Here is a 57,671-nt window from a genome sequence, read left to right on the forward strand (position 1 = left end):
AAACGTGCCCAATGCCACCATGATCGAGGCGAACAGGTGCACCCCCTGGGGTACCTTGCCGCGCCCGAACAGCAGCACGCCGAGGAAGGCCGCCTCCAGGAAGAAGGCCGTAACCACTTCATAGCTGAGCATCGGCCCGATAAAGTTGGCGGTGGCATAGGAGAAGTTGCTCCAGTTGGTGCCGAACTGAAACGACATGACGATGCCCGATACCACCCCCATGCCGAACACCACGGCGAACACCCGGGTCCAGAACTGGGCGAGGCGGTCCCAGGCGGGGTTTTCCGTCTTGTAGAAGAGGCCGTTGAGCACGGCAATATAGGATGCCAGGCCGATGGTGAACACCGGGAAGATGGCATGAAAGGAGACCACAAAGGCGAACTGCAGTCGCGACAACAGAAGAGGATCCAGTTCCATGGCGCTTGCCTCGTTACGCAGATGACACGAGTCCGTCGCAAGGGATGCGTCTGCACGCTCAACGGCGCATTATGCTTCGGGAACCGGCATTGCCGATGCCGTGGCGCATTCCACCTGGACACCTGGGACAACCATAGCCTAGCAGCCGCACGTCAAGGCGTTGACGACCTCGAAAACAATCGCGGAAATAAGCTTATGAGCTGATCTTAATCTATCCTACCCTTGCTGCCCCCCTCTGGCCGCCATAAGTTGCGCGTCGCGTTGTCGCACCGGTGTCAGCCGCCGCTCAGTACCAGGCGCACCATCCAGGCGGTATAAGCAACGAACATCGCAAGCAGCGCAGCGCCTTCAAACCGGTTGATGCGTCCTTTCCTCCCCCGCCAGCCGATGGCGAATGCTGTCATTAACAGTGTCATGACCGTCATCACACTCCAGTCCCGCAGCAGCACTTCGTCGCCCACCTCGATGGGGTGAATTACCGCTGCCAGGCCCACCACGCCGAGAGTGTTGAAGAGGTTGGACCCCACCACATTGCCGAGCACCAGGTCATGCTCGTTGCGACGCAGCGCGCTTATCGATGAGGCGAGTTCGGGCAGCGACGTGCCCACCGCCACCACGGTAAGCCCGATGATCAGGTCGCTGACTCCGAGGCTCTGTGCGATGGCCACGGCGCCCCAGACCAGAATTCGCGAGCTGATCACCAGCAGCACAAGGCCGACACCGGTCCAGACCAGCCCGGCCTTCAGGCTCATGGGATGAACCGTCAGGCTCTCCTCGGTATCGGCGGCCAGGGAATCCGAGCCCGCGTAACGGGCGCGCCAGATACTCACCCCCATGAAGGCAGCCAACAGAATCAGCAGCAACGTGCCTTCGAGACGACCGATGACGCCTCCCCACATCAACAGCGCCGACAGCAGTGTTGCGACGCCGAGCACCGGCAGTTCACGACGCACTACCGAGGAGTGCACCGTCAGCGGCGCGACCAGCGCCACCAGCCCCAGGATCAAGCCGATATTGGCGATATTGGAGCCGTAGGCGTTACCCAGCGCCAGGCCGGGGTTACCCTGCCCCGCCGCCAGCGCCGAGACCACCAGCTCCGGGGCCGAGGTGCCGAAGCCGATCACCAGCATACCGATCAGCAGCGGCGACAGCCCCAGGCGGCCCGAGGTCGCCGCCGCGCCATCGACGAAGCGCTCGGCGCTCCATACCAGCAGGATCAATCCTGCGACTACCGCCACCGCGGGTAGGATCATCGTCTCGTTCCCGTTACATTCATATGTGCATGTTGAAAAATGACAGTGCCCGGGTGACGTGTCACACTTTCCATCAGACCACGGTCCGGCGCAGTGTACGCTTGAGCCGGGTGATGAGTGAAGCCTCGCACCAGGAGACACCCTACCCCCTTGGCCACGCCCTCTGTTCCTCTTCGCCAACGCCTGACCACCCCGCCGTTGCTGCAGGGTGAGGCAGCGCGCGTCGAGCGCACGCCGCCGGAGAGCCGCGCGCGGCGCCGCCTGCGTGCTTGTCAGGAGTGCGACTGGTTGGTCGCCCTGCCACCGCTGCGCCCCGGCGAGAAGGCCGACTGCCCACGCTGCCGTCACACCCTGGTGACCCGCCATTTTCGCCCCGTCCAGCGCAGTCTGGCCCTGGCGCTGGCGGCCCTGGTGGCGCTGGGCCTGGCCCTGGCCTTTCCCTTCCTCAGCTTTAGCGTGGGTGGCATCGGTAATCGCATCGAACTGACCCAGACCGCCACGACGATGATCGGCTTCCACCAGCCGGTAGTGGGCGGTGCCGTGATCCTGACCATCGTGGTACTGCCTGCGATCTATCTGGCCGGGGTGATCTGGCTGCAGCTGGGGCTGCTACGCGACACCCCGCTACCGGCCAGCCGAACGATCGCGCGCTCCCTGGCACATCTCACCCCCTGGATGATGGCCGATGTCTTTATCATTGGCGCCCTGGTGAGCCTGATCAAGATAGCCGGCATGGCCGACATCGACCTCGGCGTGTCGTTCTGGTCATTCTGTGCCTTCGCCCTGCTGTTGCTGCTGACCACCCAGTCGCTGGATGCCGACTGGATGTGGTTCTCGTTGGCCGGTGAACCGCGTGCGCCGAAGGGGGCTCGCACCGGCGAGACCGCGGCCCCTCAGGGCCTCGCCGGCTGTCATACCTGCGGGCTGGTCGGCCGGCTCGATGCCGACGGCCATGGCCGGTGTGAGCGCTGCGGCGAAACACTGCATGCCCGTCGCTCGTACAGCCTGCAGCGCACCTGGGCGCTGTTGACAGGCGCGTCGATCATGTATATCCCGGCCAATGTCTATCCGATCATGACCACCACCAGCCTGGGACATAGCTCACCCTCGACCATTGTCGGCGGAGTCGTCGAACTGATCGGCATGGGCTCCTGGCCGGTCGCCGCCGTCATCTTCATCGCCAGTATTATCGTGCCGGTCGGCAAGCTGGTGGCCCTGGCCTGGCTATGCCTGATGGTCAGGCGCAGCAGCGAGCTCAATGCGGTGACCCGCACACGGCTCTATCGTGTCACCGAATTCATCGGCCGTTGGTCGATGATCGATGTCTTCGTGGTGGCCATCCTGGTGGCGCTGATTCGCGCCGGTACGCTGATGTCCATCGAGCCCGGGCCCGCCGCCCTCGCCTTCGGCGCCGTGGTCGTGATCACCATGTTGGCCGCCATGACCTTCGATCCCCGACTGATCTGGGACACGCCGATGCCCGCTGAGACAACCACATCTCGACCGCCCCTCCATGGACGACATCCTGAAGGAAGCTCTGGATGAGTGAAGAGAATCCGCGTCATGACGACGCCTCCCCCCCACAGCACCATGCTCGGGCTACGCCTCAGGCACGCGTCTCGCCGATCTGGATCGTGCCGATCGTGGCCCTGTTGATCGGTGCCTGGCTGGTCTACGACAACTACCGTAGCCGTGGCCCACAGATCACCCTGACCATCAGCAATGCCGAGGGCATCGAGGCAGGCAGCACCCTGATCAAGACGCGCAATGTGGAAGTCGGCCGGGTCGAGCAGGTACACCTCTCCGAGGATCTCTCCACCGCCGTGATTACCGCTCGTATGGGTCCGGACAACGAGGCGATGCTGGTCGAGGACAGCCAGTTTTGGGTGGTCAAGCCGCGAGTGGGGCGCGAAGGCATCAGCGGCCTGAACACCGTGCTGTCCGGCGCCTATATTCAGCTGCAACCGGGCGAGAGCGAGATCGAGGCGCGCGAGTTCGAGGTGAGCGACCAGCCCCCCGTGGCGCCCGCCGGGGCCGCCGGTCTGCGCATCAACCTGATCAGTCAGCTGGGCAACTCGCTGCGTGTGGGCGACCCGGTCACCTACCAGGGCTACACCGTGGGCCGCGTGGAAGAGGCCGATTTCGACGCCACCACCCGGCGCATGCAGCATCGGGTCTTTATCGAGGCCCCCTACGCCAGCCTGGTGACCGATAGCACACGCTTCTGGTCGGCCAGCGGCATCGATCTGCGACTGGACTCCGAAGGCTTTCGGGTCAATGTCGAATCCTTCGAGGCCCTGCTCGGTGGTGGCGTCACCTTCGGCGTTCCCGAGGACCTGCCACTGGGTAGCAAGGTGGCCGCCGATACGACCTTCACCCTCTACCCCGACGAGGACACCGCACGCCAGGGAACCTTCAATCGCTATCTGGAGTACGTGTTGCTGGTCGACGATTCGGTTCGCGGACTGACCAAAGGTGCGCCAGTCGAGTTTCGCGGCGTGCGTCTAGGCACCGTGGCCGCCGTGCCCTGGAACTTTACCGCCGAGCAGCCGGGCGGTCGCAACGGCTTCGCCATACCGGTGCTGATCCGCATCGAGCCCCAGCGTCTGGGTATCGAGAATCAGAAGATCGACCTCGAGCAGTGGCGAGACCGATACGAGCGCTTCTTCGAACTGGGTCTGCGCGCCACCCTCAAGAGCGGCAACCTGCTGACCGGAGCACTGTTCGTGGACCTCAACTTTCACAGCGAGCTGGAGGAGAAGTATGCGCCGCTCACCTTCGCCGAGCAGCGCGTCTTCCCCACCACATCCGGGGGGTTCGCGCTCATCGAGTCACAGATCACCAGCCTGCTGGCCAAGCTCAACGACCTGGAGGTGGAGCCCCTGCTCGAGGGCCTCGACCGCAACCTCGCTGCGTCCGAGGCAATGCTCGAGGAAGTACGCACGCTCTCCGCCTCCCTGAGGGAGCTGGTGGAAGCCCCCGGGACCCGCGAAGTCCCTGTCAACCTCAATGCCACCCTGGAGGGACTGCGCACCACCCTGGAGGGACTCTCGCCCGAGTCGTCAGCCTACCAGGAGCTGGTGGGCGCCACCCAGCGCCTGGAGCGGCTGCTGCGTGACCTCCAGCCGGTGGCCAGAACGCTGTCCGACAACCCACGTGCCCTGCTGTTCGACAGCCTGGATGCCGAGGACCCCGTGCCGCGCGCACCACGAGAGTGACTACCTACCGCCTGGAGAGCTTGTATGGAGAGCTTGTCATGATGGCAAGAAGATGGATTGGTGCCGCCCTGGCCACCCTGCTGCTGGCTGGCACGCTGGGGGGGTGCGCCAGCAGCAAGCCCGCGCCCGAGCGCTACACCTTGCCAGCAGCCACCATGCCCGAAGCCACCATGCCAGAGGCCACTCGGCAGGGTGCGGCGGGAGCCGAAACGCGCTATCAGCTGCAGGTTGCCACGCCACGACTCGCCGACTACCTGGATGTCGAGGGCATCGTCATGCAGATCGACGATATCACCCTGGTGGAAGCCCGCGGCCATCAATGGGCCGAAGCCCTCGGCAAGCAGCTGCAACGCGGCCTGCGTGACCGCCTGGCGCAGCGGCTTCCCGATACCCGGGTCCTTCTCGACGGCACGGCCCCCCGCGAGGCAAATGCCCTGCGCCTGGCGCTGGAGATCGACCGTTTCCAGGGGCGTCACGATGGCCGGGCCGTCATCGGCGGCCGCTGGCGCCTGCATGCCGCCGACGGGAGCCTGCTGGCGATGCAGCCCCTGGAGCTCGAAAACGTCCTCGAGGCCGATGGCTATCCTGCACTGGTCCGCGCCCTGGGCCGAGGGTGGGACAGCGCGGCCGACGAGCTCGCCGAGGCCGTTCGCGGCACACGCCGGCAAGAGTAGCTGCGCCCAAGCCCGGAATCTGGCATAATGCGCGTCGCGGCACATCAGCGAGTCCCTCCTGCCGCGCCCTGACCCCGAATCTTTCACACCCCGGCCCGGGACTGGCTGCGCACGATCGCGCGGCACGGCCGAGGTGTTCTGCGGAGACCGCATGACCTTTTCCGAACTCGGCCTGCGTGCCGAACTGCTGAGCGCCGTAGAGGCACAAGGCTACACCATCCCGACTCCCATCCAGCAGCAGGCGATCCCCGCCGTGCTCAAGGGCGGGGACCTGCTGGCCAGCGCCCAGACAGGCACCGGCAAGACCGCCGGCTTTACCCTGCCGATGCTGCAACGCCTGGCCGACGGCCCACGCCCCGGCAAGCGTCAGGTGCGTGCCCTGGTGCTGACACCGACCCGTGAGCTGGCCGCCCAGGTAGGCGAGAGCGTGGCCAACTATGGTCGCCTGCTGACCCTGAAGAGCCACGTGATCTTCGGCGGCGTCGGCCAGCAGCCCCAGGTCGATGCCATCCGCCCTGGCCTCGATGTGCTCGTCGCCACTCCCGGGCGTCTACTCGACCTGCAGCAGCAGAAACACGTCGATCTGTCGAAGGTAGAGATCCTGGTGCTCGACGAAGCCGACCGCATGCTCGACATGGGCTTCATCCACGATATCAAGAAGATCCTGCGGGTCCTGCCCGAGAAGCGCCAGAACCTGCTGTTCTCGGCGACCTTCTCCAACGAGATCCAGGCACTGGCCAACAAGCTGCTCGACGATCCCAAGATGATCGAGGTCGCTCGCCGCAACACCACCGCCGAGCTCGTCGATCAGGCGATCTACCGTGTCGACCGCGAGAAGAAGCGCGAGCTGCTGGCCCACCTGATTACCGAGCACGACTGGCACCAGGTACTGGTCTTCACCCGCACCAAGCACGGTGCCAACCGTCTGGCCGAACAGCTCTCCAAGCAGGAGATCCCGGCCATGGCGATTCATGGCAACAAGAGCCAGTCGGCGCGCACCAAGGCGCTGGCCGCCTTCAAGACCGGTGACCTGCAGGTGCTGGTGGCCACCGACATCGCGGCCCGTGGCCTCGATATCGAGGAGCTGCCCCACGTGGTCAACTTCGAGCTGCCCAATGTCGCCGAGGACTATGTCCACCGTATCGGCCGCACCGGCCGCGCCGGAAGCGAGGGCCAGGCGGTGTCACTGGTCTGCGTCGACGAGCATGGGTTGCTCAAGGGCATCGAGCGGTTGATCAAGCGCGACCTCGAGAAGCGCATCGAGCCCGGCTTCGAGCCCGACCCCAATGCCAAGCCGGAGCCCATCGAAAACGGCCGCAACCGTCGTGGCGGTGGTGGACGCGGAGGCAACCCCCAGAAGCGCGGTGGTGGTGGCCAACCACGTGGACAAGGCCAGCGGCGCGACGATGATCAGACAACCGCCACGCGTCGACGCCGGCGCGGGGGCAGAAACAGTAGTGGTGGCGGTCGCCAGCAGGCCTGACCCGGCGGTAGCGGATAGCATCACAATATGTGAATATACCCCCCACTCCCCCAACAATGTCACTCAACCATGCTCAAACAACTGTTTGGCAAGCAACCTATTGATATCTGGGTTATCAAGCAGGTCGACCACGACCTGCTGCATCTCTGTGGCCGTGCGACCCTGCCCGCCAAGCCGAATCGCAAGGCGGTAATGACAGCGCTGAGCGACTCTCGCTATACGGGGCCCGTGCGCATGGCCACGGGCGGTCGAGCCGTGCTGAACGCCCGACTCTTTGAGGCGCTGGTGCCGCTGGATGAGCTGCAGCTGCTCCCCGATAACCGGGCCCGCTGGCAGGGCCGCGACTGGCAGATCGCCCAGGTTCCCCAGCGCTGCTGGCTCTTCGAGGGTCGCCTGGTGGCCCAGCCCGACCCGCTGAACGGAGGCGGCGCACTGGTCAGTGCGGAGGATGTCACCGATATCCTGCGCCAGGTGAAACAAGAGATGCCCCACCATCTTGGCAGGGTGGTCTTTCGGCCCGAGAACCAAAGCGAGGAGCATCCTCTCCTGGCACCCCGCAGAGAAGAGCAGCGCCTGAGACTGCGCCCCAAGCAGGCCAGGGAGTGGCGACATGACCGCGACTAAGCGGGAGTCCCGCGTCAGCCTGGGACTGTTTATCACTCTGATGGTGCTGGTGGGCCTCAACCTGCGCCCCGCCCTCTCCTCCCTGGCCCCGGTGCTGACTCGTGTCCAACAGGATACGGGGTTGTCGGCATTGGCCATCGGTACCCTCACCACGCTACCCGTTCTCTGCCTGGGGCTGTTTGCTCCCTTGGCCCCCTGGCTGGCCAAGCGCCTGGGACCCGAGCGGGCCCTGGCCGCCGGGTTGATACTGCTGGCCGTGGGGCTGGCGCTGCGTGGCATTCCCGTGATCACCGCGCTTTTTATCGGCACCCTGATGGCGGGCGCCGCCATCGGCGTGGCTGGCACCCTGCTGCCGGCGCTGGTCAAGCGCGAGCTACCCGCGGGGGCCGACCTGATGACGGGCGTCTATACCATGGCACTGTGTCTGGGCGGGGCCCTGGGGGCAGGCTTGAGCATCCCTCTGGCCGACTGGTTGGGCGCGTGGCATCTGGGGCTTGCCAGCTGGTCGGCGCTGGCGCTCATCGCCCTGGTGGCCTGGCAGACCCTGGCTCCCCGCCGCGATGAAGCGGCGCTGCCCGGCGGTGGCGGTTCGATGCGCGCGGTGCTGACCCAACCCCTGGCCTGGCAGGTGATGTTGATGATGGGACTACAGTCATCACTTGCCTATATCGTCTTTGGCTGGCTTCCCACCCTGCTGGTAGCACGTGGCTACGGTGAAGCCGAGGCCGGCTGGATGATGGGCGCCTCGGTGATGGTGCAATTGCCCGCCGCCCTGGCCGCCCCCTGGCTGGCACGCCTGGGCCGGGATCAGCGCCCCGCCCTGCTGCTGGTGCTGGCACTGGTCGCCTCGGGGTTCTGGCTGCTGCTGCAGGGCGCTCCCTCACTGCGCTGGATCGGCGTGATCCTGCTCGGCCTGGGCCAGGGCGGCAGCTTCAGTCTCGCCCTGACACTGATCGTGCTGCGCACCGGCAACTCGCGCCTGGCCGGCAAGCTCTCCGGCCTGGCCCAGGGCGGTGGCTACACGCTGGCCGCCATGGGACCGCTGGGGGTGGGCGTGATGCTTCAGCTCGACCTGGGGCTCGGCATCATCACCGGCGTGCTGCTGGCGATCTGTGCGTTAGCCGCCACCTTTGCCCTCTTTGCCGGCCGCAACCGCCGCCTGGAGATCGACAATGATGGCCAGGTGGTCACTCGATAGCGACCAGGCGCTCTGATCATGCCCCTGTGCCGCCATGATATCGGCCACACGCCACTTAGATGATTTCGGGCATAGGCCACTTAGATGATAACGGCCATACGCCACTTAGGAGCCGCCCATGTGCATGCCTGACTCCCGACGGCCTCGCCCCTTGCTGGTGATCTACACCGGCGGTACCCTGGGGATGCAGGAGACGCCCAGAGGACTGGCCCCGGGCGGCAATATCGAAGCCCGCCTGGCACGCGCCCTGAAGTGCCTGCCGGGGGGCACCGTCGCCGAACTGCCCGCCTACGAGCTGCTCTCCCTATCGAACCCCATCGACTCCAGCGCGGCCACCCCCGCCGACTGGTCGCGACTGGCCGCGGTCATCGCCGCGCGCTACCGTGACCACGCCGGCATCGTGGTGCTTCACGGCACCGATACCCTGGCCTGGAGCGCCGCGAGTCTCGCCTACCAGCTGCAGGGCATCGACCGCCCCGTGGTGTTCACCGGCGCCATGCAGCCCCTGGAGGCGCCGAACAGCGACGCCGCCGGAAACGTCGCCCTGGCACTGCGCTTCGCCGCCAACCCGGCACTCCAGGAGGTCGCCATCGCTTTCGGGGGAAGGCTGCTGCGCGGTGTACGTGCCCGCAAGTCGCATACCTGCGATGCCATCGCCTTCGAAAGCCCCAACGCTCCACTGCTCGGCGAGCAGATCGCAGACACCGCCAGGCATTATCCCGAACATGGCCTTGCCCGAGAGGAGGAGATCGCGCCGCGCTTTGAGCTACCCGACTATGCGCCGCTTGGCGACGGCGGCGTGGCGCGTATCGCGTTGTGGCCCGGCATCAGCCCCCGGCAGCTGGCGGCCTGGCTCAACGACCCACGCCTCAAGGGGGCCCTGTTAGAGGTGTGGGGAGCCGGCAACCTGCCCGACGATTCTGCCCTGCTGGAACAGCTGACCCGAGCCAGCGCTGACGGCAAGCTGATCGCCGCCATCAGCCAGTGCCCCCATGGCACCGTCCGTCCGGGGGACTATGCCGCCGGCCAGGGGCTCACCGATGCCGGGGTGCTGGCGGGTGGCGCCATGACTCCGGAGGCGGCCCTGACCAAGCTGGTTCACCTGCTCGCCCAGCCGCTGGAGGATACCGAGCGGCGACGTCGCTTCCTTGCGCCACTGGTGGGGGAGCGTTAGCGCCACCGACTCAGGAGCGTTGACGCGCTTCAGGCAGAGGCCGCGACAAATGGCTATGGTGGGGGTGCATGCTTCGCGGTCACCATCGGCTGACCGCCCCACCGACCCAGCCGGGGACGCCACCATGGAACATCCCGACCACCCTTTCAGCGAACTCTTCGAACAGCTCGGGCTCGCTTCGGATCCCGATTCGATCAAGCGCTTTATCGACCGCCACGCCCCTATCCCCGAGGAGACGGCCCTGCCCGATGCCGCCTGCTGGAACGAAGGACAGGCGGAATTCCTGCGCGAAGCGATCGAGGAGGATGCCGACTGGGCCGAGGTGGTCGATCACCTCAACGCCTCACTACGCAAGGAGTGACATCCCACCCGGGTGATCGCCATATACGCCGCGAGCCCACCCCTGGAAAGGGGTGGGCTCGCATCGTCTCTCACCGGTATGACGCTGACAGACTCTTACCGCAGCAATCTCCCGTCAGCCGAGATCGCGCATCAGCAGCGCAAACTCGATTCGCTCCGGGGCGATCGCCTCGCCAGGCACCGGGATCCGCACCACATGACCCGAACCGGGGGCTGCGCCGACGGATTCACCGCGTCTGTTCTCGATATGCTCGAGGACGAAACGACGATTGCCACCCGGCAACATCAGCTCCATGCCATCCCCCACCTCGAAGCGGTTCTTGACGTCGATCTCGAGAACGCCGCGGTCGGGGTCGTAGCCGATCACCTCGCCGACAAACTGCTGGTGCACCCCCACGGAGTTGCCACGCTCATAGTTCTGATATTCGTCGTGGACATGGCGGCGATAGAAGCCCTCCGTGTAGCCGCGGTTGGCGAGGTTGTCGAGTTCATCCATCAGACGCATGTCGAAGGGACGGCCAGCCACGGCGTCGTCGATGGCCCGACGATAGACCTGGGCGGTGCGCGCCACATAGTAATGGGACTTGGTGCGCCCCTCGATCTTCAACGAGGAGACACCCATCTCGGTGAGCCGCGGCACGTGCTGCACGGCGCGCAGATCCTTGGAGTTCATGATGTAGGTGCCGTGCTCATCCTCGAAGATCGGCATCAGCTCACCGGGGCGTGTGGAATCCTCGATCAGTGCCGAGAGCTCATCCTGGCCCTCTACCCCACCGGCCGTGGCCGTGCTGTGGCGCGTGCTGCCACCGCCCGATGCGATCAACCCGCCCTGGCCGCCGCCCTGGCCCGGTGTCCAGACACCGCTGGCGGCATGAGCCGCGGCCGAGTTGGCCGGCACCAGGTCGCCGGTCTCGTCGTGGGCCGCCGCCACGGTGTTGTACTGCCAACGGCAGGCGTTGGTGCAGGTACCCTGGTTGGGGTCGCGGTGATTGAAATAGCCCGAGAGCAGGCAGCGTCCGGAGTAGGCGATGCACAAGGCACCGTGCACGAAGGTCTCGATCTCCAGATCGGGGCACTCGGCACGGATCTCGGCGATCTCCTCGAGCGACAGCTCGCGAGAGAGAATGATTCGGCTGACCCCCTGCTGCTGCCAGAAGCGCGCCGCCGCCCAGTTGACCACATTGGATTGCACCGAGAGGTGAATCTCCTGATCGGGCCAGCGCTCGCGAATCATCATGATCAGCCCAGGGTCGGACATGATCAGCGCATCCGGTCCGGCCTCGATCACCGGCTCCATATCGCGCAGATAGGTCTTCAACTTGCTGTTATGCGGCGCAATATTCGAGGCCACGTAGAACTGCTTGCCCCGCTCATGCGCATAGGCGATGCCCTTGTGCAGGTTATCGAGCTTGAAATCGTTGTTGCGCACGCGCAGCGAATAGCGCGGCTGGCCGGCATAGACCGCATCCGCGCCATAGGCGAAGGCGTAACGCATGTTCTTGAAGGTGCCCGCGGGGGACAGCAGTTCAGGGGCTTGCATGGGGATCACCGTTGTCAGGACGATGGCATCCTCGACGGCGTCTGGCCGCAGGGATGCAAGGGGATGAAAGGCGCGAAAGTGTAGCAACTCACGCCGATTCTGGCCAGAATCCCCCGCCTTGCGTAGACTAGGCGGCCTTCCGGACCGGACCCCGGCCAAGGTCCCGACGCGCCCGATAGATGGTGCGACGGGACGGACAAATTCTCCGACTCATCAGGTATCCCCATGACCCAACCCGACTCCCCGGCCACCGTGGTGATCTACTCCGGTGGCATGGACTCCTATACCGTGCTGCACCGTGCCCTACGCGAGGGCCGCCGGGTACACGCCCTCTCCTTCGACTACGGCCAGCGCCATGCCCGCGAGCTCGAGGTCGCACGCCGAGTCTGCCAGCGGCTCGGCATGCCCCATCAGGTGGTCGACATCACTGCCATCCATGGCCTGATCGACGCCTCGGCACTGACCGATGCCAGTCGTACGCTACCGGAGGCCGACTACGAAGAGACCAGCCTTCAGGACACCGTGGTACCTAACCGCAACATGATCCTGCTCTCGCTGGCCATCGCCAAGGCGGTGAACATCGGCGCCGACCGGGTCGATTACGGTGCCCATGGTGGCGACCACGTGCTCTACCCGGACTGCCGACCCGAGTTCGTCGCGGCCATGCAGGCCGTGGCCGGCCTCGCCCACTTCACCCCGATCGCCGTTCATGCGCCCTACCTGCACCACGACAAGACCGCCATCCTCGCCGATGGCCTGGCCATGGGGCTCGACTACGCCGAGACCTGGACCTGCTACCGGGGCGAAACCCTGGCCTGCGGGCGTTGCGGCAGCTGCCGGGAGCGCCTGGCGGCCTTCGCCGCCAACGGGGTGCGCGATCCGCTGAGCTACTCCCAACGGCCCCGACTACCCGCCGAGGGTCGACACCCTGACTGAGGCGCGTCAGAGCCTTTAGCAACACGCTAACCGCCCCATCGCGAGGAGAACATCATGCCATATGCACAGGAGACGCCGGGGTGTCGCCCCGGCTGCGGGGCGTGCTGTATCGCCCCGTCGATCACCTCGCCCATACCTGGCATGCCGGAGGGCAAGCCCGCCGGCACACGCTGCACACAGCTCGACGAACACAATCTTTGCCGGCTGTTCGATGATCCCTCTCGGCCGGCCGTCTGCCGGCTATTCGACTATGACGCCGAACTATGCGGCAATCATCGCCACCAGGCGCTGGAACGTATCACGGCGCTGGAGCTTTCCACCCGAGAGGCGTGATGCCTTCAGGCATTCGACTCGAAGTGCTGCAGGGTTTCCAGAAGCTCTCTGACACGCTGTGAGGAGAAGTCATACTCCGCCATCAGTGCCTCGAGCCGCTTTTCAAACCCTTCGGGAACAGTTGTCACCCGAGCCATATCCTCTGCTTCGGAAGGCTCCAGCGCCAGTTCGGCTGCGGACTCAGCTGCCGGAGTGGCATCCAGCGCGCGCAGGGCCTCGGCAAAGGCATCGTCGAGCTCCCGGAACTGGCGCAGTTTATCGCGCTCACCCATGGCTTTGCGTGGTGTCTGTTGTTTCATTGGTGGTCATCTTTAAGCGGGCAAAATGAGGTGTGAATGGCACACCGCCCGATTGGAGAAGCGTCGATTATACTCGTATTCAGCGCGATCGCTAACGCCATCCTGCTCGACACGTCAGGGCCATCCCCAAGGAATGACGCCAGCCTAGCGGCTCGCCCTTCCGCTCAAGAGCAGACTTCGGCCTGACGGCGGGATACACGAACGGCGCCCACTGGCGCCGTTCGCAAGAGCCGTTCTCTTCCGTTCACGCCAGAGAACTAGTCTTCAACACGCACCAGCCAGGACTCGACGGTGTCGGGACCAAACTCATCCTTCCACGCCTTGAGCGTCTTCTGGTTACCACCGCGAGTCTCGACGACCTCTCCAGTGTTGGGGTTCTTGTAGATCTTCAGTTTACGCTTGCGACGCGTGCCGGTGGAAGCGGTTGAAGGCGTCTTGGGCCCGGAGGTTGCCGGCTTGGGGTCGAGCAGTGCAATGACTTCGGCTGCACTCTTGCCATACTCCTTCATCAGCGACTCGAGTTTTTCCTTGAACTCGAGCTCACTCTGTAGGCGCTTATCATTCTGCAGCTTATCAAGATTGGCCTGGAGCTCCTTCAACTGCTGCTCCATCTGCATATATTCGTTAAGAAGAGACATGGGAAGTTTCCTTGGAAATTACGACGGGATGCAAGGGATGTATATTATGCGCGTCAAACTCAATACTTGGCAATAGTCTAGTTGAATTGATTAGCCAGTGAAAGTTGTCGCAATTAAACACTTCCATCCACACTCAAACTCAGCAGTAGAGACAAACAAACAACTCGCCAGGATGATGAACTCTCCTGGACGAATAACTTTACGAGTTCATGACACCACTATTCAGCAGAGACTCCGGAAGGCTGGAGTTCATCCACCATCTCGAGCATCGAGAGATAAATATCTCGTCGATGTCGGGACCCTACACGTAGAAAAAAACCGCCGCCCCGGAGGGCGGCGGTCCTGGCGGATTGGAAAGCGCTATCCGATCAGTCCTGACCCATCTGCTGCTTGATCAGGTCACCGATGGTGGTCGGGCCACCACTCTCGGGAGTCTCTTCACGCAGCTTCTTCAGGTTCTGACGAGTGTCGTCCTGATCCTTGGCCTTGATGGAGAGGTTGATCTGACGGTTCTTGCGATCCACCCCGATGATACGAGCCTCGACGCTATCACCCTCGTTGAGGACGTTGCGAGCATCCTCGACGCGGTCGGCGCTGATTTCGGAGGCCTTGAGCACGGCGATGACATCGGTGGCCAGCTCGACCTGAGCTTCCTTGGCATCGACTTCGATCACACGACCGGTAACCACGGCACCCTTGTCATTGACGGCCAGGAACTCGGCGACCGGATCGGTATCCAGCTGCTTGATGCCCAGAGAGATGCGCTCGCGCTCCGGATCGATGGAGAGGATCACGGCCTCTGCCTCGTCGCCCTTCTTGAACTGGCGAACCGCTTCTTCGCCGGTATCGGTCCAGGAGATGTCGGAGAGATGCACCAGGCCATCGATGCCGCCTTCCAGACCGATGAAGATACCGAAGTCGGTGATCGACTTGATGGTACCGGCAACGCGATCGCCCTTGTTGTACGTGGCGCTGAAGGTCTCCCACGGGTTGGCGGTGCACTGCTTGATACCCAGGGAGATACGACGACGCTCCTCGTCGATGTCCAGGACCATGACGTCCACGTCGTCGCCGACCTGCACCACCTTGGACGGATGGATGTTCTTGTTGGTCCAGTCCATCTCGGAGACGTGAACCAGACCCTCGACACCCTCTTCCAGCTCGGCGAAGCAGCCGTAGTCGGTGAGGTTGGTGACGGTGGCGTGAACCTTGGTGCCTTCCGGGTAACGATCCTTGATGTTGACCCACGGATCCTCGCCCAGCTGCTTCAGACCCAGAGACACACGGTTGCGCTCGCGGTCGAACTTGAGGACCTTGACGCTGATCTCGTCGCCCACGGCCACGATCTCGCTGGGATGCTTGATACGCTTCCAGGCCATGTCGGTGATGTGCAGCAGGCCGTCGACGCCACCCAGATCGACGAAGGCGCCGTAATCGGTGAGGTTCTTGACGATACCCAGGATCTGCTGGCCTTCCTGCAGCGTGGCAAGCAGGGCCTCACGCTCGGCGCTGTTCTCGGCCTCGAGGACGGCACGACGGGAAACGACAACGTTGTTGCGCTTCGGGTCAAGCTTGATGACCTTGAAGTCGAGTTCCTTGTTCTCGAGGTGCGTGGTGTCGCGCACCGGACGCACGTCGACCAGAGAGCCCGGCAGGAAGGCACGGATGGAGTCGACATCGACGGTGAAGCCACCCTTGACCTTACCGTTGATCACGCCCTTGACGATCTCGTCCTTCTCGAAGGCAGCTTCCAGCACCTTCCACGCTTCGGCACGCTTGGCCTTCTCGCGGGACAGACGGGTCTCGCCGAAACCGTCTTCAACGGCTTCCAGGGCGACGTGGACCTCGTCACCGACGGCGATGGCCAGTTCACCGCTCTCGTCACGGAACTGGGCCGAGGGGATCTGACCTTCGGACTTCAGGCCCGCATTGACGGTAACCCAGTCACCCTCGATGTCGACAACGGTAGCCACGACGATGGCGCCCGGCTCCATGTTGATGTCCTGGAGAGACTGTTCAAAAAGTTCAGCAAAGCTTTCGCTCATGATGTTCCTACGTGATCAACGTTAAAGTGCGACGGAGTCGCTTCCTCCGCACCACCAGCGAGTGCGGGCCTTATTCACCAAACCCCCGGAGATGTTGGCGCTGGTTCGACCTGGCTCGGCTCTCGGCAAACGGTGCCGAGCCACGTCATCACATGCTGCCGGAGGCGCCGCAAGGGAGTTTCAGGCTTCGGGGAGCAGACCACGCTGGGTCAGCAGCTCCGTCAGCCGATCCACCACTTCCGGTATCGTCAGGCGCGTGGTATCAAGCGTGATGGCATCTTCTGCCGGCTTGAGTGGCGCCACGCTGCGCTGCATGTCGCGGGCGTCGCGCGCCTGAATCTCCTTCAAAAGACTCGATAGACTAGCATCCACACCGGCCTCCCGCAACTGAGCCTGGCGACGATGAGCTCGCTCCTCGGCACTCGCGGTGAGAAATATCTTCAGCGGCGCATCGGCGAATACCACGGTGCCCATATCACGGCCATCGGCCACCAGCCCCGGGAACTGGCGGAAGTCGCGCTGGCGGCTCAGCAATGCCTCGCGGACCCCCGGCAGCGCCGCCACACGGGAGGCCGCATCACCCACCTGCTCGGTACGGATGGTGGTGGTGGCATCGCTGCCCTCGAGCATCACCCGGGTGGTGCCGCCCTCGGCGACAAACACCACCTCGAGATGGCGCGCCACCTCGGCGAGACTCGCCTCATCATCCAGAGACACGTCATGTTTGCCGGCAGCCAGTGCCGTGAGTCGATAGAGCGCGCCGCTGTCGAGCAGATGCCAGCCCAGGCGCTCAGCCACCAGACGGCTGATGGTGCCCTTGCCGGCACCACCGGGGCCATCGATCGTCAACACTGGCGCCTGGAGACTGGCTTGGGAATCACTCATGCCCCCTCCTCGCCACTCTCTTCCGTGAGTGTCAGTCCCACCTTGCGCGCCAGGTCGACGAACCCGGGGAAGGAGGTCGCCACGTTGGCACAGTCATCGATGATGATCTCCTCGCTCGCCCGCAGCGCGGCGATGGCGAACGACATGGCGATGCGATGGTCCTCGAGGCTGTCGATACGGCCGCCACCATAGTTGGAACCCTCGGCACTGCCTCCACCAACGATATCGATGCCATCGGGGTAGAGAGTGTGCTCGACGCCGATGGCGGCCAGCCCGTCAGCCATCGCCTGCAGCCGGTCGGACTCCTTGACACGCAACTCTTCCGCGCCGCGTAGACGCGTGATTCCCCGGGCATTGGCAGCGGCAATAAACAGCGCCGGAAACTCGTCGATGGCCAGCGGCACCTGCTCCAGTGGGATGTCGATGCCCTTAAGCGGCGCATGGCGGATATGCAGATCGGCTACCGGTTCTCCCCCTACCTCGCGCTCGTTCTCCAGACGCAGATCTGCCCCCATCAACTTGAGGATATTGATCACACCGATACGAGTCGGGTTGATGCCCACATGCTCAAGCACCAGGTCCGAGCCCGGGGTTATCGCCGCGGCTACCAGGAAGAAGGTCGCCGAGGAGATATCGCTGGGCACATCGATGGGCGCCGCGGTGAGACGGCCACCACCGGAGAGCCAGCAGGTATCCCCATCACGGTGTACCGGATAGCCGAACCCGGCCAGCATGCGCTCGGTGTGATCACGGGTCGGGGCCGGCTCGCTGACCCGGGTCTCCCCCTCCGCATACAGGCCGGCAAGCAGCAGGCAGGATTTCACCTGGGCACTGGCCATCGGCATGTCGTAGCTGATGCCCTTGAGCGCACGACCACCATGGAGTTGAAGTGGCGGTCGCCCCCCCTCGGCGGTATCGATCTCGGCCCCCATCAGGCGCAGCGGGTCGGCCACCCGATTCATGGGGCGCTTGGTCAAGGAGGTGTCGCCGGTGAGCTCGGTATCGAAGGCCTGACCGGCCAGCAGCCCGGCGAACAGGCGCATGGCGGTACCGGCATTGCCGACATACAGGGGACCTGAGGGCTTTTTGAGGCCGTGCAGGCCGACCCCATGCACGGTGACTCGCCCCTGATATGGCCCCTCGATGGCCACCCCCATCTCGCGGAATGCCTGGAGGGTCGCCAGACTGTCCTCTCCCTCCAGAAACCCCTTGATCTCGGTGACTCCCTCGGCCAAGGCGCCGAGCATGATGGAGCGATGGGAGATCGACTTGTCACCGGGAACACGAATGCGCCCGACCACGGCACCACCGGGGCTCATCCGGTAGCGCAGATTACCTTGCTGTTGCATCTGATATTCCGCCTGATAGCTGGTCTTGTTGAGCAGGGATTCGAAGTAGTGCCGAGCATGGCTGGCGCGATCGAAGATCGTCAACATGGCGTCACCATCACCACGCTCCACGGCAACACGCAGGCGTGCCACGCCGGCCTCGAAATCATCGAGGGAGGCGAGCACGGCATCACGATTGGCGGTAAAGATGTCACGCCACATAACGGGGTCGCTGCCGGCAATACGCGTGAAGTCACGAAAACCACCGGCGGCATAGCGAAAGATCTCCAGGCGCTCATCCTGGCGCGCCAGCGTGTCCACCAGCGAGAAGGCCAGTAGATGCGGCAGGTGGCTGGTGCGAGCCAGCACCTGATCGTGGCGCTCCACCCCCATCTCCAGCACCTCGGCACCACAGGCGCTCCACATCGCCTGTACGCGGGCCAGCGCCGCGGGGTCGGTATCCGGTTCGGGCGTGAGGATCACCTTGTGGCCGATATAGAGCTCAGGGTCGGCCGCCGCCACACCGCTCTTTTCAGAGCCGGCGATGGGGTGGCCGAGCACCAGGTTGGCCGGCATCCGGCCGAAGACCTCCAGCGCACAGTCGCGGATGGCCGCCTTGGTACTGCCCACATCGGTGATCACCACATCGCCGGCGGCGTCACCCAGATAGCGGGCCAGCTCACCCATCACGCTGCGCATGGCCAGCACCGGCACGGCCAGCACGATCAGCGAAGCACCGTCGACCACCCTTTCGAGGCGAGTATCACCGCGATCAATCAACCCCATCTCGAGGCCGCGCCGGATCTCGTCCGGATCCGGATCACAGGCGACGATTTGCTCAGCCGGCCCGAAGCCGCCGAGATCGTCGCTGTCGCGACGACCGTAGCCACTGGCTCTCAGGGCGGCGGCCAGCGAGCCCCCGATCAGGCCAAGACCGACGATCAGGATGCAAGACTCCTCGTGCTTACGCGTCACCATCGATGCCATGCCCTAGAGCACGCCGACGGGGTAGGACCCCAGCACCTTGACCTCGGCGGCGCGCAAGCGCACCTCCTCCAGCACCGCGGCCACCCGGGGCTCCTCGTGATGCCCCTTGAAGTCGATAAAGAAGACATAGTTCCACACGCCGCTGCGCGAGGGACGGGTCTCCAGGCGTGTCATGTCGATCTGATGGCGATGGAAGGGCTCGAGCAGATCATGCAGCGCCCCGGGCTGGTTGCGCATGGCCACCACGATCGAGGTCTTGTCGTCACCGGACATGGGCACATCCTGATTGCCGATAATCAGGAAGCGCGTGGAGTTGTCCGGGCGGTCCTCGATCTTCTCGGCCAGGCGGGTCAGACCATAGAGCTTGGCCGACATGTCGCCGGCGATCGCCGCGCTGTGCCACTCGGTCTTGACCAGGCGTGCCGCCTCGGCATTGGAGGAGACCGGCACCCGCTCGGCCTGAGGGTAGTGGGCATCCAGCCACTTGCGGCACTGGGCGAAGGACTGCGGATGCGAGTAGATCCGCGACACCTTGTCCCGTCGGGTGGTCTCGCCCACCAGCAGGTGATGATGGATTCGCAGCACCACCTCGCCGCAGATACGCAGGCCGGAATCGATGAAGGAATCCAGGGTGTGATTGATCACGCCCTCGGTGGAGTTTTCCACCGGCACCACCCCGTAGTTGACCGCCCCGGCCTCCACCTCACGAAACACTTCGTCGATGGCGGCCATCGGCAGGCTGATGGCACTCTCGCCGAAGTGCTTGAGGGTCGCCTGCTGGGTAAAGGTACCCTCGGGGCCGAGATAGGCAACCTTGATGGGCTGCTCCAGCGCCAGACAGGCCGACATGATCTCGCGGAACAGCCGTGCGACCTCCTCGCTATCCAGCGGTCCCTTGTTGAGCGCCATGATACGACGCAGCACCTGGGCCTCGCGCTCGGGGCGATAGAACACCGCCCCGGCATCCTCGGCGGTCTTGACCTGGGCCACCTGCTGGGCGCACTGGGCGCGCTCGTTCATCAGCATCAGCAGCTGGCTGTCCAGATCATCGATGCGGCTGCGCAGCGCATCGAGATCGATGGGGGTGTCGCTCATGATATTCAGCCCTTTCTATTTTCGAAGTCGGCCATGAAATCGATCAGTGCATCCACGGCAGCTTCGGGAACGGCGTTGTAAAGGCTGGCCCGCATGCCGCCTACGCTGCGGTGGCCCTTGAGGTTGAGGAGCCCCGCCTGCTCGGCCTCGGCGAGGAACGGCTTGTCCAGTCGCTCATCAGCAAGCACGAACGGGACGTTCATGCGTGAACGGTTCGCCGGCGCGATGGGGTTGGAGTAGAGCTCGCTGCCATCGATGGCGGCATACAACTTGGCGGCCTTTCGCGCATTGATGGCCTCCATGGCCGGCAAGCCACCAATATCGTGCCTGAGCCACTCGAACACCAGCCCTGCCAGATACCAGCTGTAGGTCGCCGGCGTATTGACCATCGAGCCGCCCTCGGCGAGGGTCTTGTAGCCAAACAGCGTGGGCATGTCGGGGCGTGCGCGCTCGAGCAGATCGTCACGCACGATCACCACGACCAACCCGGCGGGGCCGATATTCTTCTGCGCTCCGGCGTAAATAACGCCGTATCGCGATACATCCAGCGGCCCGGAGAGGATCGACGAGGACATGTCGCAGACCAGTGGCACCTCGACCCCGTCCGGACGCACCCCCCGCGGGGTATAGTCGAAGGCGAGTCCGCCGATGGTCTCGTTGGCGGTGACATGCAGGTAGGACGCATCATGGGAGAGCTCGATCTCCCCCTGCTGCGGCACCCGGGTATTGCCGCTGGCCTCACTCGAAGCCGCCACCCGGGCATCACCGAACAGGTGGCGCGACTCGGCGATGGCCTTGCGGCTCCAGATGCCGGTATCCACGAAGTTGGCGGTGCCGCCGCTTCCCAGCAGATTGAAGGGCACCGCGGCAAACTGCTGCGTCGCCCCGCCCTGGGTAAAGAGCACCCGATAGTTGGCGGGGATCGCCAGCAGCTCGCGCAGATCGGCCTCGGCCTTTTCGGCGATGGCAACATACTCCGCCGAGCGGTGGCTCATCTCCATCACCGACAGGCCGTGACCACGGTAGTCGAGCATCTCGTCGCGGGCCCGCTCCAGCACCGCGGTAGGCAGCGCCGCCGGACCGGCGCAGAAGTTGAAATGACGTGTCATGCGTCCTGGTTCTCCATTGGGGTCAGCTCCCTCAATCTTCTTCGGGGTCTGACCCCGCACCCTCGTTGCCTGCCTCGGCGGAGGCGTCATCTGCGCCTTCAGCCTCTCCAGCGCCCTCAGGCTCTTCCGACTCCTCGGGCTCATCGACGCGCACCGTCTTGACCAGCTTCTCCTCGTTACCCAGTCGAATCAGCATCACGCCCTGGGTATTTCGCGAAGTGATCGAGACCTCATCAACACGGGTGCGCACCAGGGTGCCACGGTCGGTGATCAGCATCATCTCATCGGAGGAGTAGACCTGCATGGCCGCCACCAGCGAGCCATTGCGCTCGCTGGTCTGCATGGCGATGACGCCCTGACCGCCACGACCGCGTAGCGGGAACTCCTCGAGGCGACTGCGCTTGCCGTAGCCGTTCTCGGAGGCGGTCAGGATATAGATCTGGCCGCCATTACCGGCTTCCACGGACGCTCCCTCCTCGCCTTCAATCTCGGCGTCACTCTCCGCCCTTCTATCACAACTGGCCTCGGCATCGATCAGCTGGCTCTGGGGGATAATCAGGCTGATCACTTCGGCACTGTCGAGGAGGCGCATGCCGCGCACGCCGCGCGCGGTACGCCCCATGGCCCGCACATTTCCCTCCTCGAAACGAATCGCCTTGCCATTGGAGGAGAGCAGCATGACATGATCGGAACCCGAGGTGATGGCTGCACCGACCAGGCGGTCGCCCTCCTCGAGATCGATGGCAATCAGACCGACGCTGCGCGGCCGCGAGAACTGCTCGAGGCTGGTACGCTTCACCGTCCCCTTGGCGGTGGCGAAGAAGATATAGCTTTCGGGGTCATAGTCGCGCACCGGCAGGATGGCATTGATCGACTCGCCCTCATCCAGCGGCAGCATGTTGACCAGCGGCTTGCCGCGTGACCCACGGCTGGCCGCCGGCATCTCGTAGACCTTGAGCCAGTAGACCTTGCCGCGGTTGGAGAACAGCAGCACGGTGTCATGGGTCGAGGCCACCAGCAGATGCTCGATGACATCCTCATCCTTCATGGCGGTGGCGGACTTGCCGCGACCACCGCGTCGCTGGGCCTGGTAGTCCGAGAGCGGCTGGGTCTTGGCATAGCCGGAGCGAGACACGGTGACCACCATATCCTCCTCGGCGATCAGGTCCTCCATGGAGAGGTCGAGGTGGCTGGCCTGAATCTCGGTCTTGCGCGGATTGCCGAACTGGTCACGTACCGCGACGAGCTCCTCGCGGATCACCTCGAGAAGACGCTCGGCGGACGCCAGTATGGCCATCAATTCGGCGATCCTTTCGAGGATACCGAGATATTCGTCGAGCAACTTCTCGGTTTCGAGACCTGTCAGGCGGTGCAGACGCAGCTCGAGGATAGCCTGGGCCTGGGCCGGCGACAGGCGATACTCGCTGCCCGCCGTATTGAGCCCGAAGCCCTCTTCGAGATCCTCGGGCTTGCAGGAGGTGGCGCCGGCCCGCTCGAGCATTCCGGTGACCTGCCCGGGCGACCAGTCTCGTGCAAGCAGCTTCTCCTTTGCCTCGGCCGCATTGGGCGAAGCCTTGATCAGCTCGATGACCTCGTCGATGTTCGAGATGGCAACGGTGAGGCCCTCGAGAATGTGACCACGTTCGCGAGCCTTGCGAAGCTCGTACAGGGTGCGCCGTGTCACCACCTCGCGACGATGACGAATGAATGCCTCGAGAATCTCCTTTAGATTGAGGATCTTCGGTTGACCGTTTTCGATCGCCACCATATTGATGCCGAAAACGGTCTGCAGCTGGGTCTGGGCGAACAGGTTGTTGACCACCACCTCCCCGGACTCGCCACGCTTGACCTCGATCACCACCCGCAAACCGTCCTTGTCAGACTCGTCGCGCAGCTCGGCGATTCCCTCGATTCGCTTCTCCTTGACCAGCTCGGCGATCTTCTCGATCAGACGCGCCTTGTTCACCTGGTAGGGCAGCTCATCGATGATGATGTGATCCCGGCCACTCTTTTCATCATGCTCGATGGTATGGCAGGCACGCACGTAGATGCGCCCACGGCCGGTGCGATAGGCCTCGAGGATCCCGGCACGGCCGTTGATGATGCCACCCGTGGGGAAGTCAGGGCCGGGAATATGCTCCATCAGATCGTCGACGGAGAGGGTGTAATCATCGATCAATGCCAGGCAGGCGTTGATGATCTCCCCCATGTTGTGCGGCGGGATATTGGTGGCCATGCCCACGGCGATACCCGACGAGCCGTTGACCAGCAGGTTGGGCACCTTGGTGGGCAGCACCTCGGGGATACGCTCGGTGCCGTCGTAGTTGTCGACCCAGTCGACGGTCTCCTTCTCCAGATCGGCAAGTAGCTCGTGAGAGAGCCGCGCCATGCGAACCTCGGTGTAACGCATGGCGGCGGCACTGTCGCCGTCAATGGAGCCGAAGTTGCCCTGGCCGTCGACCAGCACATGGCGCATGGAAAATTCCTGGGCCATGCGCACGATGGTGTCGTAGACGGCACTATCACCGTGGGGGTGATACTTACCGATGACATCGCCCACCACGCGGGCGGACTTCTTGTAGGGTTTGTTCCAGTCATTGCCGAGCTCGTGCATGGCAAACAGCACGCGCCGATGCACGGGCTTGAGGCCGTCGCGCACATCCGGCAGCGCCCGGCCGATGATCACGCTCATCGCGTAATCGAGGTACGACTGCTTGAGTTCGTCCTCGATGTTGACTGGCAGAATCTCTCTGGCGAGCTCACCCATGGGTCGTCGAATCCTTTGCACTGCAGGAGGTTGGCCGCCCGCCGTGGCGTTGCCTGGGGCGCCATTTACAGCCGCACATCATATCACTCCGACGCGGGCAAAGGGAGCTGACTATTCAGGTTCCGCCCCGCCACCGCTACTCCAGTACGAGGGGAGCCAACAGCTCATGCAGCTCCCCCTCGATGGGAATGGCACGGTTGGCGGCCACGTCGAGCAACACGAAGGTGATGGTGGCACGACTGATCAGTGCATCATCGCCACGTCGATGAATCTCCTGGGCCATGCGCGCGCTACGAGTGCCAAGCTCGCAGACCCTGCTGCTGACCTTGAGATCGTCGCCGGCCACGGCTGCCGCGCAGTAGTCGATATTGACATTTACCGCCACGAAGGCCACATCACCGCGCCGCAGACGATGAAAAAGCTCGGGGCGATCATCGAAATAGGCCCAGCGCCCCTCTTCCAGGAACTCCAGATAGCGGGCATTGTTGACGTGACCATAGCCATCGAGATGGTAACCACGCACGCGCACTGAAACAGAGGAAATTCGACTATCCATGGGTCATCACTCCTTGGCCTGAAAGGACTCGATTCTAGGCATCCACCCCTCCCAAATTCAAACATTCGTTTTATGCCTGACTCATGATCGATGCTGGCACCCTCGCGCCCCTTCGGTGATAATGGCGACCCTTTTCTCCGGGAAAAATGCTGCATGTGGTTCAAGCACTTACACCTTTATCGGCTACACGACGCACCTGAGCTGGATGCCGCCACGCTCGAAGAAGCCCTGGCCGAACAGGCGGCGCGACCGCTGGGCGGACAGGATCCCCGCCGCCTTGGCTGGACCTTCCCGGGCGGTCGTGCCGACACCAGCCGCCTTCACGAGCTGCAGGGGCAACGCCTGCTCAGCGCCCTGCGTCAGGAACGGCTGCTGCCCGCCAGCGTCGTCAAGGAAGAGGTCGAAGAGCGCGCCGCCGAGGTAGAGGCTCGCGAGGGGCGCAAGCTGCGCCGCCAGGAGAAGATCACCCTCAAGGAGCAGGTAGTCGAGGAGCTGCTGCCTCGTGCGTTCGTCCGCAGCCAGAAGATCGACCTCTGGTGGGACACCCGGCGCCGGCTGATCGGGGTCAACGCAAGTTCGCGAACGCGAGCCGAGGAGCTACTCGACCTGCTGCGGGAAACCCTGGGCAGTCTCAAGGTCACGCCACTGGCAACCCAGGTAATGCCAATGCGCGCCATGACCCAGTGGCTTACCGACCCCGCCTCACGCCCCGCCGATCTGGTGGTGGGTGACCAGGTGGAGCTTAAGGCCAAGGGCGATGACGGCGTACTGCGTGCCCGCCAGGTCGACCTCGACAGCGACGAGATCCAGCAGCTGCTGGAGAGCGGACGGCAGGCCAGCAAGCTGGCGGTGGAGATCGAGGGCCGGCTAAGCTTCGTCCTGCATGACGACCTGGCGCTGAAGTCGCTGCGCTTCGGCGACGCACTGATCGACGAGGCCAACGCCAGCGATGATGGCGATGACGCCTTGCTGCGCCTGGATACCGATTTCGTACTGATGGCCCAGGCTTTGGGCGAAAACACCGAACGCCTCATTGCCTGGCTGGGCGGCGAGGCCGGCACCGCAAGCGACACCCAAGCACCATGACCGAGAACCGACCCGACAGCAGCGCTCAGGACCCCTGGGCCGACATCCGCCCCTTCAACGACGACGAGGTCGCGGGGGTGCTAGCGAACCTCACCCAGGAGCCTGAGCTGCTCGATGCCCTGACCCGCTATCGCCTGCCGCGACTCTCGCGCCTGATGCCTGGCCTCTCGCGTCGACTGGCAAGCCTGGCGCTGCGCCGGCAGGTGCGTGGCGTTCAAAGCATCAAGCAGTTCCAGCAGCGTATCGCCGGCTACATGGAGCGGATGATTCGCACCACGACCGATGAGTTCACCACCGCCGGACTCGACAGGCTCGACCCGGCAACGGCGTATCTGTTTATCGGTAACCACCGCGACATTTCCCTGGACCCCGCCTTCGTCAACTACGCCCTCTACCTGGCGGGTCGCAACACGGTGCGCATCGCCATCGGCGACAACCTGCTCAAGAAGCCCTATGTCACCGACCTGATGCGCCTCAACAAGAGCTTCATCGTGCCGCGCAGCGCACGTGGCAAACGCGCCATGCTGGCCGCCTACCAGAAGCTTTCCGGCTATATGCGTCACTCCATTACCGGCGACAATCACTCCATCTGGATGGCCCAGCGTGAGGGACGTGCCAAGGACGGCATCGATGGCACCGACCCGGCGATCATCAAGATGATGACGATGTCGCGGCGGGCCGAGGATCGCCAGGCAAGCCTCGGCGAGGCGATCCGCGAACTGCGCCTGGTACCGGTCGCGATCAGCTACGAGTATGACCCGTGCGATGTACAGAAGGCCCGCGAACTGCACGCGATGCACACACTCGGCAAATACGAAAAGGGTCAGTACGAGGACATCAGCTCCATTGTTGCCGGCATCACCGGCCACAAGGGGCGCGTCAAGCTCACCTTCGGCACCCCGCTCGGCGCCGATTTCACGGCGCCCGATGAGGTCGCCGCCGAGATCGACCGGCAGGTACTGGAAGGCTACCAGCTCTTCCCGAGCCACTATCTGGCACTGGAGACCCTGGGTCACGCTGCGGAGCTTGTCGACCTCGGCGAGATCACCGGGGCCGATCGCGAGCGCTTCGAGACGCGGCTTGCTCAGGTGCCTGCCGAGCTTCGGGAGTGGTGGCTGGCCCAGTACGCCAATCCGGTTCTCAACAAGGCGGGGCGCGCCCCCTTTACGCCAGGCGCGGCGCAGAACGAACCCAGGAGCGAGGCACGCTGAGCTCAGCGCCCTCAGCACGCCTGGCCACATGATTACGAACAAGCCGCAATCCCCCCTCATGCCTGCCGATACGCCCAAGTGCGGCAGGATGAGAGGGTGCGAGACCTGAGCCGCCACGCCCCCGTCCTTGACGTCGGCGCTTGCTGACGTTCCCGTAAACTGATGTAAGTTGACGTTAGCTACTGTAAGCTGGTGCCAACCATTCGTCGCGAGCTGCTCAGCTGGCAGTCGGCTCGCGTCTGCGACGACGCAGCCGTTACGCCTGGGTATTTGACATGACGCGTGGCTGCTGGACGCCAACCCCATGGGGAGTACATCGACGTGTCGCTTATCAAGCAGCTCTGGCTGACTATCGCCCTGGTACTCTTATTGGCCTTTAGCGGCACCCTGTATATTGGCTTGACCAGTTTCCGACTCCAGTTGGAACAGCAAGCCGAACTACGCAACCGTCTGAATGCCGAGGCTGTGGCACTGGCCATCAGCCAGGGAAACATGACCCCTGATAACGTCGCTCAACTGCTGGCCACCCAGTTTGATTCCGGCCACTACCGCCGCATCGCACTGCATGACACTCAAGGCAATGTCGTGGCCCTGCATGAGGGCAGCAAGCCGTCTATCGAGGTTCCGCGTTGGTTTGTCAACCTGGCCAACATCGAAGCACCGGCCGGCCATGCGACCGTTAATGACCCCTTGAACCGCTACAGTACTCTCACCCTCGAGAGCCAGCCCGGCATCGCCTATCAGCCGCTGTGGCTCGCGACGTTCAAGCTTGCCGGCTGGTTCGGCATGCTCTGCATAGTCGGTCTATTCCTCGCCGCGTGGGTCGCGCGAAGTATTCGTCGACCGCTGCGACGCCTGGTAAAGCAAGCCCACGAAATTGGTAACCGGCAGTTTATCACCACGCCCGAACCTCGCCTGCGCGAGGTAAGAAAGGTGGTAAATGCCATGAACCACCTTTCCGAATCCCTGGCCGAGATGCTTGGCCGTGAGAGTGAACGCATCGACCTGCTTCGCAAGCGGTTGCAGCATGACTCGGTCTCTGGCGTGCTCAATCGAAAAGCCTTCATGAGCCACCTTCACAATACCCTCAGGCGCAGTGATCATCGGGCTACAGGCACGCTTGCCCTGGTGCGCTTGTCACGACTGGGAAAGATCAACGCAAGCCTGGGGCAGGCCGAAACCGACCGGCTATTGCACGAATTGGGCCAGAGCCTAGTACAGGTTGGCACGCTGGTGGGCGAAGGGGTTGCCGGACGCCTGAACGGCAGTGATTTCGCCCTGTTGATCCCCTCCTCGAGTGACACCAAGCTGATCGGTGAGGAGATCATCCAGCGACTGACAACCCTCGAGCAGGCACAGCAGGAGGCTACCCTCACGCTTCCTTCGGCGTTGATCACCTACGCCCAGGGCGACCAACCGAGCGCCCTTCTGGCAAGCCTCGACGGAGCACTCGCCAATGCCGAGAATAGCGGCCATCTTGTCCAGCTGGTGGCCAAGGGAGCTCAGCGCCTGACGCTTTTCAATAGTCACGCCGAGTGGCGCCAGGCCTTGTCTCAGGCACTCGATGACGGCGTATATCTAGGCCGCTATCCGGTGCTCGACACTCAGGGTCAGCTGTTGCACCTCGAGTGCCCGGCGCGTCTGCGCCTTAAGGGCGAGTGGCGCCCGGCCGATATCTTCATGCCCTGGATCTCTCGCCTCGGATTCGAACCTCTGTTGGACCTGGCGGTGGCCCGCGAGACACTGCGCGAGATCAACCGCCACGGCATGCCGCTGGGCATCAACCTCTCCCCGGCGTCGCTGCGCGAAGGTCGTTTCATGTTGGACTTCCGCAATCTGCTCCAGGGCAATCGGGAAGCCGCACGCCAGCTTTGGATCGAAGTGCCGGAAGCCATGCTGACCCACGACCTGGAGACATTGCACAGCCTGGGTCGCGAGCTTCAGCTCTTCGGCTGTCGATTGGGTGTGGAACATGTGGGTCGCGAGTTTCGCCGTATCACCGACCTCGAAGGCTTGGGTCTGAGCTACATCAAGATCGACGCCACTCTGGTCGAGGGTCTTCACGAGAGCCTGGATCAACAGACACTCCTGCGGGGAATCGCCACTCTCTGCCACTCCATTGGCATGATAGCCATTGCCGAGGGTGTCGCCAGCCAGAAAGAGGCCGAGATGATCTTCAAGCTCGGGATCAAGGGCGTCACCGGTCCAGGCATCCGCCAGCTGAACCGGCCCAGCAGCCAGGCGAGTTCTATTGAGTGAAGCGAGGAACCGACGGGGCACCGAGCGATGATAAGAGTGAGGACTCCTACCTCGGCTCAACCGTGGGCCTGCTCGGCAGGACCCACCTCAACTCACTCAGATCACCCCGTCCTCTTCATCGCCGTCCCCCACCAGGCCGAGTCCATTCAGCCGCCGCCGCAGCGACTGCCGCGCCATCATCTTTTCCTGGGCCGCTTCCGGTAACTCGGTGAAATTTATCACCCCCTTATCCATCAACAGCCCGATCACATCTTCCAGCACGCGCACAAAGGCCAGGTCCGACGTCTGAAGGGAGGCCTCATCGTGCCCCACCTCCTCGTCGACAAGAAACGCCACCAGTGCCGGCGCCCCAGCCATCACATACTCGTTACACTCCGGTGTCTTATCCCGGCTGACCTGTGCGATACGACCGCTGGCATCCCGCTTTACGTACATGGGTGGTCTCCTGAGGTGACTGAAGCCAGCAAAATGGTCCGAGATGAAATTCGACTTCATAAAAGTTCATTTACACGGCATCACCACTGGCCAGTGCCGCCATTTCCACTCTGGTCGGGAATACTCCGACACTTACCGCTCATCCTTATCGCTCACCCATCGAGTTGCTCCACGCTCGAAGCACGGGTTTCAGCATGAACTGCATGACGGTTCGCTTTCCCGTCATGATGTCTACCTGGGCCGTCATGCCCGGGATAACCTCGATCTGCGGATGATCCTGGGGGTTCTCCGTCGCTCGAACACGCACCCGATAGAAGGTGTTATCGTTATCGTCGGTTATGGTGTCGGCACTGATATGTTCGAGCTCCGCCTCTAGCCCGCCATAGATAGTGAAATCATAAGCGGTCAACTTGATCATGGCCGGTTGGCCGGGGCGTAAAAAGGCAATGTCTTGAGGGGCGATCTTCGCCTCTACCAACAGCTGGTCATCACTGGGAACGATCTCGACCACTTCCTGCCCAGGCTGGGCGACGCCCCCCAGGGTGTTGATATTAAGCCTCTGTACCACGCCCTCGACTGGTGAGCGTATCTCGGCCAGGCGCACACGATCCTCAAGCCCGGTACCGCTCTCTTCCAGGGCACTAAGCTCACTGGTGGTTCTAGCCAGGTCGTTACGCCAGTCGTTACGCCGCTCGGCCCCCAGCTCACGAAGCTGCGTTTCCGCCTCCTCGACCGCTGCCTGCAGCCGCGCTACGGAAGCCGCCGCCTGGTCACGCTCGCCGGTGGCCCGCGACACTTCACGACGCAGACGCAGGACCTCCACCTCGGAAACTGCGCCAGAGCTTAGCAGTGGGCGGGTCAGATTGAGTTCCTGACTCGCCATATTGGCCTCTCGCTGTGCCGTATCGCGACGCGCACGCGCCTCCCGGAGCTCCTCCTCACGCTGGCGGGTACGTTCGCGCAGCACGTTCTCCTGCTCCCGCAACTCCTCCCGAGCACTCTCGTAGGCCTCGCGCTCCTGGGCCACGATATCCGCCGCCTGACTGCGCAGCTCTTCGGATGGCGAGAATGGTGTACCACTTACCAGCGCACGCAGGCGTTCGGCACGTGCCTGAAGTGCAAGCACCTGAGACCGGTTCTCCCGAAAGTTGGCCAGGTAGCGAGTAGGATCGATGCGCATCAACACCTGCCCCTGCACCACCGACTCTCCCTCGCGCACCAGGATTTCCTGGACCACACCACCATCATAGGTCTGCACGCGCTGCAGCTGGCTGGAGGGTATCACCCGCCCTGCTCCGCGCGTCACCTCATCGATCGGTGCAAAACAGGCCCATACCAGTAGGGCGATGACGGCCAGCAACACCATATAGAGAAACCAGCGGGCACGAATCGGATCCTGCTGCAGGCGAGCCCAGTCGGCATCACTGGCCCAGTCGCGACTCAGATGTGCAGCGGTGACCCGCTTGGCGAAGAGTCGGTCCATGAAGGGCCGAAACGGCTTGCCGCCGACCTCGGAGAAGCGGCCGATCGCTTCGAAGCCACGCTGCTCGGCCATTGGCCCCTGCTTCCTGGCCATTAGCTTGCCCTCCCGATCTGCCCTTTACGCAACGCCTCGAGCACCTTGTCCCGGGGGCCATCCGCCATCACCCGGCCTGAATCGATAACGATGATGCGATCGACCAGCGACAGTAGTGAGGTGCGATGAGTCGCCAAGATCATGGTCTTGGCTTGCGCGAACGCCTTGAGATTCGCCTTGAAGGCCTCCTCGCTGGTGTGATCCATGGCGCTGGTGGGCTCATCGAGCAACAGGATCTGCGGATCGTTGACCAGCGCTCGAGCTACCGCCACGGATTGGCGCTGCCCCCCTGAGAGCGCCTGCCCACGCTCACCCACCGGGAGATCGACCCCCTGGGGATGAGCATTGACCAGACCCTCCAGGCCGCTCAGCCTGATCGCCCGCAGCAGTGCCTCGTCATCTACCCCCTCGCTACCACCGCCAGCGATGATGTTTTCCCGCAGGGTACCGAAGAAGAGACTGATGTCCTGGGAGACATAACCGATCTGACGACGCAGCTGGATGGGGTCGAACTGGCGCAGGTCTACACCATCGAGCATCACTGCCCCGGCGGTTGGCTCGTAGAGACCCAGCATCAACTTGTTGAGGGTAGTCTTGCCACAACCGATGCGCCCCAACAACGCCACCTTCTCGCCGGACCGGATGGTCAATGACACGTCGCGCAGCGCTTCGTTTTCCTGCTCCGGGTAGCGCAGCGACACCTTGTCGAAGCGAATTTCGCCGCGGATCACCGGGCGGCTGACAAACGTCTTGCCTTCTGGGCGCTCCACGGGTCGTGCCATTACCTCGTTGAGTGACTGCAGCGCGGTCGAGGATTGATGATACTGGGTCAGCAGCGCGGCAGCCTGGCTAATCGGTGCCATGACACGAGAGGAGAGCATGTAGGCGGCGATCAACCCACCCTGAGTAAGATTGCCCTCGATGATCTGATAGACACCGAGAATGATGACACACACCGCCACACTGTGCTGGGTCCACATCGCCACACTGGAGACCGAGGTGCTGACCAGACGTAGCTGGGCCCCGGTGCGGGACAAGTAGGCCGTCGCCTTCTCCCAGGTACTCTGAATACGGCTCTCGGCGCGCAGCGTCTTGACGGTCTCCAGCTGCGAGACCGACTCCACCAGGGTGGCATTGCGCTGAGCGCTGGCCCTCCAGGTGGTCTCGGAGAGCTCATGGAGCTTGCCCTGGGCAGCCATGGCGTAAAGGAGCACGAGAGTGATACCCGCCAGCACCGGTATCACCAGCGGCGGACTGATCAGGGCGATGATTCCGGCGAACATCAGCACGAAGGGTAGATCGACCAGCGATACCACCGTTGCCGAGCCAATGAACGCACGCACCGATTCGAAAGAGTGCAGTGTGGCGGCAAAGGAACCGGTGGAGACGGGTCTGGCCTCCATGCGCATTCCCAGGACTCGCGCCATGATCGAGGATGACAACTTGACATCGGCACGACTCGCCGCGAGATCGACGAAGGCGTTACGCATCAGGCGCAGTACCAGGTCGAAGCACAGCACCACAAAGATGCCGGCCGCCATCACCCATAGTGTCTCCGTCGCATGGTTGGGAACCACCCGGTCATAGACATTGAGCACGAATAGCGGCATGGCCACCGCAAACAGGTTGATCATCGCCGAGCCGGCGATGACATCGCGGTAGAGCTTGCGATTCTCGCGAATGACGCTCCAGAACCAGTGACGAGAGCGCTGGCGCGTCACTTCAGGCCCGCGTTCATCGAAGTGGAAGCGCGGGCGCACATAGATTGCCTGGCCACTGTAACTGGACTGCAACCCATCCAGTTCCACCTCGGCTTCGGCATCGCCAAGCTCGGGAAAGATTACCCGGGCCTTGCGCGCCTTGGTATCCAGCCCCAACAGCACACAGGCACGCCCCGGCTCGAGCAACAGTACCACCGGAAAGAGCGCCGGGTTGAGCTGCACCAGACGGCTCTTGACCAGCCTCGCCGAGAGCCCGGCACGAGAGGCCGCGCGGGCGAATACGCCGGGCGTCAGCCGCCCTTCTTCGAGAGGCAGGCCGGAGATCAGTGACTCGGCCGTGGCCTTACGATCATGCACCAGCGCGATGGTCTGCAGACATTCGAGCAACTCGTCATGCACCGCCGACCGAGCGGGCCCCGGGCCCAGATCCAGCTCTTCTTTCTGTGACACAGCCACCTCAGACGTCGAATCGCCCCACCGTGATCACGGTGGGGCGAGGCATTCCAACAGGTCACGCCTGTCCTGTTTTCGTTCGGTCAGCCGCGCACTGCATAGCTGCCGGCGAAGCCCATGGCCTCGAGGCGCTGACGCAGCGACCGCATCGCGTCTCGATCGGCGATCGGGCCAAGCTGCACGCGATGCAGAGATCCCGAGGAGTCGAGCCGGACGGGAAGGCCGAACTCGCTTTCCAGGCGCTCACCCAGGCCACTAGCTCGCGCCTCGCTCGACAAAGCGGCCACCTGCAGGAAGGCCCCCTGACGACGAGTCGGTGCCACCGGCTCGGCGAGGCGAGCCTCTACCTCGCCATAGAGATCGGCGCTATTGGTCGCGAACAGGGCATCGGCGGAGAGGGCAAGGTCTGGTGCCCTGGTGGGGGCATCGGTATCACCGATAAAATCCGCCAATGTGAAGCCCCTCGGACCTTCTGCCGGACAGATGGTGTCAGGATCCAGCGCCACACCATCGCTTCCCATCTCGGCCAGAGTCGGCATCTCGTCGTTGACCACTCCCAGGGTTCTCATGAGCTGCCCCATGGAGGCCAGCACCCGGACATCGGCAATTGCTATATCATACTGGGCATTAACATAAGCACGGCTGGCCTCGAAGTACTCGTTCTCGCTGTCCAGCACATCCAGCAGGGTCCGCTGGCCGATCTCGAACTGCTGCTGATAGGCACCGCGCACGCGATCGATGGAGAGGCGGTGCTGATTGAGGTAAGTCAGCTGCTCACGCAACCGCTGGGTGTCGCTGTAAGCAATCTGGGTGGTCTGGCGAACATCTATACAGGCCTTCTCGCGCAGGTCACTCGCCTGCTCGACACGATGGCTGGCCGCGCGGAAAGAAGCCAGATCGCTGCCGCCACGATAGAGGTTCATGCTCGCGACCAGCTCGATGCTCTGGCGTTCGCGGTCATCGTAGATATCGTAACCGCTGTCGTTGCGGTAGGTACCTGCGCTCCCGCGCAGGTCAAGGCGGGGGTGGAAGGCAGACTTGACGACCTCGCGCTCGGCGCGGACCGCTTCGATATTCTCAATGGCGGCATGGAACTCCGGATTGCCCTGGAAGGCCATGTCCAGTGCCTCGGCCACACTGGCCGGGAGGCGATCATCGAACTTCGGGGCCGGCACCAGCCGAGAGGCAGGCAGCTCACCGATAATGCGCTGGAAACTCGCCGTGACGTCATGCAGATTGGACGCCTCCGTCATCAGGTTCGACTCGGCCAAGGCTAGTCGCCCGCTGATCTGTTCGAGGTCTACCCCACGGCCGGCACCCGAGCGCACGCGCTGCTCGATCTGTCTGAATACCCGCAAGTGTTCCGCATAGTTTTCCCGAGCCAGGCTCACCAGTTCGCGGTAGCGGCTGACGTCCAGATAGGCTCGAGCCGCCTCAAGCGCAACACTCTCGCTGGCTCCAATCAGTTCGTAATAGCGCACCAGCTTGGCATGATTAAGGCTGTCCACCTCACTGGCGGTGGCAAACCCATCGTATATCATCTGGGTCAGGGTGATCTCGGCAAAGCGGGTCTCGTAGCTTCCGCTTTTGGAGAAGCCTGGACCAGGCTCACCTTCCCGATACTCACGGCCGGTGCCGGCGCTGACATCAACAGTGGGCAGGTAGCCCCCAAAGGCAACATCCACATCGTCATCGGCAGCACGCAGCTCGTTCCAGACGGCCTGCACCTCGGGATTGGTAGTGAGTGCCTGCCGCACCGCATCGGCGAGGGTGGTTGATCCCGGGGCAGCAAGGCCTGGTGGCAAACTACGAGCCACCGCAGCGGAGATCGGCATGAGAGCCAATGCAGCGCCCAGGGTGGCTACTCCGATGACGCGGCGTGAGGTTGACGAGATGAGGGTAAATTTCATGGCCTGCCTGTGTGATGGTTGCCTGAGGAGATTTCACTCTGAAATCTCGGGCTAACAAAGTTGTTTGATATCGCTTCGCCACGAGGCGTGCACTGTTTTCACTGCACAGCTGAGGCGTTTTCCTGCGCACTGCAAGAGCATGATCCTGGTTAGCTGTGTCACCTTGCTCTCGGGCTGTTGTGCATCGTGGCTCATGGGCCGAACCTTAAACGCCTAAGCGCTGCGGGCCTATTATGACCTTACTGCCTAAGCATAGGGTTACGTTTTTTTTAATGAAGAACAAGACCCAGCAAGGAACCTCACCAACACCCTGTAAACGTGCTATCGTCGTGGCATCGACACGGCCGGTTATCACAAGGAGCACGCCATGTCCTCATCGGAAATTCAGAAGACACGCGTCATCAACGAACTGCAGGGTTTCATAAGGAAGCTGCTACAGGATCCTCGAATTCTCGACCAGGCGCTGGAAATCGCCCGTCGTCATGTGCCTGAAGGCAACTCTCAGGAGGTCATGGCCCGTATCGCCAACGAGATATCGGACACTACCAGCATTCATATCCCGGAGGATCCCGAGGAGCACAGTGAAGCCGACAGGCTTTTCCTCGAGCTGCTTCGTGAGGTCGTCAACGAGGAGCAGGCACTCTACTGAGTAATGGCCTTCCCCCTTCAGGCAAGCCCCCAGCGACGCCCGGCACCTGCCGGGCGTTTGCGTGTTCGTGCACCACGACTCTGTTAGAATAACAACCCATTGATTTGACTAGAGCTATACAGCCTTCACCATCATGTACTACCTCCTCAAGCTAAGCCCCGAGATCACCATCAAGTCGCGCTCCGTTCGTCAGCACATGACCCGCTGTCTCGCCGCCAATGTGCGCAATACCCTGAAGCCTCTGGAGCCCGGCATCGGAGTGCGCGCGGGATGGGACCTGCTGATGGTGTCGGTACCCGATAGCGCTGAGGCGACGCTGATCGATGAGATCGAGGCGCGCCTCTGTCGGGTTCCTGGTGCTCAGGAGGTTCAGGAGGTTCGCGAGGTCGATTTCGATGACCTCGACGATATCGCCGCTCATGTCGTGCCATGCTGGCAGCAGCGCATCGCCAGCCGGCGCTTTCGTGTCTCGGCCAAACGCCGCGGCCAGCACGACTTCACCTCCTCCGACCTGGAACGCCATCTCGGCGCGGCACTGCTCGCCGCCGCACCCGATGCCAGGGTCGACCTCAAGCACCCCGAAGTGAAAGTGACGGTAGAGGTGGTCGAGCAACGACTGCGCCTGATCGATCGGCGCCTGACAGGGCTCGGTGGCTACCCTCTCGGCCTGCAGGGCCAGGCGCTGGCGCTGATCTCCGGCGGTTACGACTCACCGGTGGCCGCCTGGCGAATGATCCGCCGCGGCATCAAGACCCACTTCCTGTTCTTCAACCTGGGCGGCCCCGAGCATGAGCGGGGCGTGCGTGAGGTCACCCAGCACCTCTGGCAACGCTACAGCCTGTCGCATCGCGTCAACTTCATCTCGGTCCCCTTCGAACCGGTGGTCAGCGAGATCCTGCGCAAGGTGCCGGATGGCATGATGGGTGTGGTGCTCAAGCGCATGATGGCGCGGGCCGCTTCACGCATCGCCCTGCATGCCCGCATACCGGCGCTGGTCACCGGCGACGCCATCGCCCAGGTCTCCAGCCAGACCCTGACCAACCTGGCGCTGATCGATGATGCCAGCGACCTGCCGATACTGCGTCCGCTGCTGACCGATGACAAGCAGACCATCATCAACCAGGCGCGACAGATCGATACCGCCCGCTTCGCCGAAGTGATGCCAGAGTATTGCGGCGTCATCTCGCGACGCCCCAACACCCGTGCCCGTCGCGACCAGATCGCCGAAGCCGAGGCCGAGTTCGACTTTGCCATACTGGACGCCGTCATCGAGGCCGCCGAGACCACCCGTACCGACCGCCTCGGCGAGGACCAGCACCACTCAACTGGCCACCAGGCCGGCGAGGATGTCCCCGAAGCCCACGCGGGCCAGGATGTCAACGTTATCGACATTCGCCCCCCGGTAGAGCGCGAGGTGGCCCCGCTCGCCCTGAAGTCGGGCCAACGCCTCGAGATCCCCTTCTACGAGCTGCAACAGCGTGCCCCGGAGCTGCCCGACGACCGGCACTATTTCCTGTACTGCGAGCAGGGCGTGATGAGCCGTATGCAGGCGCTACACCTCCATGACCGAGGCCTTACCCACTTTGGTGTCTATCACGCCTCCGCCCGGCGCTGAGTGGATAGGCCGGGGGTGTTGCCCACGAGGATGCCGGGTGCGGCGAGACGCCATCCCGGCTACAATCGAGCATCTGATTTTCCAGGGATTCAAGAGCCGACATGTCGACGAACGCCACTCGCAAGATTCTGGTCACCAGCGCCCTGCCCTATGCCAACGGCGCGATTCACCTCGGCCACCTGCTCGAATATATCCAGACCGATATCTGGGTGCGCTTCCAGAAGAGCCGTGGCCAGCAGTGTCATTACGTGTGTGCCGATGACGCACATGGAACCGCGATCATGCTGCGCGCCGAGCAGGAAGGCATCACACCCGAGGCGTTGATCGAGCGTGTCAGCCGGGAACACCAGGCGGACTTCGCGACCTTCGGCGTCGCCTTCGACAACTACCACTCGACCCACTCGGAAGAGAACCGCTACTTCAGCGAGCTGATCTACACTCGCCTGCGCGACAAGGGCCATATCGCGACCCGCGACATCGAGCAGATGTACGACCCGGTGAAGGGGCTCTTCCTGGCCGACCGCTTCATCAAGGGCACCTGCCCTTCGTGCAAGAGCGACGACCAGTACGGCGACAACTGCGAGGCGTGCGGAGCCACCTACACCCCGGCGGAGCTGATCGACCCGGTGTCGGCCATCTCCGGCGCCACGCCCGAGGTGCGCAGCTCCACCCACTACTTCTTCAAGCTGCCCGACTTCGCCGACTTCATGCATGGCTGGATCAACGATGGTCATGTCCAGCCCCAGATCCGCAACAAGCTGATGGAGTGGTTCGAGGCCGGATTCAACGAGTGGGATATCTCGCGTGACGCGCCCTACTTCGGCTTCGAGATTCCCGACGCCCCAGGCAAGTACTTCTACGTCTGGCTCGATGCCCCGATCGGCTACCTGGCCAGCTTCAAGAACCTCTGCGACCGCGAGGGCATCGACTTCGACAGCTACTGGAAGAGGGGTAGCGATGCCGAGGTCTACCATTTCATCGGCAAGGATATCGTCTACTTCCACGCCCTGTTCTGGCCCGCCATGCTGCATGGTGCCGACTTCCGCACCCCGACGGCGGTAAACTGCCACGGCTTCGTGACCGTCAACGGCGCCAAGATGTCCAAGTCCCGTGGCACCTTTATCAAGGCCGCCACCTATGCAGACCACCTCAACCCGGAATATCTGCGCTACTACTTCGCCGCCAAGCTCACCTCGCGGGTCGACGACCTCGACCTCAACCTCGAGGACTTCGCCGCCAGGGTCAACAGCGACCTGGTAGGCAAGGTCGTCAATATCGCCAGCCGCTGCGCCGGCTTCGTCAAGAAGCTGGGTGGCGGCAAGCTCTCCGTCCACTGTGCCGAGCCCGAGCGCGTCGCCCGCTTCATCAGCGCCGGCGACGAGATCGCCGAGCAGTTCGAGACCCGCGAATTCGGCCGCGCCATGCGCCTGGTAATGGAGCTGGCCGATGAGGCCAACACCTATATCGCCGAGGCGGAGCCGTGGGTACTGGCCAAGCAGGAGGGGCGCGAGCAGGAGGTGCTGGATATCTGCTCGGTCGGTATCAACCTGTTCCGTCAGCTGATGGTCTATCTGGCGCCGGTAGTCCCGGCCATGGCCGAGCAGGCCCGTGGCTTCCTCAAGCTCGACTCCCTCGACTGGCATAGCCGGCACGAGCTGCTGCTCGACCACGAGATTGCCAAGTTCAAACCGCTAATGACCCGCGTGGAGAAGGATAAAATCGACGCCATGATCGAGGCATCCAAGGAGGACCTGGTGGAAGAACAGAAGCTCAAGGAGACCCCAAGGGGGCCCCTGACCGAGGAACCGATCGCCGAGGAGATCTCCTTCGACGACTTCATCAAGGTCGACCTGCGCATCGCACGCATCGCCAAGGCGGAGTATGTCGAGGGCGCCGACAAGCTGCTCAAGCTGAGCCTGGATCTGGGCGGCGAGAGCCGTACGGTCTTCTCGGGCATCCGTGCCGCCTATGCCCCCGAGGCACTGGAGGGTCGTCTCACCGTGATGGTCGCCAACCTGGCGCCGCGCAAGATGCGCTTCGGCGTCTCGGAAGGCATGGTGCTGGCCTCGGCCAACGACGAGGGCATCTATCTGCTCTCGCCGGACTCCGGCGCCGAGCCCGGCCAGCGGGTGACCTGAGCCACCGTGAGTCACCATGACCTGATCGAGGCCATCGATGCCCTGCTGCCCCAGACCCAGTGCGGCAAGTGTGGCTTCGATGGCTGTCTGCCGTATGCCGAGGCGATCGCCGAGGGCGAGCCGATCAACCGCTGCCCCCCGGGCGGCGAGCCGACGCTCACTCGGTTGGCCACCCTGACCGGCCAGCCCGAACAGCCTCTGGCGGAGCCCGCCCAGCTGCCCCTGGCCGCGGTAATTCGGGAGGCCGAGTGCATCGGTTGCACCAAGTGCATTCAGGCCTGCCCGGTGGATGCCATCCTCGGTGCGGCCAAGCGCATGCATACGGTGATCACCGACGAGTGTACCGGCTGCGAGCTTTGCGTGGCGCCCTGCCCGGTGGACTGCATCGACCTCGTGCCTCACCCCGCCTGGGCGTCTGCCGAAAGCGATGCGGAGCGCGACGCCTACCTGGCGCGTCGCGCCGAGCTGGGTCGCCGACGCCACCGCACCAGACAGCAACGCCAGGCCCGGGAGGCCCGCGACAAGCGACTCGAGCGCCAGAAGCGACTGATGCAACAGCGGCGCGGCTCTGCCAGCAAGGGGACTAGCGGTTCACCCGGTGGCGCGGTCATCCAGCGCCAGCGGCGAATGGCCTTCAAGGCCGCCGAGCAGGCCCTGAAGCGTGTGCAACAGCAGCTGGAGAGCGCTCGCCGCCGCGGCGACGACAAGGCCGAGGCCACTGCCCTGGCCCAGCTGCCCGAAGCCGAGCGGCTGCTCGCCGAAGCCAGAAGCGCGCTGGACAAGAGCGAGTAAAGCTAGTCTCTCTCCGAAATCACGAGCCAAAGCCAATCAAACCCAAACCGGACTCGCGGTTTTACTGCCAAAGGTAGGGGCCCCGGGGACAGGTCGAAGAGGAGGAAGGTGACCTGTCGCCGGGTAAGCCCCGGATAGTGGTGCAACGCCGCCTTTCCATCGCCACGGACTGCCATGAACGCCCAGAAACGCTACGAGATCTTCGCGCGGCTGCGCGAGCACAACCCCCACCCCACCACCGAGCTCCACTGGGAGACCCCCTTCGAGCTGCTGGCCGCGGTGCTGCTCTCCGCCCAGGCGACCGATGTGGGCGTCAACAAGGCCACCGCGAGGCTCTTCCCGGTGGCCAATACTCCCCAGGCGATCATCGAGCTGGGCCTCGATGGCCTCAAGGAACACATCAAGACCATCGGCCTCTACAACACCAAGGCCGTGAATCTGATGAAGACCTGCCATCTGCTGGTGGAGAAGCACGGCGGCGAGGTCCCCGGGACGCGCGCCGCCCTGGAGGCGCTGCCCGGCGTCGGACGCAAGACCGCCAACGTGATCCTCAACACCGCCTTCGGCCAGCCCACCATCGCCGTGGATACCCATATCTTCCGGGTTTCCAATCGCACCGGCATCGCCAAGGGCAAGGATGTGGTCGAGGTGGAGAAGAAGCTGCTGCGCCACGTGCCCAGGGAGTTCCGGCAGGATGCCCACCATTGGCTGATCCTGCACGGCCGCTATACCTGTATCGCCCGCAAGCCACGCTGCGGCAGCTGCGTGATCGAGGACCTGTGCGAGTTCAAGGAGAAGATCGAGCTGTGAGCGAAAGCGCCAACCATCATGTTCTACATGGGTGGGCGCGACCAAGGCCGTTTCAACGCTAGAAGCCTTCCGCCTCGAGACGCTCGGCCAGCTGCTCGAGAATCTCGATGCCCTGCACGTCGGTTGGCAGCCACGGCAGCCGCGGGCGCGGCAGATGCCCCAGCTCCTCGTCGATGCGCCTCAGGTAGGTGGCCTCCTGCTCGCGGCGTGCGTTGAGGAAGTCACCATCGGCCTCCGGAGGAATGACACGATTGACGAGAGTGCCTGCCACCGGCACATGGGCCTCCTCCAGGGTCGCCACCGCGCGCGCCGTCTCGAGGATCGGCAATCGCTCCGGGGTCATCACGAATAGGAAGCCGGTCTCGTCCCGATTCTCGATTCGTCGGCGCGCCTGATGAAACAGCCGCCGCCGTTCCATCAGGGTCCTGGCCACATCGCGCGTCTTCTCATCGAGATCCGCCAGGCCATCCTCGTGGGGATCATCGAACGGCGTCGAAACATCCTTGCCGCGCTTGGGCGTCAGGTGTGACAGCACCTTGCCCAGCTCCTCGGACTTGCGACTATGGGCCAGCAGTCCATCGGTCCAGGCGGCCATGGCTTCGGGCAGCGTCAACAGGCGCAGGGTATGACCGGTGGGTGCCGTATCGAAGATGATCAGATCCCACTCTCCTGAATCATCGGTGACCAGGCGCGACAGCCGCTCCAGCAGTGCCGCCTCCTGGGTGCCCGGTGACTGCCGGGTCAGTCGCATCTGACGCTCGAGCTCGGCCATCATCTCCGGTGCCGCATAGCGGCGCATCTGGGCGGTGACCCGTGTCAGGTGGGCCTCCACCTCGGCATCCGGGTCGATCTCCATGGCATCGAGGTTGGGCAACAGCCGCCGCGGCACATCACTGAGCTCACGATCGAAAACGTCGCCCAGGCTGTGCGCCGGATCGGTGGAAACCACCAGCACCCGCCGCCCACGGCGGGCCGCGAGCACCGCCAGGGCCGCGGCGACGGTCGTCTTGCCGACCCCACCCTTGCCACCCACCCAGAGCAGGTGTTTTTCCAGAAGTTCTTTCATTGAACCCTCAACAACATTTGAAGTGGTCGAGTGGCGAGCGCTCCATTCCCATGCGTTGGTGCCAGTCGTGGAAACGCTCCAGCAACAGGGGCTGCAGCTCCAGGGTGTAGTAGGCCGCCGGATTGGGAACTCCCATCATCTCGGAGAACACCAGCAGCATGAACAGGTCGTCCTCGTCTCGACGGGCGCGTGCAATCGCACCCCGGTAGCGGGAGGAGTAGACCTCCTCCGCGAAGAAACGGGCCTGGCTTAGCCAGGCCCGAATCCGTTCGAGACGAGCGGCACGACCCTCCTCCTCATGGTCGTCGCTCATCCTGTGACTCCTCAAGCTTCATTAGTTACTCTTGCTGGGCAGGGGCCTCGCGCTTGATCCGCTTGAGGGCCGACACACACTCGAGCGAAACCAGAATGGCCGCGACCAGCACCACGATATCCAGCACCAGCAGGAAGATGTTGCCCTGCTCGAAGAAGCTGCGCAGCTGCAGTAACAGCGCGATGATGGTGACCACCAGCAGGAACACCAGCGGTGCCAGGGTAAACCACATGGGGCGACCCAGGCGTACCAGCATCACGGTGACCACCAGCAGCGACAGACCGGCCAGCAGCTGGTTGGTGGTGCCGAACAGCGGCCAGATGATCAGCCCGCCGGAGCCATCCGCCCCACCCGCGCCGAAGGCCAGCAGCAGACAGCTGCCCACCGCCAGCAGGGTGGCGATCGTCGGCTTCTGCATCCAGCGCTGCTGATAGATCTCGCCCCACTCCTGGAAGATATAGCGCTGCAGGCGCAGGCCGGTATCCATGGTGGTGCCGGCGAACAGTGCCGCCATGACGGTCAACAGGGTTGCCGCGGTGGCTTCGGGCAGGCCCAGGCCATTGGAGATGATGAAGGCTCCCCCTTCGACGAAGGCGTTGACGCCCCCCTGACCGAAGGCGGTGTACATCGCCTCCCAGTCGGCGAAGGAGGCAAAGCCGGCGGTCGCCGCGAGGATGGCGGCCAGCGCCAGCATGCCTTCACCCACGGCGCCGAAATAGCCGACGAAGCGTGCGTCGGTCTCCTTGTTGAGCTGCTTGGAGGTGGTACCGGATGACACCAGGCCATGGAAGCCCGAGATGGCGCCACAGGCGATGGTCACGAACAGCAGCGGAATCAGCGAGGGCGTACCGGCCGGCACGTTGTCGTTGAACGCCGGCGCCACCATACTCGGGTTGAGCAGCAGGATGGCGCCATACAGCACGATCAGGCCCACGAACAGCTGCAGGCCGTTGATATAGTCACGCGGCTGCAGCAGTACCCAAACCGGCAGCAGCGAGGCAATCGCGGCATAGCCGAAGAGCAGCAGGATCCAGATGGCGTTGCCGGAGACACCCGCCACTTCCGCCGGCATCTGCAGCGGCACCGAGGGCCCGATGCCGATCAGTGCATAGAGTGCCACCACGCCGACGATGGAGACCATCGGCAGACTCATCTTGCGGCGATAGATCATCTGACCGATCACCAGCGCCACCAGGATGGCCCCCCACACCGGCACCACGGCGCTGGAGAAGTTCATCATCAGCCCGGCGATCACCACGGCAAACACCGCGTTGACCATCAGCAGCACCAGGAAGATGACGATCATGAAGATGCTGCGGGCGCGCTTGCCCACCACATCACCGGTCAGGGCACCGACCGACTTGGCCCGGTTGCGCACGCTGGCCCAGATCGCTCCCGAATCATGAACGCCGGCGAAGAAGATGGTCCCCAGCACAACCCACAGGAAGGCCGGGAGCCAGCCCCAGATCACCGCGATGGCGGGACCGACGATGGGGGCCGCACCGGCCACTGAGGTGAAGTGGTGCCCCCACAGCACATAGCGGTTGGTGGGCACGAAGTCGACTCCGTCTTCATATTCGTGGGCCGGCGTCTTGAAGTCGGGGTCGAGTCGGTAGATCTTCTCGGCGATGAACTTCGAGTACACGAAGTACCCGGCCGCCATCGCGGCAAGACCCAGGACCATGACGAGGATGGCACTCATGGCACACTCCTAGCAGTGAATATGGTAAATGTTTTCAAGGATGCTATTGGCCGAACAATTTTCGTCTCTTATATGCGCGACGTCCATCACATGGGCCATCGAAGCCACCCAGGCACGACGAAAGTAGCACCCAGTATCGTCACTGCTCGACCCACCAGCCTTACCCCAGGCCGAACTCGCCGATGCGATCCACGGTGCGCCGATAGGCCTCGCGTTCACGACAGGCATCGAGGAACTCGGCCAGCCGGGGAAAATCGACCAGCCCACCTCGGCTTTCAAGCGCCAGCAGGGGAAAGCTCATCTGAATATCGGCGGCGGTGAAGGCCTCGCCGGCGAACCATGGCCCTCGCGACGCCAGCTCCTCCGCCCAGAACTGTCCTAGACGCCGGATCTCCGGCCCCAGATACTGCTGCTCCACACCGCGGGCAAAGAGCCGGCCCAGCGGGCGTGCCAGGGTTGGCACCGGCGGCTGTCCGAGCCGCGAGAACACCAGCCGCATGACAAGCGGCGGCATGGCCGAGCCTTCGGCATGATGCAGCCAGAAGCGGTAGCGCTCATGGGCCTCGCTGCCGGGCAATGGGGCCAGCCGGGCCTGCGAATCATGATGCTCGACCAGGTAGTCGATAATCGCCCCGGACTCGGCCACTACCCGCTCGTCGCGGCCCAGATCACGTATCAGCGGCGCCTTGCCCAGCGGGTGAAGCTGACGCAGCGACGCCGGCGCCAGTTGAGTCTCGGGGTCCCGCGAATAGGTGACGATCTCGAAGTCGATACCCAGCTCCTCGAGCAGCCACAGGATCCGTTGCGAGCGTGAGTTTTCCAGATGGTGCAGCTCGATCATGCGCATATCTCCGGCTGAAAGAAATGAAGGAAGATAGGAAGAGAAAAAGACACTAGGCTTTGTCTGAAAAGTCGGCGAGAGAAGGTTAGGCAAGGCAAAAATCGGCGAAAAGACGGACCGGGCTCGCGCACGAGTTTACGGAGTGTAAATGAGGTCTTTGAGTCGATTGTTAACGCCGTATAGCCGAGCGCAGCCAGTTTTCGGACAGAGCCTGAGCCCCACCGTAGCACGCCCCACTATCGTTGCCTTGTGCCAAGGTCGTCTTTGCCCGGCCATCAACACCCACTTAGACTGACGGCAACAATGATCATAATTACCTGGAGTGCGTCATGGCCAAGGTGTTGGTGGTAGACGATGAGCCGAATATCGTCCTTTCACTGGAGTTTCTGATGCAGCAGGCCGGCTTCGAGGTGGTCACCGCGGAGAATGGCGAAAACGCCCTGGCGCGGGTCGCGGAGGGAGCGCCGGATCTGGTACTACTGGATATCAGCCTGCCCGGCATCAGCGGCTTCGATGTTCTAGAGCGCCTGCGTGGCGATCCGACCCATCGCCGTCTGCCCATCATCATGCTCACCGCCCATGGGCGCGAGGTCGAGCGCGAGAAGGGCCTGGCGCTGGGCGCCGATGACTACGTCACCAAGCCCTTCTCGACCCAGGCGCTGGTGGAGAAGGTCAAGACCCTGCTCTCCGAGGTGTCCTGATGAGTCGTCGGCTCTCCGGCCTGCCCCGCCGCCAGCGGCTGATCGGCCTGTGGCTGCTGCTCAGCGGCATCAGCATCTTCGGTGGCGCCACCTTCGCGCTATGGCTCGATACCCTCTTCCAGCCCCGAGGGATCGCTCGCCTGGTGCTGTGGGCGGGCTGCTTCTCGGGTGGCGGCACCATCTTCCTGGTCGGCCTGCTGCTCGAGCGCCAGCTTTTCACGCCGCTTCGCCACCTGCAGGTGCAACTGGCACGACTGGTGGCCAATCCGGACGCCCGGGACGACTATCCCCCGGAGGGCTGGCTACGTGCCCTTGGCCCCGATCTGGTGCGGGTTCGCGAGGCGTGGCGCAGCGACCGCTCACGACTGGCCACCGCCCACGCCGAAGGCGCGCGCAGCGCGGCACGGATACGCCAGGAACTCGAGACCCTGCTGCAGGTGCTCGATACGCCGCTGCTGCTATGCGATCACCACCGTCGCATCCTGCTGTTCAACCAGGCTGCCGAGACGCTGTTCGAGGATCACGCCAGCCTTGGCCTGGGCAAGCGTCTCGAGACCCTACTGCCCGCCGTGAGTCTGCAGGATGCCCTGAGCCAGTTACCCGCCGATGGCGCCCCTCGCGAGGTGCTGGTGCCCAGCGGTGAACGCTGGCTGTGTGCCACCTTGCGCCGAGTGCCTGGCAGCCATGGCGAGACCATGCTGACCCTGATCGACACCACCGCCGCCTGGACCAGCGAGATGGGCGCCCGTGCCGAACTGCTCGATGGCCTGCCGCGGCTACGTCGCCACGGCGCCAGCCTGACCAGTGCCGCCGACGCCCTCTCCGCCCTGCCCGAAGGCGCCGGCGAGATGCGCCGCCGGCTGGAGCGAGTGATCGCGGAGGAGAGCCAGGCCCTGGGGGAGGATATCGATGGTCTCTCGACCCTGATCGAGCGTATGCAACAGGAGGGAGAGCGGCTGGTCCCCCTGTGGTCCAATGACCTCTGGGCCAGCCTCAACGAGCGGCTGCCGACGACACGCCAGCTCACCGCGGTCGGCATGCCGGCCTGGCTGAAGGGTGATGCCAGTGCCCTGCTGGTGCTGTTGGGCTCGCTGCTCGACACGCTGGCATCGACGCTGGGCGATGTCCCCCTGGAGGGCGAGGTATGCCTGGGCAACAAGCGGATCTACCTCGACCTGATCTGGGAGGGAAAGCCGCTTGCCGAATCACGGCTCGGCGAGTGGCAACAGCAGCACCTGGAGGCGCTGCCCCTCACGCCCCGGGTGGCCGACGTGCTGCATCAGCACGATAGCGACGTCTGGAGCCTGGCCGATGACGATGGGCAGCATGCCCGGCTGCGCCTGCCTTTTCACGCCGCGGGTCGGGTCGGGGCACCGCGCCCGACGCTTCCGCCACGCCCCGAGTTCCACGACTTCGGCATTGCCGACCTGCCGGCGCCCGATGCGGAGCTGGCCGCCCGACCGCTACGCGCCCTGGAAGTGGTGGCCTTCGATACCGAGACCACCGGCCTGGAGCTGCGCCGCGGCGACACCGTGATCAGCATCGGCGCCTGTCGGGTCGTCAACGCACGACTGCTGGCCAGTGAAACCTTCGACCTCTACGTCGATCCGGGAAAACCGATCCCTCCGGCCAGCACCGCCATTCACGGCATCACCGATGACGCCGTCACCGGCGCTCCTCCACTCTCGGTGGCACTGCCTCGCTTCCGCGACTATGTGGGAGACGCCGTGCTGCTGGCCCATAATGCCGCCTTCGATCTGCTTGCCCTGCAATCACCTGGGGCCGGCACCGCACTGGACATGCCGGTACTCGACACCCTGCTGATCTCCCGAGCGCTGGATGCCAGTCTCGATGGCCATGACCTCGATAGCCTGGCCGAACGCTATGATCTCTCCTTCCCCCCGGGCACTCGCCACACCGCCCTGGGCGATGCCCGGGTCACCGCCGAGCTATGGCTATCGCTGCTGCCCCGCCTGGAGGCCCGCGGCATCGACACACTCGAGAAGGCCCTGGCCCTGCAGCACAGTGCATTGAGCAAGGAGGATGCCTGCGCCTCATGACGACCACACCCGATCGTAGCGTCTTGCCATGCTGAGCGTACCGCGGCGCCGCGAGCGCCTGCTGGCATTGATCATCCTGGCCGCGCTGCTGTTCACCCCGCCCCTGGTGCTGGTACCGGACCGGGCCATGACGATCTCCTGGCTGCCGCTCTATCTGTTCATCGCCTGGGGGTTCATCATCGCGCTGGCGGCCTGGCTGATGGAGAGCCCGAGCCCCCGCAAGCCACCTGGAGAGTAGATCATGCGCAGCGACATCGTGGTGCTCAGCGTCGCCTTCGGCTACCTGGCACTGCTGTTCCTGATCGCCGCCTGGGGCGACCGACGCGCCGAGCAGGGACGCTCGTTGATCGGCTCGCCCAATGTCTATGCGCTCTCCATCGCGGTCTACTGCACCGCCTGGACCTTCTATGGCAGCGTGGGTCGCGCCGCCCAGTTCGGCCCCAGCTTCCTGCTGATCTATCTTGGGCCGACCCTGGCGATGCTGATGGCTCCCTTCCTGATCCGCAAGATGGTGCGTATCGCCAGCGCTCAGCGCATCACCTCGATTGCGGACTTCATCAGTGCCCGCTACGGCAAGAGCTCGGGCCTCGGGGCCCTGGTGGCACTGATCGCCTTGATCGGCATCACGCCCTATATCGCCCTGCAGTTAAAGGCGATCACCGTCACCCACGCGGTGCTGGTGAACTACCCCGATGCCGGCGACCTGCGTCTGGCCGACGAGCCCTTCTGGCTGGACAAGTCTTTCTGGGTAGCACTGGTGCTGGCCGTCTTCATCATTCTCTTCGGCACCCGCCACCTGGATGCCAGCGAGCGCCACGAGGGGATGGTGGCCGCCATCGCCTTCGAGTCCCTGGTCAAGCTGATAGCCTTCCTGTCGGTCGGTATCTTCACGGTCTTCGTGCTCTTCCAGGGCCCCGGCGATCTCTTCGCCCGGGTCGCCGCCACGCCGGAACTGGCCGCACGGCTGGGGCTGGATGCCGTACCCGGTGGCGCAACCGGCTGGGCGGGCATGCTGGTGCTGGCCTTTCTGGCATTTCTCACGCTGCCCCGGCAGTTCCAGGTGCTGGTGGTGGAGAACGTCGATGAGCGCCATTTGGCTCGCGCCAGCTGGCTATTCCCGCTCTACCTTCTGGCCATCAACCTGTTCGTGATCCCGATCGCCATGGCGGGCCTGTTGCTGATGGGAGATGCCGACCCCGACCGCTTCGTGCTCACCCTGCCCCTCTCGGCCGACCTGGAGGGCCTGCCGCTGCTGGTCTTTATCGGCGGCCTCTCGGCGGCGACCAGCATGGTCATCGTCGAGACCATCGCGCTCTCCACCATGGTCAGCAACCAGCTGATCATGCCGTTGCTGCTGCGCACCCGCCGCCTGCACCGCAGCGCCAGCGGCGAGCTGGCCGGCTGGCTGCTGGGCATCCGCCGGGTGGCAATCGTGCTGATACTGCTGCTGGGCTATCTCTACCATGCACTGGTCGGCGACGCCTACAGTCTGGTGACCATCGGCCTGGTCTCGTTCGCCGCAGCCTGCCAATTCGCCCCCGCCATGCTGATCGGCATGTACTGGCGCGGCGCACATCACCGTGGTGCCGCCCTGGGGTTGATCGCCGGCACGCTGGTCTGGGCCTGGACCCTGCTGATCCCTGGCTTCGCCCAGTCCGGCTGGCTCGATGCCACCTTTCTCGAGCAGGGTCCCTTCGGCATTGTCTGGCTGCGACCCTATGCACTCTTCGGCCTGGAGGGTTGGGACATCTATACCCACTCACTGCTCTGGAGCCTGACCGCCAACCTCGGCCTGCTGGTCGGGGTCTCGCTGTTCAGTCGTCAATCGCCGCTCGAGCAGACTCAGGCGGCGCTGTTTGCCGAGGCCATGCACCCGAATCTGCTGGAGACCTCTCTATGGCACGGCCAGACCACCCGTGGCGAGTTGCGCACCCTCCTCGACCGCTACCTGGGGACAGGAACGACCGCTCGGGTCTTCGCCGATACCGAACCCCAGACGAGTGATGCCGAACAGCCGGCCACCCCGGCCCAGATCGCGCGCGCCGAACAGGCCCTCTCCGGGGCGCTGGGCAACGCCTCGGCACGGGTGTTGATCAACTCGGTGGTACGCGGTGAAGCACTCGACCTGGAGTCGATCCTCAGCATCCTCGATACCACTTCCGAGACCCTGGAGATCAACCGGCGCCTGGAGCAGAAGTCCAGTGAACTGGCCCAGGCCAGCGAGGAGCTGCGTGCCGCCAACGAGCGCCTGCGCGAACTCGACCGCCTGAAGGACGAGTTCGTCGCCATGGTCAGCCACGAGCTGCGCACCCCACTAACCTCGATCCGCGCCTTCGCCGAGATCCTGCGTGACAGCGACAACCTGCCTGAGGAGAAGCGGGTCCACTTCCTCGATGTGGTGGTCAAGGAGAGCCAGCGACTCTCACGGCTGATCGAGGAGATCCTCGACCTGGCACGCCTGGAGAGCGGGCGCCTGACGCTCCACCCCCAATCTCTCGACCTGGTGGCGCTGGTGCGTCACAGCGTGGATGCGGTGCATCATATGCAGGCGGATCGCGGAGTGGCGCTGGAGGTGGTGGTCGAGCCGGAGCAGGCCCCGGTCATCGGCGACCCGGATCGCCTGGAGCAAGTGATCATCAACCTGCTCGACAACGCCGGAAAGTTTGCCGACGAGGAGGACGCGCGAGTACGACTCAGCTTGCTGCCACACAAGCGTCACTACCGCCTGATGGTGGAGGACAATGGCCCCGGCATCGGCGAGGAGGAGCGCGAGCGGGTGTTCGAGAAGTTCCACCAGATCCAGCGCGTCGATGCAGCGCCCGACAGCCGTCATGGTCGCCCCCGAGGCAGCGGTCTTGGCCTGCCCATCAGCCGCGGGATCGTGGCCCATCTCGGTGGCCGTCTGTGGGTGGAAGAGGCCCCCCATCTCGGAGGGGCCTGCCTGATCATGGAGCTTCCCGAGGCGCCGCCGGAGCCCGGCTAGCCCCGGCGTGCGCGACGCTGCAGCGCCCGTATCTGCTGCAGATCGTGGCGCAGCAGCATCCGCTGGTCCTTGCCGAGGCGTGTCATATCCACCCAGCCATCGGCGGCACGGCCGGCAGCGTGATTGTGGCACTGCTCGTGGAGCAGCAGCGCCTGCAAGCGCCCATGGGCGGCGGTAAGTTCTCGGCAGCTGTCGGCCCCCAGCTTGCCCCTGGCGACCAGCGCTGCGAGCCGCCGCCGGGTATCGGTTTCGCGCACACCGTGCCGCAGCGACATCAGCCTTGCCGCGGCGACCAGTGGCAAAATGGCCTGATGCTTGAGATTGATAGCCCGCTCGTGGGGTGCCCCTTCCAGCGCCCCGGCCAACCGGCCGAGGCGATCCAGCGCCACCGGCTGCTCATCGAACAGCGCCCCCATCTCGTCGAGGAAGAGCCCCGCCGCGGGAAGACGCGTCGCTACCCAGTCGCTCAGCGCCTCGGCGAGGCCCATGTCACCGAAGACCGGAGTGAGGTCGAGCAGGATATTGGCCTGTTGCACGCGCTTGACCCGTCGGTCGGCGCTCCATATCTCGAGCTGGCGCTGCCACTCCGAGAGGCGCTTGCGCCACATCGGCCAGCGGGCCATGACATGACCACTGCACAACGGAATCCCCGCGCGATCGAGCCGATCGCTGAAGCGCTCGCCCAGCGACTGGAAATAGCCGTCAATCTCGAGATGCCGGGCATCCGGATACTCATCGATGATCATGGCATTGTCCTGATCCGGGGCCAGCAGACTCTCGTGACGGCCTCCGGAGCCCAGCACCACGACACAGTACGCCACCGGCGGCGCGCCCCACCCCTGTCCCTTCATCTCGGCCTCGGCGAGACGGATGGCACGGCGGTAAAGCCAGGCGTTATGGTCGCTGATCAGTTGGGAAATCCGCCAGGCAGGCAGATCGAGACGCAACAGTGCCTCCACCAGGGTGGATTGCCAGGCATGGGCGTCGGCCAGGTCGGGATGAGACCCCAGATCGATCAGGGCATCGCGCAGGGGCGCGACAAGATCAGGCAGGCTGGCGGGATCCGGCAGGGTCTCCCCGGCAAAGAGCTCCCGCCACGCTGAGGCGCGATGCAGAAAGCGCACGACTCTCTCGACCGGACTAGCGAGCGAACATGCCGTCGCCCATCTCGTCGATGAAGCGCCGCGCCTTGCTGATCATCAGCTCGTCGCAGGCCTCGCGGCCGGGCACCATATCAGAGCGTTCGAAGCGGTGCTCGAGCACCTCATCCTCGTCCTCTTCGCCATCCCCGCTCAGCGGCCGACGGATCCAGCCGCTGACGCGGTATTGGCCACCCTCCTGTGCCGGCTCGGAGACAATCAGATAGCCGTTGTGCTCCACCGGCTCGGCGGCCGGGGCATGGCCAGGGGAGCCATCGTCATCGCCGGCACCGAACAGCCCCGAGAGAAGCTTCTTGAACATGACAAGCCTCCTACTAGTACCTAGACCTAGCACCCACGATCCTTGCGGAATGCATGCCGGTGGAGCGCCCGCAGGCGCCCCACGGCGGCATCAGTCCTGCTTGCGTCCCTTGCCGGCGGCAATACGCAGGCGCAGGGCATTGAGCTTGATGAAACCTTCGGCATCCTTCTGGTCGTAGGCGCCGGCATCATCCTCGAAGGTCGCGATGGACTCGTCGAACAGCGACTGATCGGACTGGCGACCGGCGACGATGACGTTGCCCTTGTAGAGCTTGAGGCGAACCACACCCGAGACATTGCGCTGGGTCTCGTCGATGGCGGCCTGCAGCATGCGACGCTCAGGGCTCCACCAGTAGCCGTTATAGATGACCTCGGCATACTTGGGCATCAGCTCATCCTTGAGGTGGGCCTCTTCACGGTCGAGCGTCAGCGACTCGATGGCGCGGTGTGCCTTGAGCATGATGGTGCCTCCGGGCGTCTCGTAGCAGCCGCGAGACTTCATGCCGACATAGCGGTTCTCGACGATATCGAGACGGCCGATGCCATTATCGCCACCCATCTTGTTGAGCTTCTCGAGCACCTCATGGGGCTTCATCGGCACCCCATCAATGGCCACGATATCGCCTTGGTCAAAGGTGAGCTCGACGTAGGTGGGCTCGTCCGGGGCGGCCTCCGGCGAGACGCTCCAGCGCCACATGTCCTCTTCTGCTTCGGCCCAGGGATCCTCGAGGATGCCCCCCTCGTAGGAGATATGCAGCAGGTTGGCATCCATGGAGTATGGCGACTTCTTCTTCTGACCGGCGAAGTCCACCGGGATGTCGTGCTGCTGGCAGTAAGCCATCAGCTTCTCGCGGGAGTTGAGGTCCCACTCACGCCACGGGGCGATCACCTTGACACCGGGCTTCAGCGCGTAGGCACCGAGCTCGAAGCGCACCTGGTCGTTGCCCTTGCCGGTGGCGCCGTGGGAGATGGCGTCGGCGCCAGTCTGGTTGGCGATTTCGATCAGACGCTTGGCGATCAGCGGGCGGGCGATGGAGGTACCGAGCAGGTACTCGCCCTCATAGATGGTATTGGCACGGAACATCGGGTAGACGTAGTCGCGCACGAACTCCTCGCGAAGATCCTCGATGTAGATCTCCTTGACGCCCAGTGCCTGAGCCTTGGCACGCGCCGGTTCCACCTCCTCGCCCTGACCGATGTCAGCGGTGAAGGTCACCACCTCGCAGTTGTAGGTTTCCTGCAACCACTTGACGATTACGGAGGTGTCCAGGCCGCCGGAGTAGGCCAGCACCACCTTCTTGACATCGGACATTCGAGGAGCTCCTTTCTGATGAATACGAGAGACCTGCCAGTATAGCGCGCCAACCTGGCCTCGAATACCGCCCATCCACGGGACCTCAAGGGAGCGAGCTGCTAGACTGCGCGAATTCGAGCCGGGCCGCGGCCAGCCTGCCCGTGACATCAATGCCAAACACGAAGGAGAGGTGCATGAGCGAGGCAATCGCCCGCGACCTGATGGCACAGCGATTCCGCAGCTACCTGCCGGTGGTGGTCGACATGGAAACCGGCGGTTTCGATTCCGAGCGCAATGCGATCCTCGAGATCGCCGCGGTCACCCTGACCATGAACGCCGAGGGTTACCTGCTCCCCGAGTCGACCTATGCCTTCCACGTGGAGCCCTTTGCGGGTGCCAGCATCGAGCAGTCGGCACTGGACTTTACCGGCATCCGGCTCGACGATCCCCTGCGTCGCCAGGTGGCGGTCAACGAGTCCGAGGCGCTCAACGAGATCTTTCGTCCCATACGCAAGTCGATCAAGGCCCATGGCTGCACCCGCGCCATCCTGGTCGGCCACAACTCGGCGTTCGATCACGGTTTCCTCAATGCCGCGGTGAACCGCTGCGGCATCAAGCGCAATCCTTTCCACCCCTTCTCCAGTTTCGATACCGCCTCCCTGGCCGGCCTGATGTACGGCCAGACGGTACTGGCCCGGGCCTGCCGGGCCGCCGGCATCGAATTCAACAACAGCGAGGCGCATTCGGCTCGCTATGATACCGAGCGCACCGCCGAGCTGTTCTGCGCCATGGTCAACCGCTACAAGGAGATCGGCGGCTGGGCCCAGACTCAGCGCGAACAGGGGATGGAAGAAGCACCGTAAGCTGGAAGCTGGAAGCTGGAAGCTGGAAGCTGGAAATCAGTATTAAACTGCTCCCCCACACAGCAAACATCCCCGCAGCATGGCTGCGGGGATGTTTTTCTTCGAGCTCCAAGCTTCCAGGCGCAAAGCGCCGCTTTTCAGGCTTGACGCTTAAGCGTCGTCCTTGTGCTTGGCGGCCGTTTCCTTGATCAGCGTCTCGAGCTCGCCGTTCTGGTGCATCTCCATCACGATGTCGCAGCCGCCGACCAGCTCGCCCTCGACCCACAGCTGGGGGAAGGTGGGCCAGTTGGCGTACTTGGGCAGCTCGGCCCGGATATCCGGGTTATCCAGAATATTGACGAAGGCAAAGCGCTCGCCACAGGCCATCAGCGCCTGCACCGTCTGGGCGGAGAAGCCGCACTGGGGCAGCTGCGGGGTGCCCTTCATGTAGATCAGGATCGGGTTTTCGCCGATCTGGCGCTGGATGTTTTCGAGGGTGGTGCTCATGGCGTCTCCCTATGGGTGTAGCGGACAACAGAGGTCGCGAATGCCGGGACGATCAATACCTGATCCCGGCGGTAGGTCTTGGTGCCAGCCATTCTACTGATCCACAACGCGTTGCGCATCCCCCGGCGGCTGGCTAGGATGAGCGCTTTTGCGAGGAGCACCGCATGGCCACTCGGCACTTCCTGACCCTGATGGATGCCAGCCCTGAAGAGCTGAGCTACATGATTCAGCGCGCCATTACCATAAAGAACGCGCTCAAGGTGGAGGGGCCCACCTACACCCCCTTCCCGAATCACACCATGGCGATGATCTTCGAGAAGTCCTCGACCCGCACCCGGGTCTCCTTCGAGACCGCCATGGCACACTTCGGCGGCCATGCGCTGTTCCTCTCTCCCCGCGACACCCAGCTCGGCCGGGGCGAGCCCATCGGCGACACCGCTCGCGTGCTCTCCGAGATGGTCGATATCGTGATGATCCGCACCTTCTCCCACGCCGGACTCGAGTCATTCGCCGAGGCCAGCAGCGTGCCGGTGATCAACGCGCTGACCGACGACTATCATCCGTGTCAGCTGCTCGCCGATGTGATGACCTGGACCGAGCTACGCGGCAGCGTAAAGGGCAAGACCGCAGTATGGATCGGCGACGGCAACAACATGTGCCACTCCTGGATCAATGCAGCCCGCCAGTTCGACTTCCAGCTGCGCATCTGCTGCCCAGAAGGTTATGAGCCGCGCCAGGATATCCTCGAGGCCGCCGGCGATCGCGTCACCCTGCTACGTGACCCCGTCGAGGCCGTGACCGGCGCCGATCTGGTAACGACCGATGTCTGGGCCTCCATGGGACAGGAGGAGGAGCAGGCCAAGCGTGAGGCGGCCTTCGCCGATCTTCAGGTCACCGAAGCACTGCTCGATCGCGCTCACCAGGACGTGCTGTTCCTGCACTGCCTGCCGGCCCATCGCGGCGAGGAGATCAGCGAGACCCTGCTCGACGATCCGCGGGCCGTGGTCTGGCAGGAGGCGGGCAACCGTCTGCATGCCCAGAAGGCATTGATCGAGTTCCTGCTGCTCGGTGAGGTCCACGACGCGCCGTGACCCCCACTAGACCTTGGTCTTATCCGACCAAGGTTGTATAATGCGCCGCAGCAATTTCCACCAAGGAAGACGCGGCGCATGACTACCCCTTCAATCGACACCTTCGGGATGCAGCGCAGCCTGCGCCAATGCCTCGCCAACATGGCCGCCCTGCTCTATCGCCAGGGCCACGTGCTCGAAACCGTCACCGTACCCCATCGTGGCCTCGACCCCTCTGCGCTGGAAACGCTGAAGAGCGACAGCCGCGAATGGTCGGTCTGTCAGCGCATCCTCGAATCAAGCGAGGCCGCCACCTGGAACGACCAGCGCCGCTTCGTGCTGACCGGCATGGGGCGCGAACTGCTCTTCGACATGTTCGGAGAGGGCGCCGCCGACTGCGCCTGAATCCCGCCTGCCCCAGAAGGCCCGCCGACGCTCGATTGCGTCGGCGGGCCTTCTTGGTTATGTTGGCAGCTCTTGTCGGGGCGCCCCTCTCACCGTCATGCGGTATCAAGGGGCTGAGATCGGTATGGCCGAACCCGTTGAACCTGATCAGGTTGATGCCTGCGGAGGGAACAAGTTCGTGCCCCCAGCCCGTCCCTACCCTGCATCCAGCCTGATCTCCACACTGCCAACTGCCGGATGCACGCCTCATGAACGCCACCCCACAACGCCGCTTCGCCATCGCCGGCGCCGGCCTGCTCGGCCGCCTGACAGCCTGGCACCTGCTGCGCGACGGCCATGCCGTCAGCCTCTACGATGCAGGTGACCTTGACACGCCGCCCGCCGCAGCCTGGACCGCCGCCGGCATGGTCGCTCCCCTGGCCGAAACGGTTGTCAGCGAGCGCAGTGTCTATGAGATGGGGCAGATGGCTCTCGATCGCTGGCCCGGATGGCTGGCCGAACTCCAGGCGTCGGAGCTATGGCACCAGCACGGCAGCCTGGTGGTTGCCCACCCCCAGGATGGCAACGAGCTGATCCAGTTCCGCCGTGACCTTGCCGACACCCTGGGAGAAGGCGCCCTCTATCAGGAGCTGGATGGCAGCGGCATACATCATCTGGAACCCGATCTGACTCGCTTCCGCCACGGCCTGTTTCTTGCCGACGAAGCACACCTGGATAACCGCGAGCTGCTCACACGGCTGCTGGGGGCGATACGCGAGCTTGGCGGTGAGTGCCATGCCCATACCCCGGTGAAAGTGCATCCCGGCGAAGTGACCACCCCAACGGGAACGCACCACTTCGACCTGGTGATCGA

Annotated in this window: 50 protein-coding genes and 1 riboswitch (2 of these 51 cut by a window edge); of the genes, 26 read left to right on the forward strand and 24 right to left on the reverse strand. The window is 63.8% G+C overall.

Translation table 11 applies throughout. From position 1 onward, the window contains the following. Together E0702_RS01345 and E0702_RS01350 are read right to left on the reverse strand one after the other, a co-directional pair. Nucleotides 1-417, reverse strand: partial view of a cytochrome ubiquinol oxidase subunit I gene (locus E0702_RS01345; protein ID WP_132041164.1) — the start only. It extends 996 nt beyond the left edge of the window; only the first 417 of its 1,413 coding nucleotides appear in the window; the start codon lies at nt 415-417; its stop codon lies off the left edge, out of view. A 275-nt stretch (nt 418-692) separates the two neighbouring features. Beyond that, nucleotides 693-1,670, reverse strand: coding sequence for a calcium/sodium antiporter (locus tag E0702_RS01350; RefSeq protein WP_132041165.1), 978 nt, complete (start codon nt 1,668-1,670; stop codon nt 693-695). Nucleotides 1,671-1,853: 183 nt separating this feature from the next. Here E0702_RS01350 and E0702_RS01355 point away from each other — a divergent pair, with 183 nt between their 5' ends. From E0702_RS01355 to E0702_RS01390, 8 genes are all read left to right on the forward strand, one after another. Further along, nucleotides 1,854-3,215 carry a paraquat-inducible protein A gene (locus E0702_RS01355; RefSeq protein ID WP_132041259.1) on the forward strand — a complete coding sequence of 454 codons (1,362 nt, stop codon included), beginning with the start codon at nt 1,854-1,856 and terminating at the stop codon, nt 3,213-3,215. Further along, entirely contained in the window at nt 3,212-4,888 is a 1,677-nt protein-coding gene (gene pqiB / locus E0702_RS01360) for an intermembrane transport protein PqiB (RefSeq protein ID WP_132041166.1), read from the forward strand. Before E0702_RS01355 ends, pqiB begins: the two co-directional genes overlap by 4 nt. Nucleotides 4,889-4,926: 38 nt before the next feature. After that, complete coding sequence (locus E0702_RS01365; RefSeq protein WP_240721635.1) at nt 4,927-5,562, forward strand: PqiC family protein; 636 nt, start codon at nt 4,927-4,929, stop codon at nt 5,560-5,562. A gap of 151 nt (nt 5,563-5,713) precedes the next feature. Continuing rightward, complete coding sequence (locus E0702_RS01370; RefSeq protein WP_132041167.1) at nt 5,714-7,045, forward strand: DEAD/DEAH box helicase; 1,332 nt, start codon at nt 5,714-5,716, stop codon at nt 7,043-7,045. A 69-nt stretch (nt 7,046-7,114) separates the two neighbouring features. Next, nucleotides 7,115-7,669 carry a hypothetical protein gene (locus E0702_RS01375; protein ID WP_132041168.1) on the forward strand — a complete coding sequence of 185 codons (555 nt, stop codon included), beginning with the start codon at nt 7,115-7,117 and terminating at the stop codon, nt 7,667-7,669. Further along, on the forward strand, nt 7,656-8,867 hold the full coding sequence (locus tag E0702_RS01380; protein WP_240721636.1) for an MFS transporter: 1,212 nt from the start codon (nt 7,656-7,658) through the stop codon (nt 8,865-8,867). The genes E0702_RS01375 and E0702_RS01380 overlap by 14 nt, the downstream gene beginning before the upstream one ends. 124 nt (nt 8,868-8,991) lie before the next feature. Next, a complete protein-coding gene (locus E0702_RS01385; protein ID WP_205741856.1) occupies nt 8,992-10,041 on the forward strand; it encodes an asparaginase in 1,050 nt (349 codons plus the stop codon). Nucleotides 10,042-10,165: 124 nt separating this feature from the next. Continuing rightward, entirely contained in the window at nt 10,166-10,402 is a 237-nt protein-coding gene (locus E0702_RS01390) for a DUF2789 domain-containing protein (protein ID WP_132041170.1), read from the forward strand. A 114-nt stretch (nt 10,403-10,516) separates the two neighbouring features. Here the strand turns inward: E0702_RS01390 and trhP are convergent, their stop codons facing one another. Then, nucleotides 10,517-11,941, reverse strand: a complete 1,425-nt coding sequence (gene trhP / locus E0702_RS01395) for a prephenate-dependent tRNA uridine(34) hydroxylase TrhP (RefSeq protein WP_132041171.1) — start codon at nt 11,939-11,941, stop codon at nt 10,517-10,519. Nucleotides 11,942-12,166: 225 nt separating this feature from the next. Between trhP and queC the strand changes: the two genes are divergently transcribed. Together queC and E0702_RS01405 are read left to right on the forward strand one after the other, a co-directional pair. Beyond that, nucleotides 12,167-12,877, forward strand: a complete 711-nt coding sequence (queC, locus tag E0702_RS01400; RefSeq protein WP_132041172.1) for a 7-cyano-7-deazaguanine synthase QueC — start codon at nt 12,167-12,169, stop codon at nt 12,875-12,877. A gap of 54 nt (nt 12,878-12,931) precedes the next feature. Further along, nucleotides 12,932-13,210 (forward strand): YkgJ family cysteine cluster protein, encoded by a 279-nt coding sequence (locus E0702_RS01405; protein WP_132041173.1) that lies wholly within the window; start codon nt 12,932-12,934, stop codon nt 13,208-13,210. Between the two features lie 5 nt (nt 13,211-13,215). Here E0702_RS01405 and E0702_RS01410 read toward each other — a convergent pair whose 3' ends face one another. The 9 genes from E0702_RS01410 to E0702_RS01450 form a co-directional block, all read right to left on the reverse strand. After that, complete coding sequence (locus E0702_RS01410) at nt 13,216-13,509, reverse strand: hypothetical protein (RefSeq protein ID WP_237561918.1); 294 nt, start codon at nt 13,507-13,509, stop codon at nt 13,216-13,218. Nucleotides 13,510-13,766: 257 nt separating this feature from the next. After that, on the reverse strand, nt 13,767-14,147 hold the full coding sequence (locus tag E0702_RS01415; protein WP_132041174.1) for a histone-like nucleoid-structuring protein, MvaT/MvaU family: 381 nt from the start codon (nt 14,145-14,147) through the stop codon (nt 13,767-13,769). Nucleotides 14,148-14,515: 368 nt separating this feature from the next. Then, a complete protein-coding gene (gene rpsA, locus E0702_RS01420) occupies nt 14,516-16,192 on the reverse strand; it encodes a 30S ribosomal protein S1 (RefSeq protein ID WP_132041175.1) in 1,677 nt (558 codons plus the stop codon). A gap of 180 nt (nt 16,193-16,372) precedes the next feature. Then, nucleotides 16,373-17,077 (reverse strand): (d)CMP kinase, encoded by a 705-nt coding sequence (cmk, locus tag E0702_RS01425; protein WP_132041176.1) that lies wholly within the window; start codon nt 17,075-17,077, stop codon nt 16,373-16,375. Beyond that, nucleotides 17,074-19,383, reverse strand: a complete 2,310-nt coding sequence (locus E0702_RS01430; RefSeq protein WP_132041177.1) for a bifunctional prephenate dehydrogenase/3-phosphoshikimate 1-carboxyvinyltransferase — start codon at nt 19,381-19,383, stop codon at nt 17,074-17,076. Before E0702_RS01430 ends, cmk begins: the two co-directional genes overlap by 4 nt. Before the next feature lie 12 nt (nt 19,384-19,395). Then, a complete protein-coding gene (gene pheA / locus E0702_RS01435; protein WP_132041178.1) occupies nt 19,396-20,487 on the reverse strand; it encodes a prephenate dehydratase in 1,092 nt (363 codons plus the stop codon). A gap of 5 nt (nt 20,488-20,492) precedes the next feature. Then, nucleotides 20,493-21,596 carry a 3-phosphoserine/phosphohydroxythreonine transaminase gene (serC, locus tag E0702_RS01440; protein WP_132041179.1) on the reverse strand — a complete coding sequence of 368 codons (1,104 nt, stop codon included), beginning with the start codon at nt 21,594-21,596 and terminating at the stop codon, nt 20,493-20,495. 31 nt (nt 21,597-21,627) lie between these two features. Continuing rightward, nucleotides 21,628-24,363 (reverse strand): DNA gyrase subunit A, encoded by a 2,736-nt coding sequence (gene gyrA / locus E0702_RS01445; protein ID WP_132041180.1) that lies wholly within the window; start codon nt 24,361-24,363, stop codon nt 21,628-21,630. A gap of 136 nt (nt 24,364-24,499) precedes the next feature. Further along, entirely contained in the window at nt 24,500-24,919 is a 420-nt protein-coding gene (locus tag E0702_RS01450) for an acyl-CoA thioesterase (protein ID WP_132041181.1), read from the reverse strand. Between the two features lie 153 nt (nt 24,920-25,072). Here E0702_RS01450 and E0702_RS01455 point away from each other — a divergent pair, with 153 nt between their 5' ends. From E0702_RS01455 to E0702_RS01465, 3 genes are all read left to right on the forward strand, one after another. Then, nucleotides 25,073-26,005: a recombination-associated protein RdgC gene (locus E0702_RS01455; protein WP_132041182.1), complete on the forward strand. Its 933-nt coding sequence runs from the start codon at nt 25,073-25,075 to the stop codon at nt 26,003-26,005. Beyond that, complete coding sequence (locus E0702_RS01460) at nt 26,002-27,216, forward strand: 1-acyl-sn-glycerol-3-phosphate acyltransferase (protein ID WP_132041183.1); 1,215 nt, start codon at nt 26,002-26,004, stop codon at nt 27,214-27,216. The genes E0702_RS01455 and E0702_RS01460 overlap by 4 nt, the downstream gene beginning before the upstream one ends. A gap of 321 nt (nt 27,217-27,537) precedes the next feature. Beyond that, nucleotides 27,538-29,475 (forward strand): bifunctional diguanylate cyclase/phosphodiesterase, encoded by a 1,938-nt coding sequence (locus E0702_RS01465; RefSeq protein WP_165927458.1) that lies wholly within the window; start codon nt 27,538-27,540, stop codon nt 29,473-29,475. A 96-nt stretch (nt 29,476-29,571) separates the two neighbouring features. Here the strand turns inward: E0702_RS01465 and E0702_RS01470 are convergent, their stop codons facing one another. The 4 genes from E0702_RS01470 to E0702_RS01485 all read right to left on the reverse strand — a co-directional run bounded on the left by E0702_RS01470 (nt 29,572) and on the right by E0702_RS01485 (nt 35,570). After that, nucleotides 29,572-29,910 (reverse strand): tryptophan synthase subunit beta like protein, encoded by a 339-nt coding sequence (locus E0702_RS01470; RefSeq protein WP_132041185.1) that lies wholly within the window; start codon nt 29,908-29,910, stop codon nt 29,572-29,574. A gap of 145 nt (nt 29,911-30,055) precedes the next feature. After that, complete coding sequence (locus E0702_RS01475) at nt 30,056-31,486, reverse strand: HlyD family type I secretion periplasmic adaptor subunit (RefSeq protein ID WP_132041186.1); 1,431 nt, start codon at nt 31,484-31,486, stop codon at nt 30,056-30,058. After that, nucleotides 31,486-33,657, reverse strand: coding sequence for a type I secretion system permease/ATPase (locus E0702_RS01480; protein ID WP_132041187.1), 2,172 nt, complete (start codon nt 33,655-33,657; stop codon nt 31,486-31,488). Before E0702_RS01480 ends, E0702_RS01475 begins: the two co-directional genes overlap by 1 nt. 86 nt (nt 33,658-33,743) lie before the next feature. Next, a complete protein-coding gene (locus E0702_RS01485; protein WP_132041188.1) occupies nt 33,744-35,570 on the reverse strand; it encodes a TolC family outer membrane protein in 1,827 nt (608 codons plus the stop codon). A gap of 367 nt (nt 35,571-35,937) precedes the next feature. Between E0702_RS01485 and E0702_RS01490 the strand changes: the two genes are divergently transcribed. The 5 genes from E0702_RS01490 to nth all read left to right on the forward strand — a co-directional run bounded on the left by E0702_RS01490 (nt 35,938) and on the right by nth (nt 41,574). Then, nucleotides 35,938-36,219: a hypothetical protein gene (locus tag E0702_RS01490; protein WP_132041189.1), complete on the forward strand. Its 282-nt coding sequence runs from the start codon at nt 35,938-35,940 to the stop codon at nt 36,217-36,219. 133 nt (nt 36,220-36,352) lie between these two features. Next, a complete protein-coding gene (thiI, locus tag E0702_RS01495; RefSeq protein WP_132041190.1) occupies nt 36,353-37,834 on the forward strand; it encodes a tRNA uracil 4-sulfurtransferase ThiI in 1,482 nt (493 codons plus the stop codon). A gap of 101 nt (nt 37,835-37,935) precedes the next feature. After that, nucleotides 37,936-39,972, forward strand: a complete 2,037-nt coding sequence (gene metG, locus E0702_RS01500) for a methionine--tRNA ligase (protein ID WP_132041191.1) — start codon at nt 37,936-37,938, stop codon at nt 39,970-39,972. Between the two features lie 6 nt (nt 39,973-39,978). Continuing rightward, complete coding sequence (locus tag E0702_RS01505; RefSeq protein WP_132041192.1) at nt 39,979-40,764, forward strand: RnfABCDGE type electron transport complex subunit B; 786 nt, start codon at nt 39,979-39,981, stop codon at nt 40,762-40,764. Nucleotides 40,765-40,938: 174 nt separating this feature from the next. Further along, nucleotides 40,939-41,574 carry an endonuclease III gene (nth, locus tag E0702_RS01510; RefSeq protein WP_132041193.1) on the forward strand — a complete coding sequence of 212 codons (636 nt, stop codon included), beginning with the start codon at nt 40,939-40,941 and terminating at the stop codon, nt 41,572-41,574. A 58-nt stretch (nt 41,575-41,632) separates the two neighbouring features. Here the strand turns inward: nth and E0702_RS01515 are convergent, their stop codons facing one another. From E0702_RS01515 to E0702_RS01530, 4 genes are all read right to left on the reverse strand, one after another. Beyond that, nucleotides 41,633-42,640 carry an ArsA family ATPase gene (locus E0702_RS01515; RefSeq protein WP_132041194.1) on the reverse strand — a complete coding sequence of 336 codons (1,008 nt, stop codon included), beginning with the start codon at nt 42,638-42,640 and terminating at the stop codon, nt 41,633-41,635. A gap of 7 nt (nt 42,641-42,647) precedes the next feature. Next, entirely contained in the window at nt 42,648-42,953 is a 306-nt protein-coding gene (locus tag E0702_RS01520) for a cory-CC-star protein (RefSeq protein ID WP_132041195.1), read from the reverse strand. A gap of 25 nt (nt 42,954-42,978) precedes the next feature. After that, on the reverse strand, nt 42,979-44,655 hold the full coding sequence (locus tag E0702_RS01525) for a carbon starvation CstA family protein (protein WP_132041196.1): 1,677 nt from the start codon (nt 44,653-44,655) through the stop codon (nt 42,979-42,981). 160 nt (nt 44,656-44,815) lie between these two features. Beyond that, nucleotides 44,816-45,496: a glutathione S-transferase family protein gene (locus tag E0702_RS01530; RefSeq protein WP_132041197.1), complete on the reverse strand. Its 681-nt coding sequence runs from the start codon at nt 45,494-45,496 to the stop codon at nt 44,816-44,818. Between the two features lie 329 nt (nt 45,497-45,825). Between E0702_RS01530 and E0702_RS01535 the strand changes: the two genes are divergently transcribed. The 4 genes from E0702_RS01535 to E0702_RS01550 are packed head-to-tail and all read left to right on the forward strand — an operon-like array spanning nt 45,826 to nt 51,240. Further along, nucleotides 45,826-46,197, forward strand: a complete 372-nt coding sequence (locus E0702_RS01535; RefSeq protein WP_132041198.1) for a response regulator transcription factor — start codon at nt 45,826-45,828, stop codon at nt 46,195-46,197. Beyond that, nucleotides 46,197-48,257 (forward strand): 3'-5' exonuclease, encoded by a 2,061-nt coding sequence (locus tag E0702_RS01540; RefSeq protein WP_132041199.1) that lies wholly within the window; start codon nt 46,197-46,199, stop codon nt 48,255-48,257. The genes E0702_RS01535 and E0702_RS01540 overlap by 1 nt, the downstream gene beginning before the upstream one ends. Nucleotides 48,258-48,285: 28 nt before the next feature. Further along, nucleotides 48,286-48,495 (forward strand): hypothetical protein, encoded by a 210-nt coding sequence (locus E0702_RS01545; protein ID WP_132041200.1) that lies wholly within the window; start codon nt 48,286-48,288, stop codon nt 48,493-48,495. A 3-nt stretch (nt 48,496-48,498) separates the two neighbouring features. After that, nucleotides 48,499-51,240: a sensor histidine kinase gene (locus E0702_RS01550; protein ID WP_132041201.1), complete on the forward strand. Its 2,742-nt coding sequence runs from the start codon at nt 48,499-48,501 to the stop codon at nt 51,238-51,240. Here the strand turns inward: E0702_RS01550 and E0702_RS01555 are convergent. The 3 genes from E0702_RS01555 to E0702_RS01565 form a co-directional block, all read right to left on the reverse strand. Beyond that, on the reverse strand, nt 51,237-52,364 hold the full coding sequence (locus E0702_RS01555) for a DUF294 nucleotidyltransferase-like domain-containing protein (RefSeq protein WP_132041202.1): 1,128 nt from the start codon (nt 52,362-52,364) through the stop codon (nt 51,237-51,239). The genes E0702_RS01550 and E0702_RS01555 overlap by 4 nt on opposite strands. Nucleotides 52,365-52,380: 16 nt before the next feature. Beyond that, entirely contained in the window at nt 52,381-52,701 is a 321-nt protein-coding gene (locus E0702_RS01560; protein ID WP_132041203.1) for an HlyU family transcriptional regulator, read from the reverse strand. 90 nt (nt 52,702-52,791) lie between these two features. After that, nucleotides 52,792-54,012: an argininosuccinate synthase gene (locus E0702_RS01565; RefSeq protein WP_132041204.1), complete on the reverse strand. Its 1,221-nt coding sequence runs from the start codon at nt 54,010-54,012 to the stop codon at nt 52,792-52,794. Between the two features lie 176 nt (nt 54,013-54,188). On the opposite strand from E0702_RS01565, the gene rnt reads away from it, so the two are divergent. Then, on the forward strand, nt 54,189-54,857 hold the full coding sequence (gene rnt, locus E0702_RS01570) for a ribonuclease T (RefSeq protein WP_132041205.1): 669 nt from the start codon (nt 54,189-54,191) through the stop codon (nt 54,855-54,857). A 150-nt stretch (nt 54,858-55,007) separates the two neighbouring features. Here the strand turns inward: rnt and E0702_RS01575 are convergent, their stop codons facing one another. After that, entirely contained in the window at nt 55,008-55,343 is a 336-nt protein-coding gene (locus E0702_RS01575; RefSeq protein ID WP_132041206.1) for a Grx4 family monothiol glutaredoxin, read from the reverse strand. 164 nt (nt 55,344-55,507) lie between these two features. Here E0702_RS01575 and argF point away from each other — a divergent pair, with 164 nt between their 5' ends. From argF to thiO, 3 genes are all read left to right on the forward strand, one after another. Then, a complete protein-coding gene (argF, locus tag E0702_RS01580; RefSeq protein ID WP_132041207.1) occupies nt 55,508-56,434 on the forward strand; it encodes an ornithine carbamoyltransferase in 927 nt (308 codons plus the stop codon). Nucleotides 56,435-56,512: 78 nt separating this feature from the next. After that, the gene (locus tag E0702_RS01585; protein WP_132041208.1) at nt 56,513-56,818 is read left to right on the forward strand and encodes a hypothetical protein; all 306 of its coding nucleotides are present in this window, start codon (nt 56,513-56,515) and stop codon (nt 56,816-56,818) included. 66 nt (nt 56,819-56,884) lie between these two features. Next, a riboswitch (TPP riboswitch) is annotated at nt 56,885-57,005 on the forward strand. A 61-nt stretch (nt 57,006-57,066) separates the two neighbouring features. Beyond that, nucleotides 57,067-57,671, forward strand: the 5' portion of a protein-coding gene (gene thiO / locus E0702_RS01590) for a glycine oxidase ThiO (RefSeq protein WP_132041209.1). Its footprint extends 502 nt past the window's final position; the window shows 605 of its 1,107 coding nt (coding positions 1-605); the start codon lies at nt 57,067-57,069; its stop codon lies beyond the right edge, outside the window.

This window comes from Halomonas marinisediminis, from assembly GCF_004347715.1.
In the GTDB taxonomy this organism is placed as follows: Bacteria; Pseudomonadota; Gammaproteobacteria; order Pseudomonadales; family Halomonadaceae; genus Halomonas; species Halomonas icarae.

What these genes read in the sequence shown, in the direction of transcription:
- serC (WP_132041179.1), bottom strand. Translation starts at nt 21,596, where the DNA reads ATGACACGTCATTTCAACTTCTGCGCCGGTCCGGCGGCGCTGCCTACC.
- E0702_RS01450 (WP_132041181.1), bottom strand. Translation starts at nt 24,919, where the DNA reads ATGGATAGTCGAATTTCCTCTGTTTCAGTGCGCGTGCGTGGTTACCAT.
- E0702_RS01535 (WP_132041198.1), top strand. Translation starts at nt 45,826, where the DNA reads ATGGCCAAGGTGTTGGTGGTAGACGATGAGCCGAATATCGTCCTTTCA.
- E0702_RS01565 (WP_132041204.1), bottom strand. Translation starts at nt 54,012, where the DNA reads ATGTCCGATGTCAAGAAGGTGGTGCTGGCCTACTCCGGCGGCCTGGAC.
- E0702_RS01540 (WP_132041199.1), top strand. Translation starts at nt 46,197, where the DNA reads ATGAGTCGTCGGCTCTCCGGCCTGCCCCGCCGCCAGCGGCTGATCGGC.
- pqiB (WP_132041166.1), top strand. Translation starts at nt 3,212, where the DNA reads ATGAGTGAAGAGAATCCGCGTCATGACGACGCCTCCCCCCCACAGCAC.
- E0702_RS01530 (WP_132041197.1), bottom strand. Translation starts at nt 45,496, where the DNA reads ATGATCGAGCTGCACCATCTGGAAAACTCACGCTCGCAACGGATCCTG.
- E0702_RS01490 (WP_132041189.1), top strand. Translation starts at nt 35,938, where the DNA reads ATGTCCTCATCGGAAATTCAGAAGACACGCGTCATCAACGAACTGCAG.
- thiI (WP_132041190.1), top strand. Translation starts at nt 36,353, where the DNA reads ATGTACTACCTCCTCAAGCTAAGCCCCGAGATCACCATCAAGTCGCGC.
- E0702_RS01525 (WP_132041196.1), bottom strand. Translation starts at nt 44,655, where the DNA reads ATGAGTGCCATCCTCGTCATGGTCCTGGGTCTTGCCGCGATGGCGGCC.
- E0702_RS01370 (WP_132041167.1), top strand. Translation starts at nt 5,714, where the DNA reads ATGACCTTTTCCGAACTCGGCCTGCGTGCCGAACTGCTGAGCGCCGTA.
- E0702_RS01410 (WP_237561918.1), bottom strand. Translation starts at nt 13,509, where the DNA reads ATGAAACAACAGACACCACGCAAAGCCATGGGTGAGCGCGATAAACTG.
- E0702_RS01385 (WP_205741856.1), top strand. Translation starts at nt 8,992, where the DNA reads ATGCCTGACTCCCGACGGCCTCGCCCCTTGCTGGTGATCTACACCGGC.
- gyrA (WP_132041180.1), bottom strand. Translation starts at nt 24,363, where the DNA reads ATGGGTGAGCTCGCCAGAGAGATTCTGCCAGTCAACATCGAGGACGAA.
- E0702_RS01390 (WP_132041170.1), top strand. Translation starts at nt 10,166, where the DNA reads ATGGAACATCCCGACCACCCTTTCAGCGAACTCTTCGAACAGCTCGGG.
- E0702_RS01470 (WP_132041185.1), bottom strand. Translation starts at nt 29,910, where the DNA reads ATGTACGTAAAGCGGGATGCCAGCGGTCGTATCGCACAGGTCAGCCGG.
- E0702_RS01415 (WP_132041174.1), bottom strand. Translation starts at nt 14,147, where the DNA reads ATGTCTCTTCTTAACGAATATATGCAGATGGAGCAGCAGTTGAAGGAG.
- E0702_RS01575 (WP_132041206.1), bottom strand. Translation starts at nt 55,343, where the DNA reads ATGAGCACCACCCTCGAAAACATCCAGCGCCAGATCGGCGAAAACCCG.
- E0702_RS01475 (WP_132041186.1), bottom strand. Translation starts at nt 31,486, where the DNA reads ATGGCCAGGAAGCAGGGGCCAATGGCCGAGCAGCGTGGCTTCGAAGCG.
- E0702_RS01560 (WP_132041203.1), bottom strand. Translation starts at nt 52,701, where the DNA reads ATGTTCAAGAAGCTTCTCTCGGGGCTGTTCGGTGCCGGCGATGACGAT.
- E0702_RS01550 (WP_132041201.1), top strand. Translation starts at nt 48,499, where the DNA reads ATGCGCAGCGACATCGTGGTGCTCAGCGTCGCCTTCGGCTACCTGGCA.
- E0702_RS01380 (WP_240721636.1), top strand. Translation starts at nt 7,656, where the DNA reads ATGACCGCGACTAAGCGGGAGTCCCGCGTCAGCCTGGGACTGTTTATC.
- E0702_RS01485 (WP_132041188.1), bottom strand. Translation starts at nt 35,570, where the DNA reads ATGAAATTTACCCTCATCTCGTCAACCTCACGCCGCGTCATCGGAGTA.
- trhP (WP_132041171.1), bottom strand. Translation starts at nt 11,941, where the DNA reads ATGCAAGCCCCTGAACTGCTGTCCCCCGCGGGCACCTTCAAGAACATG.
- E0702_RS01460 (WP_132041183.1), top strand. Translation starts at nt 26,002, where the DNA reads ATGACCGAGAACCGACCCGACAGCAGCGCTCAGGACCCCTGGGCCGAC.
- pheA (WP_132041178.1), bottom strand. Translation starts at nt 20,487, where the DNA reads ATGAGCGACACCCCCATCGATCTCGATGCGCTGCGCAGCCGCATCGAT.
- E0702_RS01430 (WP_132041177.1), bottom strand. Translation starts at nt 19,383, where the DNA reads ATGGTGACGCGTAAGCACGAGGAGTCTTGCATCCTGATCGTCGGTCTT.
- rpsA (WP_132041175.1), bottom strand. Translation starts at nt 16,192, where the DNA reads ATGAGCGAAAGCTTTGCTGAACTTTTTGAACAGTCTCTCCAGGACATC.
- queC (WP_132041172.1), top strand. Translation starts at nt 12,167, where the DNA reads ATGACCCAACCCGACTCCCCGGCCACCGTGGTGATCTACTCCGGTGGC.
- E0702_RS01585 (WP_132041208.1), top strand. Translation starts at nt 56,513, where the DNA reads ATGACTACCCCTTCAATCGACACCTTCGGGATGCAGCGCAGCCTGCGC.
- cmk (WP_132041176.1), bottom strand. Translation starts at nt 17,077, where the DNA reads ATGAGTGATTCCCAAGCCAGTCTCCAGGCGCCAGTGTTGACGATCGAT.
- E0702_RS01520 (WP_132041195.1), bottom strand. Translation starts at nt 42,953, where the DNA reads ATGAGCGACGACCATGAGGAGGAGGGTCGTGCCGCTCGTCTCGAACGG.
- E0702_RS01365 (WP_240721635.1), top strand. Translation starts at nt 4,927, where the DNA reads ATGATGGCAAGAAGATGGATTGGTGCCGCCCTGGCCACCCTGCTGCTG.
- E0702_RS01350 (WP_132041165.1), bottom strand. Translation starts at nt 1,670, where the DNA reads ATGATCCTACCCGCGGTGGCGGTAGTCGCAGGATTGATCCTGCTGGTA.
- nth (WP_132041193.1), top strand. Translation starts at nt 40,939, where the DNA reads ATGAACGCCCAGAAACGCTACGAGATCTTCGCGCGGCTGCGCGAGCAC.
- E0702_RS01515 (WP_132041194.1), bottom strand. Translation starts at nt 42,640, where the DNA reads ATGAAAGAACTTCTGGAAAAACACCTGCTCTGGGTGGGTGGCAAGGGT.
- E0702_RS01405 (WP_132041173.1), top strand. Translation starts at nt 12,932, where the DNA reads ATGCCATATGCACAGGAGACGCCGGGGTGTCGCCCCGGCTGCGGGGCG.
- metG (WP_132041191.1), top strand. Translation starts at nt 37,936, where the DNA reads ATGTCGACGAACGCCACTCGCAAGATTCTGGTCACCAGCGCCCTGCCC.
- E0702_RS01545 (WP_132041200.1), top strand. Translation starts at nt 48,286, where the DNA reads ATGCTGAGCGTACCGCGGCGCCGCGAGCGCCTGCTGGCATTGATCATC.
- E0702_RS01375 (WP_132041168.1), top strand. Translation starts at nt 7,115, where the DNA reads ATGCTCAAACAACTGTTTGGCAAGCAACCTATTGATATCTGGGTTATC.
- argF (WP_132041207.1), top strand. Translation starts at nt 55,508, where the DNA reads ATGGCCACTCGGCACTTCCTGACCCTGATGGATGCCAGCCCTGAAGAG.
- E0702_RS01455 (WP_132041182.1), top strand. Translation starts at nt 25,073, where the DNA reads ATGTGGTTCAAGCACTTACACCTTTATCGGCTACACGACGCACCTGAG.
- rnt (WP_132041205.1), top strand. Translation starts at nt 54,189, where the DNA reads ATGAGCGAGGCAATCGCCCGCGACCTGATGGCACAGCGATTCCGCAGC.